The following is a 48824-nucleotide window of genomic DNA, read 5'->3' as shown; positions in this document are numbered from 1 at the left end:
TGGCGGGTCATGTTCCTGCTCAGCGCCCCACTCGCGCTCGTTGCGGTCTTCATCCGGATGCGACTCGCGGAATCGCCCGTTTTCAAGGAGCTCGCGGCCAACAGCGGCCTCGCACGACGCCCGTTGAAGGAAGCTCTCACCGCGAATCCCCGACGGCTCCTCTCTGGCACCCTGTACATGATCGGCTATTTCGGCGGCGCAATCATGCTCTTGTTCTTCATGCCGACGTACCTGACCAAGGACCTCGGTATGGCAGTCACGGACACGAGTCTGTTGATGGCAGGCGCGACGCTCACGTTCGCGTTGCTCATCCCGATCTTCGGTTGGCTCACTGACATACTCACACGATTTCAGGCGCGGGTGCTTTCTACCTCGCTGCACGCACTGATCTCACTCCCCGCGTTCCTGCTGATCAGCGGGAACGCCACGGGTGCAATCGTTTTCGGTCTAATCCTGCTTGCCACTCTGCAGGCATTCTACTACGCGATCGGACCGCTGACCGTAGTGGACATCTTCCCCGCACGCATCCGATTCACTTCAGGAACGATCGTGATGAACGTGCCCGTTGCAATCGTGCCCGCGATCCTGCCTCCGCTCGCGGCAGTCGCCACGACCATGACAGGGCTGTCGTTTGCCCCTGCGCTCGTCGCGGTGGGGCTCTCGCTGGTCGGCCTCATCGGGGCCATCGGGCTGCGATCGGCGGGTCAACCCACACGATGAATCCATAAGCGTAGCCCGGCCTGAGCAGCCGGGCTACGCTTGCACTCCCGACCAAACGGAGCTGACGATGGAGCCGGTGATAGCCGTCGAATCTCTGCACGAATTCCTCGTGCGGCTCCGTCAACGTGTAGAAACGGGCGTCGACCACGAACTCGCAGACGGATACCGAAGCATCGCGGAATACGCCGCCTTACCCGAGCCGGTTCTCACCGACGACGTCGTCGCCACCGGACGCCTCATCCTCATCGGCCTCGTCGACAATCTCGCTGTCGGGAAATCTGCCACCGACTTGCAACTCGAGATGTGCCGCGCAGCAGCGAGTTCGCTGCCGGCACCGAGTTCGCACGCGCGATGCTTCAGCGTGATCTACTCGGGCTCCTCACTGCCGATCCCGCGCCCCGTTTCGGTGTGAAGGTCGAGCCTCGCTGAAAGGCTCCGATTCAAGCCACGCCCGTATCCGCCGGAGTTCCAATCCCGGGTCGTGACCCTCGTCGGAGCCGGCAAACCGATCATCACTGCCGCGGTCGAACTCGGTGTCAGCGTTGTCGCGCTCCACAATTGGGTTCGCCAAGATCAAGTCGACCGGGGCGAACGGCCTGGTATCACGACAACCGTATCGGCGCAGCTGACGACGGCAAACAAGCGCATCCGACAGCTCGAAGCCGAAGACGAAATCTTCCGCACCCCTGCGACGATGTTCAGGAAGAACCGACCGGCCCCAAAAGGATTCACCCGGCGATCGACTCCCTTGCCGACGTCGGCAGCCGAAAAAGTCTGTTGCCGCCTTCTCGGCGTCAGCAGCCCAGCTACTACGTGTGCAAGACCCGCCCGATGTCACCGACAGCGATGCGCCGACAGTGGCTCACCGGCCTGATCCGCAAAGTCCACTGGGCTTCGAGGCAGACCTACGGGTCGCGGAGGGTGCACGCAGAGCACACACGGGGTATGAACATCGCGGTCAGCGAGAACCTCGTAGCCGACTCATGAGGCATTCCGGCATGGTCGGACTACCAAGTCCTGCGAAGGTAACGGTTGAAAGGTGTCGACGGCCGGATCTCGTGTACCGAAACTTTCATCGTCTCTCGCCAAACGATTTGTTGGTCAACGACATTACCGAGTATACGACAACAACGCCAGGCGCTATCAAACGTCGCATCAGTTAGTGACGCTCCCTGCGCGCGGCGACGGCGACCGCATCCGCGACAGCGGAGGCGACGCGAGGATCGAGTGGGCTCGGAACGATCTTGTCCACAGCCAGCTCGTCGCCGACGACCGAGAGGATTGCCTCGGCAGCGGCAAGTTTCATATCTTGGGTAATGCGACGGGCTCCTGCGTCGAGCGCTCCGCGGAACACACCGGGAAAGGCGAGCACATTGTTGATCTGATTCGGGAAGTCGCTGCGTCCCGTCGCGACAATCGCAACATGCTTCTTCGCAACGTCGGGATGGATCTCCGGGTCCGGGTTCGACAGTGCAAACACGATGCCGTCGTCGGCCATGGTCGCGACGATCTCCTCCGGAACGGTACCCGAGGATACACCGAGGAACACGTCGGCTCCGTCGAGAGTTTCGACGATGCCACCATGCCTACCCGCCGGGTTGGTCCGCGCGGCCAGGTCCATTTTGATTGGGTTGAGGTCATCGCGGCCGCTCGAGACGATGCCCTTAGAGTCGAGGACGGTCACATCCGCGACCCCGGCGGCGAGAAGGATGTTCGCACACGCGATACCGGCAGCGCCGGCGCCCGAAATGACCACGCGCAGTGAGCAGATGCCGCGGTTCTGCACCTGCGCCGCACCCTTAAGTGCGGCGAGGACAACGATGGCGGTACCGTGCTGGTCGTCGTGCATGACTGGGCAGTCCAGAGCCTCGATGGCGCGCTTCTCGATTTCGAAACAGCGGGGCGCGGAAATGTCCTCGAGGTTGACCGCACCGAAGCTTGGACGTAGCCGGATCAAGGTCTCGACGATTTCGTCGGGGTCGGTGGTGTCGAGCACCAGCGGAATGGAGTCCAAGCCCGCGAAGTTTTTGAACAGCGCCGCCTTGCCTTCCATCACCGGAAGCGATGCGCGAGGGCCAATATCACCAAGGCCGAGGACCGCCGAGCCGTCGGAGACGACCGCGACCAGGCGGCTGGTCCAGGTGTAGCGGTCCACCAGGGTGGCATCCGCCGCGATGGCACGGCTGACCTGGGCTACGCCCGGGGTGTAGGCAATCGACAGATCCCGCTGGCTCTCCAGCGGAGCAGTCAGCGCAATGGACAGCTTGCCCCCGAGATGACCAGCGAAGATTTCCTCGTCGGTCAGTTCCACTTGCTGCGGGGTGGTGGGTTCGGACACGATGGACACTCCTGGGAATGGTGTTCTGGCTCGGTACTCATTCGCGGTCTGCTCCGGAAAAGCTGCCTGTGGTGGTTGCTCGATCGGAAGATCCGGGGCCCTGTTGCCGATGAAGGTGCGGGCAGCCGTAACTCGCCATCGCCAGTCCGCATCACGGAATTGCGATGTCGGTGGCGCTTACCGATAGTTCCGCGCTGCCGTCCACGGCTCAATGGGTGCCACCGATGCAGAAGCACGAGAGACGCTCGGATACGTCCGTGACTGCGATGGAGGCAGCCGTCGGCAATCACGGACGAATCAGGTCGCTTAGTTCTCGGGCGGTTTTCCGCCCCGGTTCGCGGCCACTTTGCCGCTCAGCAGGTGCCCGGAGTGAGGGACAAAGGTGTCGAGCCCAAGGGTATCGAGGATCGTGTACGCAGTGGCGGTGGCAGCCGAAAGAACCGGGATCCCCGCCTCCATCTCGACAGGCTCGATCGACGACAGCGACGGCATCTGTACGCAGGCCGATAGAACGATTGCATCGGCGTTGCGGAGTGTGAGCTTACGCCAGTGCTCCTTGAGATCGGCGGGGTCCAGCCTCGCCACTGCGAGATTGTCGGAGACCTCGAGACTTAAGGTGTCGACGACCTCGATCCCGCTGTCTTCGATGTAATCGGCCACCAACTGTGTCAGTGGCTTCATATACGGTGTCACGATTGCCACGCGGCGTGCGCCCAGATCGCGCGCCGCTGTCAGGAGTGCACCTGCACTACTGACGACCGGAGCATTCGATTTGGCATCACGCAGTGCTGAAGTGATCTCAGTTTCGGCGGTGCAGTGATGCTTGGGGCCCTGAGCCATGATGGCGACGAGGCAGGCCGAGGCGACGATGTCGGGTTGCGCGTCGGCGAGTTCGGTTGCAGCCCTTACAGTCTGCGCGTTCATCGAGCGTAGCTCTTCGGGAGTGACGTGCCGCATTCGCATGCGGCTGCTGTGGAAGATGAATCTCTCCTCGGGCCGCACGCTCTCGCGTGAGGCCAGCATACGAGGCAGCTCGGTTTCCATTGTCAGGTTGGAGCTGGGCACGATCATCCCAACGTGATAATCCCTCATGGGACCTTCCTTCTTGCTTCTTGCAGGGCTGTTGGCTAGCCGCGACCGGCAGGCTTCATGTCGTCGACGGTGATGTCTCCGTCGCGCACGATGACCTCGTCATCGAGGTACAAGGTGCATCCACGCATTGGAATATCGAAGTGGCAGGGGGTGTCGTTGGGACCGCCGAGTTCGTTGTTGGGACCGATCGAGAACATCACGTTTCCGTAGAAGGACCGCAGTTCCATACCCATCCCGCCGGGAAACTGGGTCAGACCGTGCCATTGCGCGCGCTCGTCAAGGCCCCATCCGACATGCGACATGCCGTATCCCCGAGGGTCGTTGAACGAGGCGATGTAGGAGGCCAGGAGTTCTGCATCGAGCCCTCCGCGGATGTCGGTGATGAATCCTTTCTCGATGGTGAGGGCGATCGGAGACTGGACGTAAGTATTGAAGGGAAGCAGAACGTCGCCGGGCGAGATGACGATGGTGCCGTCCACTCCGGCATCAGCACCACCGGTAAAAACAAAAGCCGACGGCCAGTGGTCCCAGCGCCCCGGCGTGTCGGTATAGCCGTACTCGCTAACAGTTGGATAGACGCCGAGTTGGTAGGTCACATCGGTGCCGCCTGGGCTGGTGATCCTCATGGCGTGCGCCTTGGCCAGGATCTCTGCCCCCACTTCGACGCGTTCTCGCAGTTCCGGGGTGGGCATCAGTCGTGCGAGCAAGTTGGCCGGCTCGACGACCGTCAGGATTCGCGTCTGGGCGTCCTGGATGGCGAACTGCTCCTTGCTGAAGAGCAAGAATGTCAAGTCGATCAACATATCGCTCTGCTTGAGCGCGTCGACCGCCACGGGGTTGGAACCTAGTCCGGACTCCCCCACCGCCCAGGCGCCACTCGCAGTTCGGGCTGCGGGCAAGCGCAATTGGAATGCACTGGCGCCGAGTTCCTGTGCCGCCCACAAGGCAGCGTCGGCATAGTCGGCGCGCTCATTGCCTCGGGTGAGCACGGAGACGGATTCGCCCTCGCGCACTCCACTCAGAGCTAGCTGACGCAGGAAGATGTCGTTGAGTTGATTGTGATCCATGAGTGTCCTCCGGGATGAAACTTCTCCGATGGGCGAACTAATAAATTAATCCGGACACTGATTATCCCGTGAGGTTGAGCACACGTCAAGAGGCACGTATCGACTGATCCGATCTGACGTCAGTCGACAGACCTCAGATCGGGGGTCCCGCTTCCCACGCCAGAATCGGATCGCAATGAGTTGGGCACCCTCTCGATCCCGCCTCGGCGATCGACAACCCCGCACCTTCCGAGGGAGTCGCACCGCATTCCTACCCGAGCTATCCGGAGCGTCAGCCATGCAGGGCCCGTCCCAAATCGGACTCACATTGGAGCCCGAGTTCAACCCCTCAACGAAACTCTTCACACCGACTTTTGCATGGTCAAAGTACTTATTAACGCCGCATGAAACTGGGTTCGTCGATTTTCGACGGCCTGCCCTGGACCTGTCAACGATCACCCGCGTCGCGCGCACCGTTCAAGCAAAGGTCAACCTCACCAGCACAGAACGGGCAGCCCGACGGACGTCACAAACCGACCCGTTCGGAGGCAGATGTTGCGGGTCGAGCCACTGGGGGGTGCACTCGATCGGGGAGTTGCTCGCCGATCCGATACAGCGTCGAGCGGGTGCGCCCGTTCACAATGTTGACCGAACTTGCCCACTCAAGGGAGTCGATCGCACTCAAATCGTCAACACGGCCGGAAATGCGTCGCTCGGACAGATCGTCACCTAGGTCGCACGCCGCCCCAAAGAACGCCAACCCACCACCAGAACCAGACCCCGCGGAACGTCCTTGATCTGCGAAACTGCTTACCACGCTTCATCTCTCAGGGCAGATGGAGGCGTGGTCATCGCACAAGCACGGACTCGCTCGCCTACTGAAAAAAACGAAAATCGCGTCGAAGAAGCATCAAACCTCTTGCATTTCCAGATGATCCGTGTTCGGATGAATTTGCCATGTAACGCACCTCACATCGACCGTCAGCTAGGTCAAAAATCATGCGAGGCAGCGTTCAAGAACGCGGCAATACAGCAGAAGGAAGGAATCCGGTGGGATCCAAGCAGTCATTCGACATCGTGGTCGCCGGTGGTGGACTCGGCGGTCTCACAGCCGCACTGGCACTGCGGCAAAAGGGCTTCAACGTCATCGTATTGGAGAAGGCTTCCCAACTCGGGGAAGTCGGAGCCGGGATTCAAACCGCTCCGAACGCCAGTCGAATTCTGATCGGACTCGGTCTACGTAAGCAGCTCGAGAAGATCCATACCGAACCACAGGAGCAGGTGCGTCGGCGTTGGAGGGACGGCAATGTCATCGCGTTGACTTCCCTGGGCTCGCGATGCATCCAGGACTACAACGCGCCTTACTGGCATTACCACCGAGCTGATCTGCACCGCGTTCTCCTCGATGCCTGCGTCGATCCTCTCGGGCCGGGTCCGATCGTCACGATCCATACCGACAGTGCGGTTACTGAAATCGACCGCAGTGCCCCCGACCGTCCCGTAGCCGTCACGTCGACGGGAGCTCGGTACGAGGCCGACGTAGTTGTCGGCGCCGACGGCATCCGCTCTGCGGTACGCGACGCTGCCGGGTTCTCCGACACCCTCGAGTTCTCCGGCGAGATGGCCTACCGGGCGCTGATCCCGGGAGACAAGATTGCAGCTGACCCCGCTACCCGATGGCTGGTGGACCGATTCCAAAGCACCATCTGGTATGGCCCCGACCGCCACCTCGTGCACTACATGATCCGTAACGGGGAGTACCTCAACATCGTCGCGATCGTGCCATGCAGCGCCGAAATCGAACAGCGATGGTCGGGACCAGCATCGGTCGATGACCTCGTGAATGCGTTCCCCGGCTGGGACGATCGCGTACACGCGATGGTCTCCAAAGCCGAAGGTAACGCGTCAGTTTGGGCGATGTATCGCCGCCGCCGCGACCCTATCTGGGTGGACGGACGCATCGCACTTCTCGGGGACGCCTGCCACGCCATGCTCCCCTACCAAGCACAGGGTGCCTCGCAGGCGATGGAGGATGCCGCGGTTCTTGCTGAAGAACTCGCGATGGTTTCGCACACCGATATTGATGGCGCCCTTATGCGTTACGTCGCCCGACGGGCCAAGCACGCCGGGATGGTGCAGGACGCATCCCTCGAAAATATGTCCCTTTACCACCTTCCAGATGGTCCCGCGCAAACTCTCCGAGACGAGAAGTTGCGGAACTTCGATGGCGAATCCGACGTGTCCTACGACTGGCTTTGGAGCGGGACGCCGTTGAACGATCCCGATCTGCACGCATTCACTTACCCATTCGCCAAGTAGTCGCATCCGCAAGTTGTCTCGGACAACGAACATGAGCACAGCGAGCGTATCGAAGGAGTGATCATGGCTGAGTACAGTCAACATTGGGGCGATAGCACCGAAAGTGTCTACAAGAAGGCAGGTTTCGGGTCCAGCGCAAGGCGCGGCAGTCGAGCGGCGATCGTCGTCGTGGACCTGACACGCGGCTTCACCGAACCGGAGTACCCATCAGGATCGGACCTGACCGACGTGGTGTCCGCCACCGCCTCGCTGTGCGCGTCAGCACGAGCCGCCCGAGTCCCCGTTATCTACACCACTATCTCTTACACCCCAGCAGAGGCAGATGGCACAGCAATACCCTGGCTCGACAAGGCCACCGGGATGCGAACTCTTCGCGAAGGCTCCGAAGCCGTCGAGTTCGATCCCCGACTGACCGTCACCGACGAGGACCACATCATCGTCAAGAAGGGTGCGTCGGCATTCTTCGGCACCCACCTGGCATCGTTGCTGGTCGGCCTTGGCTGCGACACCGTCGTGGTGTGCGGAGCGACCACGAGCGGATGTGTCCGCGCTACCGCAGTCGACGCGGTGCAGTCTGGTTTCGGTGTTCTTGTCCCCCGGAACTGCGTCGGTGACCGTGCCGCCGGCCCCCATGAGGCCAACCTCTTCGACATCGAGGCCAAGTATGGCGACGTCGTCGACCTCTCCGAGGCGGTCGCATACCTCGAATCCACCGTCGCAGCCCGCGCGCGATAGGGAGGAACACCCGTGGAAACCCGATACCTCACCCAGACAGCCCTAGCCGACCTCGCCAACGTTCCGGCGACCAGCCGGTGGGTCCGCACAACGTCACTGGCACTTCACGTCCTCGACTACGGGGGCGCCGGGAAACCGGTACTGATCCTCCCCGGGATCTCCAGCCCCGCGATCACTATGGATTTCGTCGCTCGGCGACTCACCGATCTGGTGCGGCCGATCACCGTGGACATCCGGGGGCGCGGCCTGTCGGATTCGGCAAGCTCCTACAGCCTCGACGACTACGCCGAAGACGTCGAGGCGATCGTCAACGATCTCGACCTCGAAGGTGTCACGCTCCTGGGACACTCCATGGGCGCTCGCATCGCCGCGGTCACCGCGGCACGCAAAAACGTCACAGTCTCGTCCTTGATCCTGGTCGATCCGCCGATGAGCGGTCCAGGCCGCGCACCGTACCCGACGACATTGCCGGTGTTCCTCGATCAGCTCGGTCAAGCCCAACGAGGCACTACCGTTGCCGAGGTCGCACACTCCTGGCCGCGCTGGCCGGAGGCCGAGCAACGGCTTCGGGCGCACTGGCTCTCCAGCTGCGACGGGTACGCAATCGGCGCGACGCACCGAGGCTTCGAAACCGAAGACTTCTTCGACACATGGCCGCAGCTGACAGGAGAGGTTGCACTCGTCTACGGCAGGGCCAGTCCAGTGGTCACCGCAGAGGGGGTGGCATACGCCGAGTTCACCAACCCCGGAGCGGAATTCGTGTCCGTCCCCGACGCCGGGCACATGGTGTTCTGGGACAACCCCGACGGTGCGCTCACCGTGGTGCGCCACCTACTGCAGTAACCGAGCCTCCCAGAGATGAGCAACACCCCCAGACAGTGGCGGCGCGAGGCCGTCAGTCCCCCGCAAAACTGACCCAGAGAGTATCGACATGAAAACAGGTGAGCAGATAGTCCAGGCACTGCCCTGGAAATGGAACGTCCAGGGGCGTGTATTCGTCATCGGTGGACTTGGATACATGTTCGATGCCTGGGACGTGGTCCTGAACGGTTTCCTCACTCCTCTGGTCGGGGATTACTGGGACCTCGGCATCGGCGCTCGCAGCTTGGTAGCAACGGCAAACTTGATCGGCATGGCTGTCGGCGCCGTCCTCTGGGGCTCGATCGCCGACAAGATGGGCCGCAAGAAGGCCTTCAGTATCACGATGCTGATCTTCGCGATCTTCTCTGTCCTCGGTGCGTTCTCGCCGAACTTCACCATATTCGTGATCCTGCGTTTCTTGGCGGGCGTCGGACTGGGTGGGTGCATCCCAGTCGACTACGCCATCGTCAGTGAGTTCTCGCCAGCGAAATTGCGAGGGCGGATCCTCGCCGCCATGGACATATGGTGGCCCATCGGCGGCACGGTCTGCGGCCTCGTGGCAACACTGCTCGTGCCGATCGATGCCGACATCCGGTGGCGCTGGATGCTCGTCTTCATGGTGCTGCCGGCGCTGTTGCTGTTCTGGGTCCGCAGGAGCATCCCGGAATCCCCACTTTTCCTGGCCCAAGCCGGGCGTGAGAAGGAAGCGCGGGTCATCATCGACGACCTCGTAACACGTACCGGGGCTCCGGTTGAGAAATACAGCATCGAAGCAAAGAAGTCCCCCGAGAAGATGTCCATCGGCACAGCCTTCGAGCAACTGCGTGAGATCTGGCGTTTCAATCCCCGCATCACCCTCACCGCGTGGGCGCTGTTCGTCACCATCATGCTGCTGTACTACGCCGCCCTCAGTTGGATGCCGTCCATCCTGCGCGCCCAAGGATATGGGGACTACGCAGCGTTCACCGGAACGACCCTGATGACCAGTGTTGGCATCATCGGAGTGCTCACCTCCGCGTGGCTGTGTGAAGCTTTCGGACGCAAGTGGGTCATCGGCCTCTCAGCGCCCGTTGCCGCAGTCGCTCTCGTACTCTTCGCACTGACCCTCAACGTTTCCTCGACGGCGCTGGTGTTCCTGGCGGTATTCGGGTTCTTGATCCAAGTGGCCATCCCCGTTCTCTACGCGTACGTATCCGAGCTGTACCCGACGTCGATGCGGGCGAGCGGCTTCGGTTGGGCGTCATCTGTGAGCAGAGTGGCAACCGGGCTTGCTCCGTTGCTGTTCGGCACCGTGCTGTGGCCGATCTTCGGCCTCCCGATCACCTTCGCGATCACCGGCATTGCAGTGCTCGCCGCCGTGCTGTGGATGACCGTCGGTGCGCCCGAAACCAGAGGTCGAGACCTTGACCACATCGATACATCGCCCAACCAGGTGGGCGCGACCGTGCCACCAATCGGCAGGTAAACGCCATGAAACCAGCACCATTCAACTACCACAGGGTGCACACCCCCGACCAGGCAGTGACCTTGCTCGCCGAACTCGGCGACGATGCGAAACTGATCGCCGGTGGCCAGTCACTCGTTGCGATGATGAACTTTCGCCTCGCCCGACCGGCACAGCTGATCGATATCGGCGAAGTCGCCGAACTTCGATACGTTCACCGCGGGAACGACGGACTCCGTATCGGGGCGCTGACCACGCACCACGCGATCGAAAGCGAGTACCGCGGCACAATGGCGAACGGGTTCGAGGTGATCGTCGACGCCATGCAGTGGATCGGGCACCTCCCGATCCGCACCCGCGGCACCATCGGCGGGAGCATCGCCCACGCGGACGCCACGGCCGAATGGTGCTTGCTTGCAGTGCTTCTCGACGCAGAGATCGTTGTCCTGTCGGTGCGCGGAAGACGGTCGATCCCAGCTGGAGAGTTCTTCTACGGCTTCTATTCGACCGCCCTGGAGCCGGACGAGATGATCGTCGAAATCCACTTCCCCGCGACTGCCCGACATGCTGCGATGGCCGAGTACGCCCAACGTCATGGCGACTTCGCAGTCGTCGCAGCAGCGGTGAACCTTCAGATCGAGGACGGTAGCATCCAGGGCGGGCGAGTGGTACTCGGTGGTGTCGGGCCGCTGCCGGTCATTGCCGATTCGGCTGGTGCAGCCTTGAGCTCCGGGCAGCCACTCAGCTCGACGTCAGCCGCCGAGTGTGCATCGGAGACCGCTAATTCGCTCGACCTCGACGACACCGTCCCAGGTGGTGCGGTGTACACGCGCGGACTAGTCCGCCACCTTGTAACCCGAGCACTTTGCAAGGCAGCACAGCTTGAGGAGTCTGTCCGATGACGAACACGAGTCCGATCAAGCCAGACGCGAAGCTCACCCGAGGCGGTGCCTGGGTCGGTACCTCCGTCCGCCGCCGTGAGGATCTCCGACTGCTTACCGGGACCGGCCGGTTCGTCGACGACCTGGCAATACCCGGCATGTTGCATGCTCAGTTCGTCCGATCCACGATTGCCGCCGGCTCAGTGGAGCTGCTCGACCTCACGGCGACGCGAGCGGCGGCCGGGGTACGTGCCGCGTGGGACTCCACCGACCTCGGAATCTCAGCGATCATCGCTCGACTCGACCGTCCGCTCGCCGAGTTCGTTCCCACTGAGATGCCGATTCTCTCCGGTCGTCAGGTTCGCTTCGTCGGCGAACCACTGGCCATCGTCGTCGCCGAGGATCAGTACCTCGTCGAAGACGCGCTCGAAGACGCCCACCTGGAGTACCAGCCCACCGACGCGATCACCACTATAGAGAGCGCACTCGCCGACGGAGCACCGCTCGTCCACAGGGAGGCCGTGAACAACGTCTTGGTCGATGTCTCACTCTTCGCGACTCCAAACGTTGATCGGGCGTTCGAGGAGGCCGCTGCCGTCGTCTCGGTCAAGGCCAAGACAGGCAGGCAGAACGCGCTCCCTCTCGAAACCCGGGGCGCCCTCGCATATTGGGACGATCGCGCCGAACAGTTGGTGATGTACACCCCTACCCAGGTGCCCCATCTCGTGCGCACGGTCACCGCGAAATCGTTGGGACTCGCCGAGAGCAAGGTGCGCGTCGTGGTCCCAGACATGGGCGGCGGATTCGGAATCAAATGCGTGGTCGGCCGGGAAGAGATCGCGGTCGCAGCGGCCGCGCTCGAATTGCGTCGGCCGGTCAAGTGGATCGAGGACCGCCGAGATGCGTTGACCGCATCGTTCCTGGCCCGGGAGCAGGCCTACGACGTACGCGCAGCGTTCGACGCCGAAGGGCACATCCTCGCGCTCGACGCCGACGTGATCTGTGACATGGGGGCGTACTCGTGTTATCCATTCACCGCGGGCATCGAACCGCTGATGGCCTCGGCCGAGATGCCCGGGGTCTACAAGGTGCCCGAGTACCGCGTCCGTGGCCGCGCCATCACGTCCAACAAGGCTCCGACCGCTCCATACCGTGGGGTCAGTCGCCCCCAGTACGTGATGGTGGTCGAACGGTTGATGGAAAGGGCAGCACGCGAACTCGGAATCGACCCCGTCGAGATCCGACGAAGAAACCTCATTACGGCCTTTCCCTACACCGGAGTCAACCAGATCACCTATGACCCTGGCTCCTATCTGGAGTCGCTGAACCTCTGCGAACAGATCCTGTCGGACGAGGGCTGGTTCGAGCTCCGCGCATCATCCCCAGAACGCCACATCGGGATCGGCTTCGCCTGTTTCAGTGAGCGAACCGGCTACGGCTCATCGGCTTTCGCCGCCCGCAAGATGGACGTGGTTCCCGGCTTCGACATCTCAGACATCAGCATGGACCTCGACGGCACCGTCGCAGTGACGACGGGAACCCTCAGCCATGGGCAGAGCCACGAGACGACCATGGCGCAGATCGTCGCAGACAAACTGGGCCTGGACATCGATCAGGTAAAGATCGTGCAGGGCGACACCGACCGAATCAAATACGGCTTCGGCAGTTTCGCCAGCCGCTCGATCACCATTGGCGGCAGTGCCGTCTCACTCGCTGCCGTAAAACTCGGTGGCAAACTCCGCGAGATCGCCGCGCACATGCTCGACACCCACATCGACAACGTCGAACTGGGTAACGGGCAAGTCAGCAAGGTCGACGATCCAACCGTCGCACTGCGCTACAGCGACATCGCCAATGTCGCCTACCTGAAGGCGCATCTGCTGCCGAAAGGGGCCGAACCTGGGCTCTACGCATCGGCGAGCTTCGACGTGAACGGCGACGGAACGTTTTCCAACGCCACGCACGGCGCAGTGGTGGAACTGTTCCCCGACACCGGGGACGTAAAGATCCTGCGCTACCACTGCGTCGAGGACTGCGGAGTGGCGATCAATCCTCAGGTGGTCGACGGGCAGGCTCGCGGTGGCATCGCACAGGGGATCGCCGGCGCGCTGTTCGAGGAGGTTACCTACGACGAGACCGGTCAGCCGCTCGTGGCGAGCTTCATCGACTACCGCGTCCCCACCGCCTGCGAGATACCCGACATCGGGATCTCCCACCTAGAGACTCCGTGTCTGTTCACCGAGACCGGCGCCAAGGGGGCCGGCGAGGGCGGCACGATCGGGGCTCCCGCCGCGATCCTCAACGCCGTGAACGACGGATTACGAACTACGGGAGTCGAATTGAACGACACTCCTATCCACCCCCACGCGGTAGCCGCTGCCTTTGTAAACCGCGAAAAGGATCTCCAAGAGGTAATCCGATGACAAACCGGATCCTGATCGAGATAAGTGTCAATGGCAGCCAACACGAAGTGATCGTGGACCCCCGCCGCACGCTTGTCGACGTGCTGCGTCACGACTTGGCCCTCACCGGCACCCACGTCGGATGCGAGCACGGGGTGTGCGGCGCGTGCACGATCCTCGTCGACGGAAAACCCGCAAGGTCCTGCCTGATGTTCGCGGTCCAGGCCGAGAGCAAGCAGATTCGAACCGTCGAATCCTTGGCGGCCGAAGACGGTGAGCTCAGTGACCTGCAGCAAGCCTTCGCCGATCACCACGGACTTCAATGCGGTTTCTGCACGCCGGGCTTCCTCATGCTGGCAGAGGGGTTTCTCGCCGAGCACCCTGAACCCAGCCGTGAAGAAGTACGTGAAGCGGTCTCGTCCAACTACTGCCGGTGTACCGGCTATCACACCATCATCGACAGCGTCAGTGCCTGTGCCGCCCGCCGATGCGGCAAGGCGTCGGGCGGCGCCGAAGTCGATTCAAACTCATTCGATCGGAGCTCGGACTCGTGAAACTGCAGAACACCATCAACATTCCTGCGACCCCAGATGAGGTTTTCAAACTCATCAACGATGTCGAACGAGTAGCTACGTGCGTTCCCGGTGCGTCATTGACCGGGCAAGAGGGTGACACCTACGTCGGTGGCGTCAAAGTCAAGGTCGGGCCAATCACGGCCGCGTACAACGGAAAGCTCCGGTTCGTGTCCGTCGACGAATCGACCCGCCGCGTGGTGTTCGAAGGCAAGGGCGCCGACTCCCACGGCAACGGCGATGCGCAAGCCCACATCGAGCTTGTGGTCGACGAGGTTCCCGACGGATCACAACTCCGCGTCGACACCGACTTGATCCTCAGCGGCAAGATCGTCGCATTCGGCAAGGGCGCCATCGTGGCTGTTTCGAACAAGATTATGGCGCAATTCGCCTCCAACCTGGCAGCACTGCTCCAGGCCAGTTCACCACCCTTGAGGGGGGGTGCGCGGCCCCGCGACATCGACCGCTCATCGAGCCATACGGGACCTCAACCATCGGTCCATCCGATCCGACCCACCGCAGACATGGCGGATGCCGGACTCGACATGATGTCCATGCTCCCGCCCGGAACGAAGAAGGCCGCGGCACTCGCCGGGGCATTCGTCGCCGGAATCATCGAGGGCTGGCTTATCTCGCGAGCCTTCCGAAAGCCCTGAGCATCCGCCATGGCGACCTTTCTGAAGGGCTTCCTCAACCAGGTCGAGGACTGGTTTCACCATGGACATCGATTCGCGATAGCCAGGGTCGTCGAGTCCGTGGGTAGCTCGCCGCTCCCGATCGGAGCGGCAATGGTTGTCGGCCCGAAAGGGGAAGCCCTGGGCAGTGTTTCCGGGGGCTGTGTGGAAGGCGCGGTCTACCAAGCTGCACTCGAGATCCTCGGCGGCGCCGCGCCAAGGATCGAGCAGTACGGGTACTCCGACGCCGATGCATTCGCAGTCGGTTTAACCTGCGGCGGGACCGTGACCGTCCTAATCGAAGCAGTCGATCGTGCGAGCTTCCCTCGATTCGACCGTGTGCTCTCCAACGTCCGCCAGGGCTCCCCAGTCAGCTGGGCAACAGGACCGATTACTACAACCGGCGCAGAGGTCTACCGAATCGTTCTTCCGGACGCCAACCCAGCTCCGGGCACCTTCGGCGATGCAAAGCTCGATGTCGAGGTCACCGGACTACTCGAGTCCTCGATGCGCACCGACACTTCAGGCCTCCACCGAATCGTCGGCGTCGGCCCCGATTCAACCCGCGATGACGGATCCGCCAACCTCGATATTTTCATCCATATAGTGTCAGGGCCCCCACGCCTGATCGTGGTGGGCGCAAGCTCACACGCTGCGGCCCTCGCAACGCTTGGTCGTGCGCTGGGCTACCACATCACCGTGTGCGACGCCCGCCCGATCTTCGCCACGGACGAACGGTTCCCGGACTCTCACGAAGTTGTCCGGGAATGGCCCGACCGATACCTCGCCAACACACACATCGATACACGCACCGCGATCTGCATCCTCACGCATGATGCCCGTTTCGATGTGCCTGCCGTTGTTGCGGCGCTCGCCAGCCCGGCTGGCTATCTTGGAGTGATGGGAAGCCGGAAGACCCACAACGACCGAATACAGCGACTTCGCAAAGCTGGTGTCACAGCTGAACAGATGCGCCGCGTCCGGTCCCCGATCGGTCTTGACCTTGGCGGCCGAAGCGCAGATGAAACCGCCTTATCGATCCTCGCCGAGATCGTTGCGCTGCGGAACGGTCGTACGGGACTGCCTCTCGCGATGGCTAGCGGAGCCCTGCACTGAGACAAGCCGTGCGACACCATCTGAATCCTGTATTCACTCGTCGAGCAAGTGGAGGTTTGCCACATGCAATGCCGTCGCCGAACTCCTCTGCCCACTGTGATTAAGTGGATCGGTGATGAAGCGCGTTTCTGAAGCCGTGAACGGTAGTGACCGGACTCCACGCGAGGCGCCGGCATCACCCCCTGAACTACTCGCCGCGCCGGGATTCCTTGCACGCCGTCTGTATCAGGCATATCTGTCGGCATGGTCACGTCTGGTTGACCCCGCCCTGACCGGCCCACAGTTCGCGGTCTTGACTGCCGTGGCACGTTTCGGCGGAACCGATCAAGGATCGCTCGCCGCAACAGTGGCGTTGGATCGTTCCACCATGGCTGACGTTGTCCGCAGACTCGAGGAGCGTGGACTGGTGATGCGCAAAACCGACACGGAGGACGGTCGTCGCAAGCTTCTGTACCTGACACCCTTGGGAACCGGTACCTACAACGATGTCTACGAGAGGGCAAGGGACTTGGACGAGATGCTGTGGGGAGGACGCACCCCGGTCGAACGTCAAGTTCTGATGGCGGAATTGACTGAGCTTGCCGAACTTTGGGAGAACATCGCGCCCCTTTCCTGACGACGGGATCCGCCCTCGTCAAGCGAACTGGTTCAAAACGTTCGTCGACCACACCAACCCATGACCACATCACGGGTCCACGGACTGAACGAGTTCTGGTGCACGTGGTGCGGCAACTGGCTGCTCGGTCAGCGTTCTGCTCTATCCGTCTAACGGATGCGTCCTGGTGGCGGTTGCGCCCATCACCTCTCCGCAGAGATCTGCTCCAACACAGGATGTCTCGCGGCCACGAAGTCGTCCGACGACTTTCCGGTCAATCGCCACCCAAGTACCTCCGAAGTCCCGGGAGCTTCCTTACCAGCCAGAATCGCCATTCTTCGGGCACGAACGGTGTTTGGATGGAACTGCTCAGACCTTAACCACCGCAGGGTTTTCGACGGCCTGGTTCCCCTGTGCAGAGGAGATGGCGAGGGCGATGGCGGCTGCGAGGAACGCGGCACCACACCCGATTGACAGTCCAGTTCGGAAGCCGACCTCGGTTGGTACCGTGTAGCCATCGATCTGAATGCTCATTTGAGCCAGGACCACCCCAACCACGGCAGCAGAGATCGACGTGCCGACGGAGCGCATTAGGGCGTTAACGCTGTTCGCCGAAGCGGTCGCGGACAGCGGTACCGCGCTCATGATCAGCGCAGGCATCGCACCGTAGGCCAGCCCGATTCCCGAGCCGCAGATGCAGGTGACCAATATCAGACCCCAGGTCGTCCCCATGAGGAACACTGCAGATCCGTAGCCGAGCGCGATGACGAGGCATCCGGTGAGCAGCGTGATCCTCGATCCGCGAGCGGATGACAGTCTGGCTCCGAGCGGAGAGACGGCCATCATCATCAGGCCAGACGGGGCCATCCATAGGCCCATCGCCAGCATCGACTGGCCAAGTCCGTATCCGGTTGCCTCAGGCAGCTGAAGGAGCTGCGGAATGATAAGCGACTGTGCGTACATCGCGAAGCCGACGACTACAGAGGCCGTGTTCGTCAACAGCACTTGACGGTCGGCGTTGGCTCGCAGGTCGACCAGTGGATCACGGATGCGCAGTTCCCACTTGCCCCAGACCACGAAGGTTAAGGCCGCGGCCGTAAACAAACCGAGTGTAGCGCCGCTCGTCCAGCCCCAGTCCGCGCCTTTGGAGATCGGAAGCAGCAGGCACACCAGCGCGACGCCGAGCCCCAACGCTCCGATCGCATCGAAACGGCCTCTGGCACCGCTAGCGGGGGTCGCTGGAACGAACGCCCAAAGCAGTACCGCGATCAACATGCTTAGGGCGGCTGCGCCCCAGAACAGCACGCGCCAGCTGGTGTGCTCGGCGACTATCGCGGCCACGGGCAAGCCTAGGGCACCACCGATTCCCATGGACGAGCTCATCAGGGCGATGGCGGAGTTCAGGCGCTCGGGTGGAAGTAGGTCCCGCAGCGCTGAGATACCCAGCGGGATCATGCCCATGCCCAGGCCTTGCAGGGCTCGGCCGGCAATCATCGGCAACACGGAGGAAGCCAGCGCGCAGACCACGGAGCCGAGGATGAGGGGCACCGTGCACATGAGCATCATCCGGCGCTTGCCGTACATGTCGCCGAGCCGTCCGGCGACCGGCGTGGTCACTGCGCCCGATAGCAGCGTGGCCGTGATCACCCACGAGGCGTCGGAGGTGGTGGTGTCGAGGAGACTGGGTAACTCTCCGATAAGCGGTATCACGAGCGTTTGCATGAGTGCAGCGACGATGCCGATGAAGGCCATCACACCGACAAGGCCGCCTGGGTGGGTGGCGGGCGCCGGTTTGTTCACATTCGTTTCCTTTAACTTGAGGAACAGCTGGTGCTACTTACTGAGCCTGATCTTCGACCTGGTGATGATCGGCCAGTGATCGATCTGTCCTTCGTCTTGGACTGCGGCGGCATCAGTTCCGCTGTCATTCGCGCTCCATGCTGACGACCGCTTTACCTCGAACCTCGCCTCGTCCTAGGCGTTCCAGGGCGTGGGGCAGTTCGGCGAACTTGTAGACGCCGTCGATCTGCGGTGCCACAGTGCCGGCATCCGTGAACTCCGCGATGCGGCGAGCCTGTGTTGCAACCAGCTCGGGTTCGCGGTCGAGGAAAGCACCGAATGCGGCACCTATGACGGCGACGTTACGGAGCAGAAGTCGGTTCACCGCGACGGTTGGGATCTGACCTGCGGCGAAACCAACTACGACCACTCGTCCTTCGGGTTCGAGACACCGGATGGCTTCATCAAACAACCAATCCCCCAACGGATCTACGACGACGTCGATACCGCGGCCCATCAAGGCTTTGACTGTGGCTGAGTAGCCAGGTTCGAGTGTGATCACGTCGTCCGCGCCTGCGGAGCTCGCGACCTCTGTCTGTTCCTCAGTCGCGACGCCGGCAAGGACGCGAGCGCCCATTCCTTTGGCAATCTGGACCGCGGCCGTACCAATTCCTCCGGCAGCCCCCAGGACGAGGACCGTCTCCCCCGGCTGCAGCTTCGCACGCCGGTCGAGCGCGAACATCACCGTCTGGTAGTTCACGATCGTTGCCGCCGCATCGGTAAAGCTCACGTTATCGGCGATTGGTGATGCGGTAGCGACTGGTACGACTGCTTGCTCGGCGAATGCTCCCTTCCAGATGAATGCGCTCACTCGGTCTCCGGGCACCCACCCTGACCCGGGTGGGGAATCCAGGACCGTTCCCGCTACTTCACATCCGGGTATGCAGGGCAGTTCGGGCTTGAGCTGGTATTGACCGCGGGTGAGCAATAGGTCGGGAAAGTTCACCCCGATGGCAGCGACCTCGATGAGGAGTTCGTCCTTACCTGGTTGAGGGGCTTCAGTCTCAGCCAATTTGAGCCCCGAAGGCCCTGTGTAGGAACTCAATTCGTACGCCTTCATCAGGTGCTGTCTCCCTCATCTTGTCCGTGAGCTCGCGGCGGAACATCTCACCGCGTGCATATTCAGTTGGCCATTGACGGTGTGCGGGGCCGCATCCCCGGGTAACGCTCTGGACGGATTTTCCGTGATGCCCGCGGAACTAGAGTCCTCGCGGCCGCGGCAGAGTGGCTCGTTGCCGCTCGTTTCATTTATCGGCGAGGAGACGTGAGCCCATGCTGACAGATTGAATCCTGCAGTGGGCGGGACGTTCTCAGGATTCCCGAAGCGTGCGCCGGAGTATCTTGCCGCTGGCGTTCTTGGGGAGCTCGTCGAGAATGACCACCGACCTCGGATACTTGTACGCTGCCATCCGATTCCGACAGAAATCAATGAGGTCATCTGGGGTTACGGTGGCGTTCGATACGAGAGACACGAACGCCTTCACGGTCTCTCCGCGGTACTCGTCGGGCACTCCGACAACGGACGCCTCACGTACTGCGGGGTGCTGGTAGAGCACATCTTCGACATCGCGAGGATAGATTTTGAAGCCGCCGGCATTGATCATGTCCTTGATCCGGTCGACCACAAAAAGCCAGCCCTCGGCGGTCACTTTCCCGATGTCCCCTGTGTGCAGCCATCCGTCGCGAATCGCATGCTTCGATTCCTCAGGTAGTTGCCAGTACCCGGGTACCACCATGGGACCAGATACAACGATCTCGCCGGTTTCGCCAGGAGCCTGATCACTCCCGTCCTTCACGCTTACGATCCGGACTCGGGCCCCCGGTACCGGTACGCCGACCGACAGAGCTCCAGTTTCGGGATCCGTGGGCGGCTCGACCGCGAGCGGACCCAGGTGTGTCGCCGAGGTCGCCTCGGTCAGGCCGTATGCGCCACGCAGCTCCCACCCCGTAGCTGCACGGATGCGGTCGATGAGGGCGTTGCTCACTGCTGCACCGCCGCTGGGTGTTTTGGTCAGTGATGACACGTCAAATTCCTTGAGAGCAGGGTGGTTGATGAGTGCGATGAACGCGGTGCTTGCGCCGATCATGAATGTGCCACGCCACCGGTCGATTGCCCGCAGGGTTTCCTCGGCGTCGAATCGGTGCATGAGAACGATTGGCGCACCACTGATGATGTGTGCACCGAGTCCGGCGATGAGTCCGGTGATGTGAAAGACAGGGGCGAGCCCGACGATGACGTCTTGACCCGGACGTAGGTCCCACCACGAGGTGTACACGCTTGAACTGTGGACCATGGCGCTCTGCAGATTCATCGCGCCCTTTGACCTTCCAGTGGTACCTGAGGTGTAGGTCAATGCGCCGACATCCCCGATTTGCGGATCTGCCGGCGTGGGCGAGCACGCACGCCATTCGGTCATCACCGTGCACCAGTCCAGTGCCTTTGAGAATGACCGTCGCTCGCCAACGTGCTTGCCTACCGACATCGGGAGGTGTGCGCCGGGAGTCATGTCGAGCGGGTGGGTTGTGACCACAGTGTGTAACGATGCCTCATCACGAATCTCAGCGACCACGTCGGCGTAGAGACTGTCCAGGCACACCAGTACCTGGGCACCAGAGTCCGAAAGGATGCGGAGCAGTTCCTTCTCCCTGAGCATCGGATTAACCGGGACCGGCACCGCGCCGGCTTTCCAGGCCGCGAGGACTGCAACCAGCCATTGCGGATCGTTCTGCAGATATATCGCTAGCCGGTCACCGGACTGGAGTCCATGTTCCTGCAATGCAGCAGCTAATGATTCAGCTGCACAATCGATTTCAGAGAAAGTCAGCGTCACGTCGAAGTAGTGCACCGCCGGATCCGACGGCCTGGCGCGCACATGATGCTTCCATGCCAACAGCATTGTGCCGTACTCCCCGACCAGCTTTGGTGATGTCATTTCCGGGTAGTACTGAACCCACGGCTCCGCGGCGCTGTCCGTCTGCATCGCAACTCTCCTTCGACTACAGCCACGAGGGCTTGCGCTCCAGCCCGCATCAGCGCGACCCAAAGTCAGATCCATATTCACAATATTAGACTTTGATTCTGCAAACTAGACCGGCTGATGTCAAGGCTGTTTCTGAAACTAGGCCCAACAAGCTGGAAGGCCGCGATCACGGCGCGCCCCGAATACCCAAAAAGCGCGTCGCCGCGTCAACGACGTCAACGGGGTATAGAAATCGCAATCTCTTCCCAGGCGGCGCGCCTGACCTATTTGACATGCGGTTCATGGCCCACCATGAGTGTTCTAGACGCAACCTGCGCGGCATGCAGTCCCACGGACCGGGTCAGTCGGTTTGGTAACCCGGTCCGGATGCCCGCTCGCAGAAGCCCCCTTATGGCCCACCCGGGCGGACCTCGCCACGCCTTCCAGGAAGACATACGCTCACGCAAATGTTCTGGACGGTATACTCGGAGTATGACAGCACTAAGGGGAATGTCTCTTCGCGAACGCCAGAAGATGCAGACGCGCGATCATATCCTCGATGTAGCTGGAACTCTGTTCGGCGAGAAGGGCTTCGCTTCTACCTCCATCAACGACGTCGTCGAAGTTGCAGGAACGAGCCGCGCCACCCTGTATGCACACTTCGAGAGCAAGGATTCCTTGCTCGAGGCGCTGCTCGATCGGATGTGGACCGAGAGTCAGTGGCACTACGAGAAGTTCGGCGCGCTCGATGATTGGACTCGTGGGTCGATCCTAGGCTGGCTGCGAAACTTCGCCAGGGCGTGGCAACGTTACGCAATGCCGCACAAGGCGGCGATGGCGGCAATGCCGAGCTTCCAAGAGGAGGCACCTGCTCGACATCGACAGCAGGTCGAGGCTGTCCGGCGCAATAAAGAACTCTGGCGCGACTTCCCGGACCTCGAAGCCGACCTGCGTGCTTCCATGGTGATCAATGCTGTTCAGTTCGAGTTCTTCTGGCACTTCTACGCCGAGCCGACCATTGACCTCGACGTCCTTCTTGGCTACCTGACAGACGGCGTGCGCGCCTTGCTCAAGGCCGCGTGACTCGGACAGGCAACCGCTCGACCCTCCTGGAATGCGATCAGTAGGCGAAGCTGCATTTCAGGCACTCGGGCGAGCCTGTTGCTCGAAACCTCGCCTTGACGATTGCTGGCCAGGACGGCTGACTAACCCGGCCCCGGGCAACAACCTCGTCCCAACCATCCACAGCCTGCTCCGATCGGCAAACGACACACAGCGCCTCGGCGCGGCAATCTGGCCTCAAGGCCGCGCATTCTCATCCTCCCATCTTCCGTAGCGATGGAGATCTCGGCGAGAAGACGCGGCCAAACGTCGCGTGCCCGAATTCAGTTAGATCAGCTGCGGCCAGATACCACCAGCCACACCTTGACCTAGACCTAGACCATGATTCTATTGACCACACTTTCATTCTTGCTTATAGTGTTACCCACGACACATCGCCCAGCCTAACCGAGCGGCCTGGATATTCGGCCGCGGACGCCGTGTCCCAATACTCCTAACAGTAGTGATTCACAGAAGAACATGCCTGGGACTGCCTAGATGAAAGGTGAGGTCCAGGGTTCGGGCGAGTTACTCCCCCCGGCTGTGAGGCTGTTTTCGATTTCAACAAGGTTCAATAACTATACAAATAGTATATTGACAAGACTTTGATTCTTGCTAATACTTTGTGTGATCTACGCCATCAAGGAGAGGACTGACGCCATGACACCAGCGGCGGACGACTTACGAACCCATATCCCCAACTCCGACCCCGCGATCCTTCTCGCGAGCTTGGTTTCAATTACCGGTGCCATCGATCGGGTAGCGGAGTTTGTACCGCATCTGACCTACGCACCCCGACCAGGCGGGCTTGGATCCCAGTTGCCGGAAGGTCAGCGCGCGGCATTGAACGAGTGGGCACTCGAGGTACTTCTCGACCCGGCGATCCACGACGGCCGACACTTTGAGCAGCCCGATGACACAACGTTTCTCACTCTCACACAGTCCCTAGTGGGGTGGCCGTCAGAACCTTCGTCGATCCCGTTCCTGAAGGAGCAGGCCGGCTTCGTCTCGTTCGTTCCGACGGTTCCACGCTCGAAGCAGCCTGACGGTTTCTCTGTCGCGATCGTCGGAGCCGGAATGGCGGGCATCGGCGCTGCAATTGCACTCGAGAAAGCGGGATTCGACTTCACCGTACTCGAGAAGAAGGACGGAGTCGGAGGGGTCTGGCGTCAAAACACCTACCCTGGGGTCGGGGTAGACACCCCCACCAAGTACTACTCATTCTCTTGGGAGATCAATCCCGACTGGACGACAAACCACCCCCTCGGGGGTGAGTACCTCGACTATCTGGAACGAGTGTCCCGAGAGTACGGGGTGATCGACCGCTTCCACTTTGGCGCCGAAGTCACCCATCTTGTCTGGGACGAATCTCGGCAGGTGTGGCGTGTTACCTACCTGCAGGACGGTCAGCGGATCGAAATGACGGCCAACGCTGTCGTCACCGCAGCCGGCTACCTCACCAACCCCCAGCTTCCTGACGTACCAGGAGTCACGTCGTTCGGCGGTCGTTGGTTCCATTCCGCCGAATGGGACCACGAGTATGACTTCACCGGCAAACGCCTCGCGGTCGTCGGAACCGGCTGCACTAGCGTTCAGGTTGTCGACGCCCTTGGGGACACAGTCAAATCGCTGACACTGTTTCAGCGCCAACCACATTGGGTGTTGCCCAGCGACGGCAAGAACGAGATTCCGGACAGTGAGCGATGGCTGCTCGCGAACGTGCCGGAGTACGCCACCTGGGCACGACTACATACATTTCTGTTGATCGGCGATGCCAACTACGACGCAGTCCGATACGACGAGGACTGGGCATCTACCCACGAGACTTCGATCAGCGCGCGAAATGACATCCCGATGCAGCTTGGCCTGGGTCATCTCGATGCGTCCTTCAAGGATCGTCCCGATCTCATGGAGAAACTCACTCCCGACTTCGCGGTCTACGGAAAGAGACCGATCAGGGACCCTGGCGCCTACTACGAGACGCTCAAGAAGCCGACGACCACATTGGTTACCAGCGGCCTTCGTGAGGTAGTGCCCGACGGCATCATCGACGGCGACGGCAATTTCCACGAAGTCGATGCGATTGTGTATGCAACCGGCTTCACCCTCGAGTACCTGTCGAACTGGGCGATCGTAGGCCGCGATGGGGAGGAGCTTGCCGCGAAGTGGCAGGATTCACCAAAGGCATACAACGGGTGCTTGGTGCCAGGATTTCCGAACCTATTCATCACTTCTGGCCCCAATGCTTCTGCAGCGCACGGTGGTGGTCACAACTTCACTGTCGAAGCAGTCGTTCACTATCTGATCGAAAGCCTGCAGACCGTTGTCGAGCATGACGCTCGTTCGTTCGAAGTGACGGCTGAGGCCTACAAGAGCTGGGACGAAGAGGTCCACGCCTTGATGGCGGACTCGGTGTGGGCGCGGGAGCAGCGGGCGACGACCTACTACCGCAACTCCAAGGGCGACGTAATCCTCGCTAGCCCAATGAAAATGGAGCAGTACTGGAACCGTCTCCGCGCGCCGAACATGGACGACCTCATCATCCAGTGATCCGCTCCCCGGAGACGAACGTCAACATCCGGCCTTTTGTCTCCCGAGCCGCGTTCGATAGGCCAGTCCCAGGTTGTGAAGTTCACCGGACGAGTCACGATTGCGATCGACCACGTCTCACAGTCGGCAGTCCTGAAACGCGCAGACCAATGGCCATCTGCAGATGATTTCGCCGTTGACCTGGTGACCGAAATTGTCGACGCTTCCCCAACCCAACCCAACTCAGACACAGGGAGACAAAAATGACGGCTTTCACCGATCTGCGTGGACGCCTTGCGATCGTAACGGGAGCAGGTTCAGGAATCGGAGAAGCGCTGGCTCAGAGCGCATCCGACCGGGGCATGGCCGTGTTGGCCATCGACGTGAACGCCGACCGACTCGATCAACTCGTCGACAAAGTGTCGAAATCTGGCGGAAGTATCGATGCTGCAGTCGCCTCGGTTGCGGACAGTGAGGGTATCGCGAAGGTTGCCGCCGATGCCGAAGCACAACATGGTCCCGCAGGGCTCATCGTCAACAATGCCGGCGTCGAATTCACCGGACGGGTATGGGAAACCGACGCAACGGACTGGCGGAAGTTACTTGATATCAATGTCAATGGAGTTTTCAACGTCACTCGTGCTTTCCTTCCTTGCCTACTCGCGAGCGGTCAGCCCGGCCACGTCGTCATGCTTTCGTCTGTCGGCGGGCTAACGATCGGTGCTCGACAGAGCGCCTACATCGTCAGCAAGTACGCGGTGCGTGTGTTGGCTCAGTGTCTTCGAGCCGACCTCGATGAGACGAACGCGAATGTTGGCGTGACAGTGGTACTACCAGGGCCGGTGCGGACGAATATTTTTGCTGATGCGTCAGCTGCCGACGCGACGAGTGATACCTATCGCGAGCAGATGTCCGCGAACCTTGCCCGCGACGGGCTCGAACCTACCGAGATCGCCCGAATGACGTACGCCGCCGTTGAATCGGGCGAGTTCTGGGTGCACTCACATCCGGATATGTCCAGGTATGCCGTTGAGCGGCAACACCTGGAATTCATGTCCGCGCTCTAAGCCCTGGCGGCATCCAGCGACTAACGCTCCCCCGCCGGACAGCCTTCCCAACTACGTTAGTCAAGGAGAAAGACGGATGAAGCTCACACCCGAAGCTACGGCCGTGGTCGAGATGGCCGCAGCACGCATGCCGGTAGAGATGAACCAGATCGAAATACAGACGCTCCGGAAGGCGACGTCCGAGAGCGTTCCTGCCTCCACCACATCGATCTACTCGGTCACCGATGCCACGGCACGGACCGACTCGGGTGATGTGCCCGTTCGAGTCTACCGCCCTAGCGACTCGCCGGACCTGCCAGTGCTCATGTGGATGCACGGTGGCGGATACGCCATCGGCGACCTCAATATGTCGGACGAGTATCTACGACGCCTCAGCAACGCAGCGCTGACGATCATCGTCTCGGTCGACTATCGCCTCGCTCCCGAGAACCCGTATCCTGCCGGACTCGACGACTGTATGGGAGTTTGGTCATGGCTGCAGACCGGTCCAGCAGAGGTAACGGCAGACATCAGCCGATTGGGAATCGGCGGCGAAAGCGCTGGCGGTTCATTGGCTTTCGCCGCCGCGCTACGTGCTCGCGATGAAGGTGGTCGTATCCCTGATGCACTGGTCGCCGCGTACGGCACCGCGGAGATGACGATCTCTAATCCTGAGCTCAGTACGCCTCCTTTGCTCTCGGCTCGAGATTGCACATGGTTCTGGGACATGTACGCGCCGGACGTGGAGACGCGCGCAAGCCCTTATTGCAATGTTGCGGAGGCCACTACGCTGCGCGGCTTGGGCCCGTCCCTGATCATCACGGCCGGGGTTGACGCAACTCGCGACGCAACTGAGAGATTTGCACGCCGGATGATCGCGGACGGTGTGGACGCCACCCTCACTCGATACGACGGTGTGCCCCACGGGTTTCTGACCATGCTCGCTGCGATCCCTGAAGCGAGCCGTTCCTTCGACCAGATCGTACGGTTCCTTATTGCGAACCTCTGAGCGCCTCTGATTCGCCACGAAGAGTGCCTATGTCGCGCGCCAACCTGGCGATGGCACTCAGGCTTATAGAACTCCGCCCAGGTGCGGTGCATCGGCCCGCACCTGGGCGGTCACCAGGTCGATACGGCAGGCGGGCCGACCCTTGCGCAGTGCGTCGTCTCGCCGTTCGATCACTGGGACCTTCTGCTGCCCGCAAGCTTCGAATGCGTTCGAAACTCGTTGTTGCGCAACTAATTATAGCAGTTTGACCCCATTGACGACTGCCGGCCAGCGTGCGATAGTACAGCGATGTGACTGGCGTCTCACCTTCCCAGCGCATCCCCGGTCTCTTCCAGACCCCCGCCCCCGGAGGATCAAAAATGTCCCTCAAATTCGCCGCCGACGACCCCGGCGCCCCCTCTACCAAGGATGCCCCTGTTGGTAAGGCGCCATGGTTCGCGGCAACGTTCTTCTTGGTGTTGCTCACTGAACAGACGGCACTCGGCTTCACTCTCATTGCCCCGGCGCTTGGTCAGTTCGCAGCCAAGTTCGAGACGACGAACGTCTCAGGAATGATCACGATCTTCTTGCTGGTTCCAGCCGTCGCGACGCCGATGTTCGGCAAAATCGGCGACAGAATTGGTAAGAAACGCGCTCTGCTGATTGCGGCTTCGCTCGGTTTCGTCGGTGCCGTTGTTTGCGCCCTTGCCCCAACGTACGGGGTAATGCTGATCGGTCGCGCCCTGATGGGAGCGAGTGGCGCGTTCATCCCGTTGGCCTACTCCTTGGTCAGAGACGTCTTCCCGGAGAACATCCGCAACCTGTGCATCGGCATCGCGACGAACGGCGTTGGTGTCGTAGTGATCGTTGGGCCGTTCTTGGCCGGCTATCTCATTGATCAGGTTTCGCTCGAGTCTGTGTTCTGGCTCTTGGCCGCGATCACCGTCGTGGGAGCAGTCGGTCTTGCCTTCACGGTTCCAGAGACGCCAAACCGCAACGACTCGCCAATGGACCTGCCTGGCTTCATCGGGCTTGGCGCTGGCCTATTCACAATGATGTACGGAGTTGAACATCTCGCAAAATGGGGATTGTTGGACTCCCGCACCGCACTCTTTGTCGGTGGAAGCTTCATCATTCTCGCGATCTGGTGGTACTGGGAGCGGCGGGTCGACCACCCCTTCGTTGACACCCGGCTGTTGGCTGACCGCGCCGTGGCTTCGACTGCACTGGCCTACGCACTGATCTTCTCCGTTTCGGCGCTCATCGCCGGCTACATTCCGATGATGCTCCAGACACCGAGGGAGCTGACGGGAGCCTATGGTTTCGGGCTCGATGCCAGCGGTGTCGCCCTCTATATCGCGCCGGCCGGCGTGCTGACCGTTCTCGGCGGCATCGTTGTCGGGCTGCTCGCCAAGCGTTACGGATTTCGCGTCTTCCTCCAACTAAGCGGTGTTCTGCTCGTGGTGAGCACACTGATCCTCGGATTCCTACAATCAGAGCCCTGGATGCCGATCCTCGGACTGGCGTTCGCCGGTATGGGCAATATGGTGTACGCAGCCGGTCCGGGCCTTATGATGGTGCTCGCTCCCGCATCCTCGCGGGGAATCGCAGCGGCAATGCTAGGTGCGGTTGGCGGCGCGGTCGCTACGACATTGGTGCAGACGGCAGGTCTGGTCCTGAGCAAGAACATCGAGGGAACGGTGGGGCGATATCCCATCTATTCCTCCTCAGGATGGACGGCGGCATTCCTCGTAGGTACAGTCTCCGCGGCGGTCGGATTCTTGATCACGTGGCTAATTCCTCGACGAGAGCAGCAAATCGATACTGTTGAGTCCGAAAGTGCACTCGTTGTGAAGGCATAGCACTGCGCCAGAGCGTCTGTGGGTCTCGGCTATAAGGCCGAGACCCACGTAGACCGCCTGACGCAGGGATATTCAGTCCGCCGTCGCGGAGCGACCCGTAGGCCGTGCAGCGCGACGGATTCAAAGTTTGACCCATTCATATGAGGACCCGAACTGGCATGAGTAAAACACCGACGTTGACATCATCGTTCAACCTCGCGGAAGTGCGCGCCCACTTAGAGCAGCTCGACGAACTCGGCACCGGCGAAGATCTGACGGTACGCCTGCTGGCCGGCGGTAGGTCGAACTTGACCTTTGAACTCTCCTCGCCGTCCCGAAGTTGGGTATTGCGACGCCCGCCCGCTGGCGAACTTCTGGAAACGGCGCACGACATGCGTCGCGAAGTAACCGTGCAGGCAGCGCTGGCCTCCGGCAGAATCCCTGTTCCGCGTATCGTGCTTTCGTCCGCCAACGCAACGCATTCGAGCGACTCGTACTACATCATGGAAAAGGTTGAAGGCCGTGTGCTCCGGACCGACGCCAACTTCCTTGACGTCCCGGAAAAGCACCGGGAGACACTATCTTTCCGGTACATCGACGCACTGGCTCAGTTGCACACCGAAGATGTCGAGACCATCGGCCTGTCATCATTTGGCCGTCCCGATGGCTTCCTCGAGCGCCAGGTCCGGCGATGGTCAAAGCAACTGGAAGTGTCGCGGTCGCAGGACCTGCCCGAACTTGACCGCCTAGCCGATGAGCTCAAGTGCGCCTTACCTCGAACTATGGCAAGTTCGGTCGTCCATGGCGACTTCCGCTTCGACAACATGATTGTTCAGCTGGAGCCGCAGCCGGAGATCGCCGCGATTCTCGATTGGGAGATGGCAACGCTTGGCGACCCGCTGACCGACCTCGGACTGGTCTACGTGTTCTGGGAGGGCTGGCACGGGATCGACAACCCGATCGCCGGCAGCCCAGGGTCGCATTTGGGGTATCCCACTTTCGATGCACTCGCCCAGCGATATTCGGCTTCCACTGGAGCGGGACTTGACGATCTGGAGTGGTACAACGCGTTCGCATTCTTCAAGATGGCCGTCATTCTCGAATCGATCAACACCCGCTTCCTCAACGGTGAAACCGTGGGAGACGGCTTCGAGACCATCGGTTCGATGGTCTCGCCCCTGACCGAGCGCGGCCTGGCCATGCTCGCACGATGACGCAATCGATCTAAGACTGATGCTCAGGGATGGAGATATCACTTAATGGACTTCACTTACGACGATCGTACGAAAGCTCTTCGCACACAACTTCTTTCATTCATGGAAAGTGAAATCTATCCAGTCGAGCACCACTTTCATGACTGCGCGGAGGCCAACGAATCACAGTGGGAGCGACCAGCGGTCATGGCTGACCTTAAAAGGAAGGCCCGCGCACAGGGGTTGTGGAATCTCTTTCTCCCTGATGACACGCACGGTGCAGGACTTACGAATCTGCAGTACGCGCCACTCGCGGAGATTACCGGCTGGAGCCCAGAGGTAGCCCCGGAAGCGCTCAATTGCAATCCGCCGGACACCGGAAATATGGAGCTGTTGTCTCTGTTCGGCACGCCCGACCAGCAGCGTGACTGGCTTGATCCCTTGTTGGACGGGAAGATCCGATCCGCATACTGCATGACCGAGCCGAACGTCTCCTCGTCTGACCCATCCAACCTCGAAACTGCGATTGACGACGATGGTGATCACTGGATCATCAATGGAGTCAAGTGGTGGTCGACTGGGGCTATGAGCAGTGATTGCCAGTTGCTCATCGTGATGGGTGTGTCCGATCCGGGCGCAGATGTCCGCGGGCGACACAGCCTCGTACTCATCCCTCGGAACACTCCAGGTGTGACAGTCGAACGCGGACTCCAGATCTTCGGTTTCCTCCACAGCGCACATGGCGGCCATGCGCAAGTGAGGTTCGACAACGTTCGCGTCCCCAAGGCAAATCTTCTGGGCGAGCGAGGACGCGGTCAAGCCCTAGCACAAGCTCGTCTTGGTCCTGGCCGTATCCACCACTGCATGCGCATGATCGGGATGGCTGAACGTGCACTGGAACTGATGTGCAAGCGCGCAAACGAACGCACCGCATTCGGAAAGCACATTGCCGATCAGGGCATCGTTCAGCACTGGATCGCACAGTCCAGAGTAAGAATCGACCAACTTCGGTTGTACGTGTTGCGTGCGGCATGGCTGATTGACACGGTCGGTGCCCGCGAGGCTCGCACCGAGATCTCGGCAATCAAGGTTGCCGCTCCCGACACGGTTGAGTGGATCGTCGACAAGGCCATCCAGGTCCACGGTGCGGGAGGAATGAGTCAGGATCATCCACTTGCGATGCTCTGGGCACAGGCCCGGACCATGAGGTTCATCGATGGTGCCGACGAGGTGCATCGCATGGTTGTCGCCACCAAAGAGCTCCGAAAGCACCCGATGGTCACAATCGGCGAGGGAGTCTGACCTATGTCTGGAAACGTCATTGTGAACGGAGCTCGCACTCCGATCGGAAAGCTCTCCGGTGCACTCAAATCCCTTTCCGCAGTTGATCTTGGAGCGCACGCGATTTCGGCCGCGCTCACCGCGTCGGGCGTGCGTCCTGATCAGGTTGACCAGATCATCTTCGGTAACGTTGTTCAGGCGGGCGTGGGTCCTAATCCCGCTCGGCGGGCCGCAACTGCTGCTGGCATACCCCTGTCAGCGCCTGCGCTGACCCTCAATAACCTGTGCCTCTCAGGACTCGAGTCGATCCGCCACGCGGATCGACTGCTGACAGCTGGCGAGGCGGACGTCGTGGTGGCAGGCGGAATGGAGTCGATGACGAATGCACCCCATCTCGTCACGGGTGCACGAGGCGGGTTGAGATACGGACCTAGCACTCTCGATGATGCCCTCGACCGTGATGCCCTTGTATGCGCATTCGATGGGATCTCAATGGGAGCGGCAACGGAGCGGTATCAAAAGGCTGAGCCGCTCACGCGCGAAGAACTCGACTCCTTCAGCGCTCGTTCGCACCAACTTGCAGGCGCCGCCACCGCGAGCGGTGCGTTCAATGCCGAAATCGCGCCTATTTCGATCGTCTCGCGCCGTCAGACGATCGTCATCGACACCGATGAGGGAATTCGTCCAGATACCACTACAGAGTCCCTCGGATCACTGCGCCCAGCGTTCTCACCAGAGGGTCTGATCACGGCTGGGTCTTCGTCGCAGTTGTCGGACGGAGCCTGCGCACTTGTGGTGATGCGCCGAGATACCTGTGAGGCACTCGGGTTGAGCTGGCTTGCGGAGATCCGCAGCCACGCGTTTGTAGCGGGACCGGATACTTCGCTCCTCCATCAACCGGCTGCGGCGATCACCGCAGCATTGCAGCGAGATGGACAGCCCAGTGCCGATGAACTGGACTTCGTAGAGATCAATGAGGCCTTTGCGGGTGTGGCGCTTGCGTCGATAAACGACCTTGGACTCGATTCGAAGAAGGTGAACGTCCACGGTGGAGCGATTGCGCTCGGCCATCCCGTCGGTATGTCCGGGGCCCGTTTGGCGTTGACGCTTGCGCTCACGCTGCAGCGTCGCGGTGGCTCGCTGGGTGCAGCCGCCCTCTGTGGTGGGGGCGGACAAGGCAACGCGATTATTCTCGAAGCGAACAGCCAGTTGTAGGCATCTGAGGACAGCAATACCCAAACCTAAGTAGTCGGCGATGAGTTGATAGACGCATCTGCTCTCCCACCCGTACCCGTTGTCGCCGGCGGCGGTGGCGGTGTCGACGAGTGCGCTGCATCGTCTTCGCGACCAACCCCTCCTGGTGAGCGCTTCTCGTAGCGTTCTTCAGGAGGGATTGGTGTTCGGATTCTCTGTCCGCGTGAGCAATTCGGAGAGAAAATCGTCGATCGACGGGTAACTCGTCACGAAGTGGGTGTGACCGGCGACGAATGGTCGAGGTATCTGGTGATGTGAAGGTCGGGATCGTCAGTACTGGACGTACCCGCGCGAACAGGCATGAAAGCCTGCCTTGCGGTGGCCGACATGGACATCGACAACGACAACGAGGTGGATCGCGATGTCCGGGAGTTACGTGCTCTGATCGGGCACATTGATCCTCGTCACCGGGTAGATGTTCCCTTGACCACCACCCAAGTCGTTTGGTCTGGCCTGACTAATACGGCCCAACTCGTTCAATGCGAGGCCCCCGCCCTCGACCAACAACGACGCGCCGACGAACTATTGACGATGGTCGGCATCGGTGATCGCCGAAATCTACCGTGGACGACGATGTCTCAGGGTGGACGAGGCCGGGTGCTCATTGCGCGAGCGCTTATCACGCGGCCACGTATGCACTTGCTCGACGAACCGTCGACCGGACTCGACGTGGGTGCGCGCGAGCAGCTGTTGTCGCGCCTCGACGATCTACGGGCGGACATACCCGCGACCTCGCCACTTTGATGGTGACACACCACTTCGAAGAGATACCCGAAACTACCTCGCATGCACTTCTTATCCGTGGCGGTGAATCCATCGCAGCTGGACCTGTGGACCATGTACTGACCTCCTCAACGGCCAGTGAGTGCTTCGATCACCCTCTTTTATTGGAAAGGTCCCGTGGCCGATGGTCTGCCCGCTCCCAGCTTCGGAACGCCCGATCGCTCTCGATCCCCCGAGCTCTTGTCAGCTGGGCCCGACGCGATCTCAGACAGCAAGGAATGTAATCTCCTTCGGTGATCGCGAAGGATGGGAGGTTCGCGGTCCCTCCGACCGATCGAATGTTTTCATCGAGACTCGCTCAAGAGTCCTCGAGCCGACTCGTGGGCCTGTACTGGCGAACAAACAATCAGAGATGAACGGTTCCGAGAAGCAGGTCGGATCCATGTGAAATGCCGCTGAAACGCACAAAAGTACATTTGATTTGACGCCACCCTAGGTCCAGTCGATGTGGACGGACTCGATCGAATCGAAATGGAACCCGAAGGCGTCACTGTATTGATCGAAGCCTTTGTTCTCCGGATAGTCCATCGTGGCGTGCCGTTCGAGGATCGCCACGACGCGGGCATGGTCGTCGTTGGCGAGAGCAGCAGCGAGTTCTCGTGTTTCGTCGACACTGAAGGGGCTGTCCGAGTTCGCGAAATCCAAAGTGCGCACACGATAGTCGTAGCCTTCTTCGGACCCGTTGCGAACGGAGACTCCCCCGCGGACTCTGATAGTCGCCTTCTTCGGTTGCCCGTCCGGTCGCAGGACGCCGGCGCGGTCCATGATGTCTCGGGCTTTGACGTTCTTGAGTTTCTTCTTCGCGTCGGCGCGTAGTTCGTTCGTCTCTCCGGATCGATAGCGTGAGACTGCGGAACGGGAGCGCCCGATCTTCTGTGCGACAGCATCGATTCCACCGAGACGTTCGATCGCAGCCCTACGTTGGGCGCGCTCAAAGACGTCGGGGTGCGGGATCCGGCCTTGCTGTGCCCAGCGGCGCAGGGTTCGATCCGACGGCGGTGTCCGGCCGGCGTCGATGGCGGCTTGGCGTAGTCCGTCGTTGCCGATCTCGGTGCGGATTTGTCGGATGGACACTTTGCTGGTCAGTCCCGCCAGACCACCGCTTTTGACGGTTTTCGACTTTTCGATGCCACTGGTCGCAGCGGTGGAGACAGACACTTTCAGTCCATCGAGCCCGACAGTCTTCTGCGCAGGTTGCTTCGTTCGTGGCTTCGGAAGATGTAGTGCCACTAGTTGTTTCCTTCATCATCGTCGGTAAAGACAGCCTTGATCGCGAGATTGATCTCGTGTGTATCGCGGGCATCTGCGAGAGCGGAGACCAGATCGTCGGTGAGAGCGGCGCGTTTTTCGAGCGTCATCTTGCCCAAAGCATCACTCTCGTCGGCTATATCGATGCCTTCGGGCAGTGGGTAGACCCAGGAGTCGGTGACGGTACGTAGTGGCCACCGGCCGGTTTCACGGGCGATGCGCATCGCAACGCGGCGGCCCCGCCAGCGGCAGTGCGCGATGATCGCCGCACGCCACAACGGCTGGTGGTGATGCTGCATCTGTTTCGCAGTCCACATGTCCGGGTTGACCATTCGTCCGATATACCCTTTGTAGCAAGAGCCGAGGAACCGTTTCATGGCGGCATCGTCGGTATCGACAGCTACTTTGCGGGCTTCGCGCAAAATCTTGGCCCACTTGTCCAGGGCCCGTCCTTGTTCCGGATATACCCAGGCTTCGGTGATGTCGAGTTCGTCGAGTTCGGCGCCGATACCGCCGTCGGCGACAGGGGCACAGAATGCATCGAGGCTGACAGTCGTGACCCACGTTTGCACCGGTTGATCGGCAAGCATATGGGGGTGCGGTAATGGCATTTTGTCCGGGAGGGCGAGCATGTTCCCCGCTGGCAGGGTGACGTGCCAGAGCCCGAACGGAGTTTTCGCTTCCTCCGCGGCAGCGCGAGCGGCCTCGGCGCGAAGATGGCGCGGTTTCCCGTAACCGAATTCGAGCATTCCCGCGGAAGCAAGGTACGCAGCACGTTGGTCGATCGACACGAGCACAGCAGCGCCGTCGAGTTCTTCCGGATCGGGAACGCGCGTCCACCCCACAGCGGGCTCGAGATCACCACGATGTTCACCATCAAGGGGTGGCACCGGCCCCGCCGCAGTGACGACGATCCCCTTCCCGCTGCGGGTTCGTTCCCGTTTGATCTTGTCGACGACAGCTGCTCCGGTGCGAGCGGGCGTGGGGCCGGGAAGAACACCGAGATGCTGTGCGCACCAAGCGAGTCGGCGCCCAAGCTCGCGGGCTGCAGGCAGGTCATCGTCAGGGAGATACGTTCCAGCGGTGGGTGATCCGAGGATTCCCATGTCCCCTACTCGGTTTCCCCACCCGAAATCCTTGTTCCAGTACGTCCACACATACGGCTCGATGACGATATCGACCATCGACGTGAATTTCCCTGTCGTACGAGAAAGATGAACGACGTGGCCGGGATCTCCGCGCAGTTCCCACCCGGCGGTCAGCATCGGATTCAACGTGGCCTGCAGAACGCCGGTCAATTCGGCTGCAGCGCGCGTGCGGAGAACTTCCATATCTTCGACGTCGTCTTCGCTGCCGGGGTCGATGGCCCAGCCGAGCATCTCACAAGCGTCGATTCCGACGACCCATATTTGAGCTGGAGCGCCGAGAGGTGTCAGCGTCGCCCAGCGAATCAGTTTGTCGAGCTTTTCGACCGAGTCCACCGGTCCGGTGAGGACCTGCCCGGAAGGTGTGTACGTCCCCGCTGCCGTCACGATGACGGCATGTCCGTCAGCACTCTCACCTGCCGGCGGCAGTGAAATGGGTAGAGGCTCAGCTGGTGTGGTTTCTGAGATGTCAAGTTCCGCGTCATCAACCATGGCAGCGTTGGTTGTGGGTTCGACTGTCGCGTCGGCTAGTTCGGCGTTTTGTTCGGCCGACTCGCCCTCGACAACATCGAACAGCGAGGGCTGCAACGCTTCGTGAGCCTGCACGTCCGCGGGAGCGGGCTCGGGCACTTCAACGTCGAACAGAGCGAACTGCTCGCCCTTCTTCAGTGCCATGTTTCACCCCGTGCCGTCGTCATGGTTGTCATTCGAGATCGAACGCGCCGCGAATCGCGCGGGTAAGCGATTCCTCTTGCGCTGGAAAGAAATACCCGATTCCCGGACCGAGCGCACTCACAGGGATAGTCGTGATGCTGTCGCAACTGATCACCGAATCCCCGTCGAGGCCGTTCATACGTCCGACAGCCACCTCGGTGGACAACCCGCGGATGGTGGTGGTGATCGGTGCAACGGTCACCCGGTTCAGATGCGGGCGCACCAGTTCCCGTGTCAGGACGAGCACGGGACGAACCTTGTCGAGTTTCGCTTCATGAATCGGCCGCATCAGGCCGAATCCCTTGATAAATTATCGACATGCGTTGCGAGAGAATCCATATCCTCCTCGCTCGACACCTTGGCTAGAATCTCCGCATCCCGCGCTGCAATCTGTCTGCGACGTTCCCGCTCGAGCGCCCTGAGAACCAATGCTGCACGTGAAGATGCGCGATGGCCATTCACTTCGCCGTCGAGGTACGCCACCATCTCGTCGGGTAGCCGGATGGAAATCTGTGACATCCCGAAATGGTACCGCAGTGGGATCCGAATTGAATCCCAGTCCGTTGACGTGCCCGACCGGACGGCAACCAAGCCGCCAGTGTCGGCAGGGAACCAACCAAAACCCTGACCGCCCAGCGAGAACGTACCAATGCCCATGCACCGATAATCCGCTGCGGTAAACAGCCTCACGTTATAATTACAGCGGCTTCGTCCACGAAACTGTCAGCTTGATTTCGCGGCCATACATGCAGCCAGGTGCACAGTGACCAGGCTGTGCATGCGAGCGGTGAAATCGCCGGTATCACCGAGAACCCGGATGATGTTCACGGTCCCGATGAACCCCGCGCACAGGTTCCACGAAAGCTGTCGCGTCGTGGAATTGTCGGGCACCTGTCCTGATGCGATTGCTGCATCGACGAGACTGCTTGTGATATCCATCCACTGAGTAAACGTCTCTCGCGCCCCGTCGATCCCGGATTCGGTAGTGAGTCGAAGTCCCGCACGGGCAAGCGAACTGACCGCGATGCTCGCTGCAAGGTCCCCAAAAAATGAACTGATCTGGGCGACGGAAGGCGACTGCGAGTCGTGTGCGGCGGCGGACGCGTGCTTGAGCGCCGCCGACCAGTGAGCGACGAGTTCCCGTGCTATTGCTTCCTTCGAATCGAAATGGAAGTACACAGCGCCTTTGGTCGTCCCAGAGGCGGCCAGTAAATCGGCGAGTGACGTTGCGGCGTAACCGTTGTAAGCAAATGCTTTGGCAGCGGCTTCGAGGATGTTCGCTTTTGTGATCGTTGCGCGCTGCTGACGTGGCCGACGCGTACGCACGGGATCGGCAACCGGTCGCAGGTCGTTGATTGGCTCAGTCATGTCGGATTCCTGTCGGTTGCAATCGTCACAGTGAAGCCCATTCTCGGACAACAATGCACTGATCGGGTTCTGTGGATTGATCCCGTTGCTGCACGAGCAATGTGACAGCGTCTATCCCGGCCATCAGTTCAGGGCGAAAGAGGCAATTCGACGTCTCTTCCCTGTGTGCTGCGATTCCACATCCACACAATTTTCGCGATGCCGATGCCGATGCCGGAGAGTGCATGTGAACTCACCGGCCCAGCAGTGGCGGGAATGACTTGGTGCACATGGCCTACGAGGTTCGCGCGTCAAGCGTTGCACGTCACTGCACAGTCTCCCGGCTAGTTCTATGCGCGATCCCCGGCACGGGAGATCGATCAAATGATGCATGCACTGCATGCACGCCGTGCATGCGTCACCAGAGTGGCGGCTTACAGACCCCTGGCGTTCAAATATTCATCCAAGGCAGCTTCCGTCATCGACGCTTCGCTAATCTCACGATCGCCCGTCTCGTATCGCAACTTGTCGACACCACGGCGGAGGCGGTCCTTGGTGGAGGGTTTAATCCGGGTGTTGTGCGTCATCGACAGCTTCTCCCCCTCCTTGCGGCCACTAGCGCCCGCAGGCTGAACCGCGGCTGGCGCAACAGGTACAGACGCAACGGAAGGTTGCGTCGTTGACACAGCTGCCGATTCGCCCCTCGGCGGCCGTTCCGGGATCAGTTCCGCAGGATGAGTCTTACGGATCGCCGGTTCACGCTTGACACTCATGCCGTCGCCCCCATCTCGACAGGCAGCTCAGCGAGGAGATCCGTATACGCAAGCTTAAGCGCCAACGCCTTACCTCCCTTGAACTGATGGATAGGTGTGTGATTGGAATGCGCATCTTGTCGGGCAGCGAGTTCTGGAATGACAGTCTTCGCCACTAGATCACCGTAAGTTTCACGAAGTTCGTTCTCGCGAAAATCATGCTCCCCCGTCGCGCGTCTACGACTGATGACAATCTTGTCGAACGCAAGCTTTGGGTTAGCGCGTTTACGGACGGTGTCGATGGTCTGCTCAAGCTTCTGAACACCACGAACGCTGTCAATGGTGGGTTCGGTAATAGCTACAACACCGTCTGCCGCAATCAGGACCGCAAACAAGACCTTGCCCATATTGGGCGGGCAGTCGAAGAGCACAGCGTCATAAGGCGAAAGGTCCAGCCCTTCAAATGCCACATCAAGACGAAACACGAGATCGTTGGATCCGTCCGACTCAATTTTCCCGAGCTCCTCGTCAGCCGGAATCAGGTCAACCCCGTCCCACGGTGTAGCAACGATTGCCTCGGCCGCAATACCTTCCCTGGTTTGGTTCATAAGGTGGTAAGCCGTCAGCATTCCATCTTCGAGTTCGACACCCAATCCGCTGGTGGTGTTTCCCTGTTGGTCCATGTCAACGACAAGCACTTTACCGCCGACCGCCGTTATAGCGCTGGCCAATCCGAGCGTTGACGCCGTCTTGCCGACGCCACCCTTCTGGTTGCCCAGTGCAATTTTGCGTGGCTGCATTGCGGACCTTTCGTCGAATTCGTTCACGCGTGCATTGCGCGCGTTACGTGCACCTAGCACAGTGCGTGCAAGTTACGCGTTGCATACATTGCACGTCATGCTTGCGTTATATACAAGGCTTGCACGAAAAGCTATGAATGCACGATTTGCATGCACAACATAACACGCATGCGTTGCACTTTGTGTACGCATCGCAACGCGTGCGTGTCACGCTCACATTGAAAGCGACGCATGAGTAGCACTACGTGCTTGGCCTGCGTGGAGCGCGAGCTATGCACCTTACACGTGCGACGCATTGCACGCCCTGCGTGCAATCAGTGCACACGACGCATTGCACGCACGTCTTACATTCTTTGTCACGTCGACTGCACGCATCGCGTGCACAGCACGCAAACAGCTAACGGACATATGCAGTGCGTGCAATGCACGCACTGCACGCACTGCATATGCACAGGTAGAGATATTTCCAGTTCTATAAGATCCGATCTACACCCAAGATCCGACACATCATTTCTCCCACACCGCACTTCCGGACGAGCATGGCAGCAGGCGAAAGCACCTCCATTTGTCGAACGCAGCCCATTCATACAGGCAATGCACGCAGCACACGCAATGCATGCACCAGATGCGAACAGTGGGACTCGCGGCGCCTCCAAGGCGACATCACCGGCCTCTTTGACTTACACAGCAAAGGATCAACCAGTTCGAACTGCGGAATGAATCTATAAACAGATCGCTCGACCGGTCGATTGCCCGATTCGATTGAACGAGAAGTCCTGGAGAACACAGATTTTCGAGTCCATCGACCGGTTCGAGCAGGCTGATCCTCGGCGGATCGATACAACGCCGACATGCACAACAAACGCCCCGAACGCCGGAACCAGTAGGAACGGGGGAGTCAAGTGTGGCGGGATTCTTATTGCGCGAGCGAATCACCACAGCCGCGATGGCTAAAGATGTCGGAATACGTGTTGATCGGCTAATTGGAACAATACATACGTATTGACACCGACTTCTACACAGTCCTTGCACCCCCACTCGAAACGTCACAGTGACATATCTAGCGTACCCAACGGAGCACGAAAATCTCATCTCTAACGGCCTCCGCGGAGGATCGCGGATCCACACAGTCTCAGCGGAAAACTGCTATCAGAATCTGGAAGTCTCCGCCGCGGAGTGCGTCCCTCCAACAGTGGCGCCGAGGGGAGTAGACGCGGGCCTCACTTCGATCACCGTTCGAGCACGCAAAAGAACGACATCTTGAGGCTCGCCACACACCAGGCGCAGTGCTTTACGCATGCAACGCTTCGCGTCCGCGCGTTATACGTAAATGCCACGACCACGTTAACGACGCAAGTACCCCCACAGGATCGAAGATAGGAAGACTACATCCAAGCTGCGTGCAATCGCCTAACCCGAACATCAAAAGACAAGGAACGCCCTTCTGACCTCCGTCAATACGCCGGACCCGAAGACCGGAACCCACGGAGTCGATCACGACTGACGAATCGACATCACGAGCGCACGGCATACAAACCTCCCGCTCCGTGTTCTCTCGCAATCACAAAACTTGTGATGTGGAAGCGTAGCCACTGAGCCACCGAACTGGAAACACCTCGCGCCGTTTAGCACAAGAACCGGCACCGAAAGCCACCCAAACTGGCAGATTTTGGCAGCTCAGCGCTAATTTCTTCCTGCTCCACGAATTCAGCTTTACGCTGTCCCTGCGCGAGTACACGACGCAGTGGACGAACTTTCACCGTAGTCGCAGCTTTGCGCTCAAATTCGCACGAATATCCGTTAACGCCTGCGCCCGATGTTCAGGACTTGCGGCACTTCGAGTACGTCGCTGCTGTGTTCGTTCGAACTGTTCTTGCTCCTTTCGTCTCGCCAGATCTGCAGCTTTACGCTGTTCACTGGGTGATTCTCGGGCCCAATCGATCCCGCTGATCCTGTATTTGAGATATGCCAAGGGAGAAGTGAGGCTGGCCGCTGTGGGCCAGATCCAACCTCGTTCCTTGGTATCGCTGGAAAGCGTTCGAGCGATATCGCGACCTGTCCAACGAGTGTGATCGATTCCTGCACGACTCAACACATCGCAAACCGCGCCAATATGGCCAGGCGGTGCGAGAGCGGGCGCATGCTTGACGAGTTCAGCCGCTGCTCGCTGAAGTTGGAGCGGCCGAGGATAACCGTAGCCGCCGCTGGGTTTTTTGCTTTGCGATTGTGTTCGCGCACTTGCACTTTGGTGAGTTCTTCCTAACGGAAGAACTTCACAAGATAAAAGACCACCTCTAGATAGGGTGTCAGCGACAGTCGTCGCTGACGGAACCTGGGACGGCGGATACTCGGCGGCAAAACGGCAGCGCGGGGAATTGCGGTTCCGATGTCTGGAGGTCCGTTCAGCCGCCCGGGAGGGGCGATTCTTCAGTGATTTGGTTGGCGGTGTCGACTCTACGATTGATCGGGGGGACGACAAGGCCCATGTTGACGCCGCGCGGCGCTGTTGACCTCCGTGGTGCGCTTCTGCTGCAAGAAATTCGATGGTTCTCAGCTTTCGACCCCGGACGTGCTCAACACCCATCCCTAGGTCGATAAGGACGCGACGTGCTCGATTGACAGCAGATTCGCTGACTTTGGCGCGCGCCGCGATCGTTGATTTCGATGCCGTCACTCCGCGTCCTGTCCGGGACTCTGCGAAATGAGCGTGTGCCTCGGCAACTACATACGCCTTGTCGGGCTTGATCAGCCTGCGCGCACACAAAGCCTTACCCGCAGAAGAATTGGTGTGATACCGAAATTGACGGAGCCATTCACTGCGCGATGTCCACACAGGGACCCGGGCTTGTTCGGTTGGTTCCACAGGTAACGCCCAGGAGAATCCGCGCTGTTCAGAGGCCTTGTTCAGTTGCTGTGTCGTCTCTTCAATTTGGGCGACACGTGCGACTACCGCGTTGACAGCGGCCTCCCATTCGTCGACGACGGCCGACGAAGCCGCCGGGACGTCAGGAACACGGAGGTTGCTGCGCGACACGCCCAAAACGAGTGATAGAGAATTTGCTGATCCGTATTCAGGGTATGAGCTACCCTGAGACATACCTGCCATAGGTAGTCCCTTTCCGGGGATGCAGTTCGAGCCGAGAAAGCGTCAACTTTCGAAGCTCACCTCTCGAGAACGTTTCGAGAACAGATGACCGAGAACCTGCCAGTTCTCAGTCCGTCAAGGACCTGCCAGTCCTTATTCGCCGCGATGCGGTCCGCTCCAGATCACCCCCTTCGGGGGGCCTGTGTGTTTCGAGAGGTCTGCGCTGTGTAGTTGGATATCGAGATCCCTCGTCGGCCACTAGCTACAGGCAGCCCCCGTTCACGCGAGTCCACGAAACACATGTTCGCGGACCAGCAGAATGTCGGAACAAGGATCGGATCCGCCGGCAGCAGGAAGGTGCCTTCATGGGCACGGCGCTGACCTGGGCAGACACAGAAATTCGCTGATCCACGCAGTGTGATGCGGAAATCATCCAGACCAAATTGTGATGTGGGTGTGCTGAAAAAGACACCGCTGAGACGCCTATGTGTATGGCGGAATTATGTTTCTGCGATATCATCGAATAAGCACCGCCTCTTCCTTAACCGGGTTAGTGGTGGTCAGGGAACTGGGAAGCTCCCACAACCGCATAAACGGACAGCCCCCGATGCCGCCAAGCCCTGGGGGTTGTTCGCTGTCTAGGGGTAGTTCATGCGCCGATCGCAAGCTGCTCGATGCGTTGCAACGAACCCGCAGCTTCGACTTCGAGCAAACGAAGCTGATCCGGGCGCAGCTTGTCGCTGATGTAGTCCGGTATGTCCAGTCCGTGTGTGATGGCCAAGATGAGCACGGAATAGTCCCCAGCAGGGATCCCGAGTTCGGCGGCCCGATCCTCGTACACCTTGTGCTGCTTGAGGGGAGCACGAGTCGCGATGTGTCCGCGAGGTCCCTTATTGTGCTGTGCCATGAGGAAAGACTAGAACCAATCTGTAACTGATACGGGTAGGCGCGCCCATTCGGTGTGTCGCATGTTTCGGAAGGCGCACGGGGTTCACCGATTTCTAGGCTCATTCCAAAACACTGCCGAGCGAAATCGAAGGCTTCTGACCGTAACTGGGTAAAACCCTCGGCAGGTTTGCCACCTGCGAAACACCTTGACCCGATCAGACCCAATGGGTTGACACGGCCAGGCTAAGGGCTACGGCACGCACGTAAAGCGCACTCAGCTAGGGCAATTCCGGCGACCGGAGGCCGGCACTCCCTGGAATCTCACTCATTTCGCGCGTGTCGTGATGACGGCTCTCCGACTGCGCGCTGTCGCCAGGCATTGCGAGTCCGGTGACGGCCTTGCGGAGGCGAAGGTCGAGGGCATCAAACATGACGTTCAGTTCCGCGGACGCGGAGACGTGAGATGGCAGCGAAGATCAGAGGTGCAACTTCCGCACATTACGCATATGCCGGGCCGCTGCGCACGGTCGGTAGAAACATGAGCCTTTTATGAAACTGACTGTGCTGCAGAATTTCTCGCTACTTTTGCGCGTCGCATTCGCTGCGCGAACTGCTCACGTGCATGACCGTGCAACGATCGTTTCGACACCCTTCGTCAGGAACAGATTGCCGTCGAACATCACAACGCCATTTCCTGCCGGCCAAAGCCGAGACGGACAGCTGCTTGGTGGAGACTACGAACTTGCAGGCGATCTCTGCCGTCAATGCGGCAGGGGCATAGTGCGAGCCAACCGTCCGGCAAGGCGACGAGGATGAAGCCCGGCGGACCAGAGAAACGGCAACCCGGCAGGTATTGGTGAGGCACCCGGGAACAACGTAACGGTCGACGTGCAGGACATCAATCGAGGTGAGACCACCCCCGTCGGTTCGAATCCAGCAGGCCGCATGGCTGTTTTGGTATCCGTATGCGTTGTCAGCGAATCGAATTCGACTTCACCGATAACGGCATCCGCCAATTGATGTTCGAATCGTACCTGGGCTTCCGGATCGAGATGGAGTTGCATGTGGTGTCCACAGTCCATGATGTCGGCAACGTCCAGACGGTAGATCGTCGTGTATCTCCGGCCTGCTCGCCAGGGCCATGAGAGCTGGCGGGGCAGCCGCAGTACGGCCGATACCACACTCTCTGGGTCGTCGTAGTCGCGGAAAGCAGTTGCAACCAAGCACTTCGCCAAGGGCCTTAATGGCGGCGGTGGGCGTTCTCATGGCACGCTGCGCCTATGACGAAGTACCCGGCGACTCTGTCGCGAACCAAAGCGCCGAGCACGGGAATGTCGACCTCACTGTTGAATGTCAGCCACCGAGTTCAAGACCGCTTACTTGCCCTGCTGAGTCAGCGAAGCGAGAACACCTGAGACAGGCCACATCCCACCTCTTCCTGTCCAAGACAGCGTCATCGCGCGTACTCCACTATCTCGTGGAGTACGCTTCGGACTACAAACTCTGTCGAAGATCCTGCTACCAGACTACCGGGGCGATGTTGTACAGCCCGGGCGCCAAGACGCAGACGACGTGTAAACGACAATCGAGATGCCGCATGTCGTGCGATCGAGGGAAAGGGTCCGATGACGGCGGGCAATCAGGAGGTCGAGCAACCCATCAGATCGCACCTTGACGTCGGAAATGACTGATATCAAACATCTTTCGGTTTACCAAGGATGTGACTGTCAGCCGCTCGAGCCATCGAGGGTCAAGGTAGAGCTGAGCAACGGTCGGCAGATCGACGATGTCTTCCACCGCGGATCAAATTCTTCACGGTATGGCATATCGATCCGCAGAGGCTTGTACAGGTGCGCCGGTACGGTCCATCCGCGACGCCTTGCCCCGTAGATCCGTCGGGATTCGGCGATCTACCGTGACCGTAAGAACTGCGTGCGTCTCGAACAGCGCTTTCGGCGCTGTCGCTTCCAGCCGACAAAGCCGTGCCCGGGGTCACCAATCCGCTTCAGTCGTCCCGGATCCAGACTGCGGCAACATGAATGTCGGATGGCGACGGCAGGAGTAGTGCCCTGACCGTGCGTGTCTTACGCTCCCTATCTCCGTTCGAACGGTGCTGGTGGCCTGTCCGAGTCGAAGAGTTCGAATGATGACTGTGTGCGATCCCGACACCATAGTGCGGTGGCATTACGCTCGGGAAGTCTCAGTGGAGCGGACGTTTCAGCTTCGGCTCGCGAGCCCCCTGGGCCAATTTCGCGTAGTGCAGCGATGTGATCGGTGGTTCGTCGCATCAGGTCCCGTCGTACTCCGGACGGGTCAGGATGGCCGGCACGTATGTCGACATCCGGTCCTCCATGGCGTGACCGAGGACCCCGCGAACGTCGAGGTTGGACGTGAAGCGTGCGAAGGGAGATTCGGGACGTCGGTACAAATCCTCGTTGTAAGCGCGAGATTCGAAGGACCGACGACCCGTGGACCCGACAGTTGAAGTGTTGCAGCACTGCTGAGGAGCAAATCTTCTGGTACGACGTTGCCGCAGGATCTTCCGACTGCCTCATCTGCCGCGGCCTCGCGGGCGGCGGCGTCGCATATCGACGCCCCAAATCCGTAAAGCTCGGCACGAAACAACATCACCGAAACGACGCACGTCGGCCACTCGTGCAGCTCATCCCACTGACCCTCGGCGTGTCCGGTCGAATGTGCCGTTCAAGGAATCTCGCCATCGACCGGGTGCCGTTGGTTACTGCATACAGATTGCCCGCCATCGACACGGTGCGCCCGGGGGGAGGCGGATCGAGCGCAGCAGGAACGGTGGTTGCTGAAACGGTCGAGCACCAGATTCGTCGACAGCCCATGGGCGTCGACGTTCAGCACTACGCCGGTGCACACGATTATCGACTTCGTGCCGAAACTCGGTCTCACCATCGTTGAATGAAAAACTGAGCAATCACAGGATGCTGCAGCGCCCGCGGGTGCGGGTAATCAGTCTTTCGTTACAAATGGTGACTGCTCAGAGAGTTTGTCATTCAAAAGGCGCGAGCACGGTAATCGGAGACATTCTTACCCCATTTTGATGTGTTAAAACACACCACGCGTCGTTCCACCAATGGGGCGGGTATTTGTGATGGGATATGGGGTGAATTGTATTCAGGAAGAGCGAGGAGACCTAAGTTACTGGACAGTAATAAGCAAATAATTACATATCACAAATCCAAAATCGGTAAACCCCCACGAGGGGGTTATTCGCCGATCAATTTTGGATCTTAAACAGAAAAAGACTGATTGGCTTTTTCTGTCTAATTTTCTTTTTGATGAAGCCGAAGTTGGCCCTTCTGCCTCATCTGTTGCTTTCCCCGAAGGGACTCACCGTGGTAGGTACGTCTCAGGGTAGCCCATGCCCTGAATCAGTTTCAAGCTATCTTCAACAAAAAAACAGCTATTCCCCGCAAATTCGAGTGATATCGGCAACAAACGCCCCCGTACAAGGCATATCCAACCCTGATTTTGCCGATTCGATCGCCCGCGCGGAAGAACGCGTCAACCAAATCACCACACTTAACACGGACAGCGAACAACGCGGACAATCCTGGTGCTTACCCGTAGATCACACAGAACAAGCGCGAACCCCCATATGGACGGGTAGAGCCAAATGGCAACGCCAAGTTCGAGAGCTTCTGAATACTCCCACCGGCGCAGAAGCCTGCCGCCAACATCAAGTCGACCCACAACGCGTCTTCGCAGTCGCAGTCACCATGGCAGGATTCGCCGAACAGCGAACAGGCCGACGCGTCGCCGCATCACGAACCGCGCTCGCCGAACGAACCGGAACCTCCGTCTCTGTAGTGCAACGCGCCCGACGAGTTCTATCCGCGCTCCACGTCGCTAAAGAAATGGCCCGAGGACGCTTCCTACGTACCATCGAATGCTGGGCCGCCGAAGCACACCACGGCGGCCATCAAACCCGCGCAGCGAGCGTCTGGGCACTCATCTCACCCCAATCGGTACTTCGACGTCTCATTTCACCAAACGCCCCAATTGAACCCTCATCACAAACAACCCCACAGGCCCCAGAATGCGACCACACTCCAACTAGAACTTATCCACAAACAAACATCCCTGACCCCCTATCTGTTGTACTTGCTTTTAGTTCTTCTTCTTCCGTAAGGAAGAACTACACAAACGCGCGCACGCGCATAGGCCACCAGAAGAAATTTAAAACCCGCAAGCCCAAACCCCTCAACCTTCAGCGAGCAGCAGCCGAACTAATTCGATACGCACCCGCGCTGATGCCCCCCGGGCACATCGGAGTGATTAGCGACGCCCTCATCCGCCACTCGATTGACACCAACCGCTGGTCGGGTCGAGATATCGCCCGGACCCTCACCGAGGACACCAAATTGCGAGGCTGGATATGGCCCAACACCTCTGACCTGAAAGATCCGGTCCGATTCCTGCACTGGCGCCTAGCCCGCATCAACTGGTCTGTCCCCTCCCCAACCGAACTCGCTGTCGCTGCCAAGAACCAACGCGACGAAGATCGACGGACTGCGGCAAACGAGACCGCAGCTCGGAATCAACGTGTTGCTTCTCCGTCCGTTCGAGCGGCTGCCCTAGCGCTTATCCGAGCGACAGTCGCGGGAAAGTCGCGGGCACAATGATTCCTCCGACAGCTGCTGCTTCTGCCAGTGTCATCGTCATGAAACCTATTCTTACAGAATGGAATCCAATTAAACTTCCGACTCGCGAATTACGAAGACGCGCAATCATGTTGATAACAGCCAGGATTCAACTATTTGTGAGTCCAGTCCCAAATCGGAGACGACTATATTCTTGACTGTTGTTGTCTCATAGGGGAATTGGTCTGAGAAGATTTTCTTGGATCGGTTAGTTCTACCGCTACCTTAAGCGTATTTTCGGCCTCAAGTAAGCATCATGGCATTCCGCCGCAGACGTCCTTGAGTGACCCGACAGAACTCACACCAGCGAAATGCCGGATATGGAGGGGTACCTTGTGTAGTTGTCAGAGGTGCCCTAGTGGAATGAACTGGAGGTGAAACTCTGGCCGCGCAGACAGGCCATGCGGATCCATTTTCGTGGATTGCCGGAGTTGACGCGCCAGAGTTGTCCACATCCGTGGTTTACCGCGGTAAACCACGGATGTCGGCGGCCCATTCAGACCGAGCACAGCCGTTTACCGCGGTAAACCAGGGTGTCGAGCAATTCGCCGGATGCACCGGA

General features: G+C 60.0%; 37 protein-coding genes and 1 pseudogene. 22 read left to right on the top strand and 16 right to left on the bottom strand.

Annotated elements, in window-relative coordinates; genetic code table 11:
- The 3 genes and pseudogenes from R4P64_RS33150 to R4P64_RS34205 form a co-directional block, all read left to right on the top strand.
- Window positions 1–720, top strand: a 720-nt coding sequence (locus R4P64_RS33150; protein ID WP_317824413.1) for an MFS transporter, incomplete at its 5' end; no start/stop codon positions are given.
- 67 nt (window positions 721–787) lie between these two features.
- Window positions 788–1132 carry a hypothetical protein gene (locus R4P64_RS33145; protein ID WP_317824412.1) on the top strand — a complete coding sequence of 115 codons (345 nt, stop codon included), beginning with the start codon at window positions 788–790 and terminating at the stop codon, window positions 1130–1132.
- 42 nt (window positions 1133–1174) lie between these two features.
- Window positions 1175–1594 (top strand): annotated as a pseudogene (locus R4P64_RS34205) (transposase); the annotation flags it as partial.
- A gap of 285 nt (window positions 1595–1879) precedes the next feature.
- Here the strand turns inward: R4P64_RS34205 and R4P64_RS33140 are convergent.
- From R4P64_RS33140 to R4P64_RS33130, 3 genes are all read right to left on the bottom strand, one after another.
- On the bottom strand, window positions 1880–3067 hold the full coding sequence (locus R4P64_RS33140; protein ID WP_317824411.1) for an NADP-dependent malic enzyme: 1188 nt from the start codon (window positions 3065–3067) through the stop codon (window positions 1880–1882).
- A 297-nt stretch (window positions 3068–3364) separates the two neighbouring features.
- Complete coding sequence (locus R4P64_RS33135) at window positions 3365–4150, bottom strand: aspartate/glutamate racemase family protein (RefSeq protein ID WP_317824409.1); 786 nt, start codon at window positions 4148–4150, stop codon at window positions 3365–3367.
- Between the two features lie 35 nt (window positions 4151–4185).
- Window positions 4186–5217, bottom strand: a complete 1032-nt coding sequence (locus R4P64_RS33130; protein ID WP_317824408.1) for a leucyl aminopeptidase — start codon at window positions 5215–5217, stop codon at window positions 4186–4188.
- Window positions 5218–6246: 1029 nt separating this feature from the next.
- Between R4P64_RS33130 and R4P64_RS33125 the strand changes: the two genes are divergently transcribed.
- The 10 genes from R4P64_RS33125 (at window position 6247) to R4P64_RS33080 (ending at window position 16816) form a co-directional block, all read left to right on the top strand.
- On the top strand, window positions 6247–7515 hold the full coding sequence (locus R4P64_RS33125) for an FAD-dependent monooxygenase (RefSeq protein ID WP_317824407.1): 1269 nt from the start codon (window positions 6247–6249) through the stop codon (window positions 7513–7515).
- A 63-nt stretch (window positions 7516–7578) separates the two neighbouring features.
- Window positions 7579–8250, top strand: a complete 672-nt coding sequence (locus R4P64_RS33120) for an isochorismatase family protein (RefSeq protein ID WP_317824406.1) — start codon at window positions 7579–7581, stop codon at window positions 8248–8250.
- Between the two features lie 12 nt (window positions 8251–8262).
- A complete protein-coding gene (locus R4P64_RS33115) occupies window positions 8263–9093 on the top strand; it encodes an alpha/beta hydrolase (protein ID WP_317824405.1) in 831 nt (276 codons plus the stop codon).
- An 88-nt stretch (window positions 9094–9181) separates the two neighbouring features.
- Complete coding sequence (locus R4P64_RS33110) at window positions 9182–10576, top strand: MFS transporter (protein ID WP_317824404.1); 1395 nt, start codon at window positions 9182–9184, stop codon at window positions 10574–10576.
- Between the two features lie 5 nt (window positions 10577–10581).
- Window positions 10582–11457 (top strand): FAD binding domain-containing protein, encoded by an 876-nt coding sequence (locus R4P64_RS33105; protein ID WP_317824403.1) that lies wholly within the window; start codon window positions 10582–10584, stop codon window positions 11455–11457.
- Window positions 11454–13859, top strand: a complete 2406-nt coding sequence (locus tag R4P64_RS33100) for a xanthine dehydrogenase family protein molybdopterin-binding subunit (protein ID WP_317824401.1) — start codon at window positions 11454–11456, stop codon at window positions 13857–13859. Before R4P64_RS33105 ends, R4P64_RS33100 begins: the two co-directional genes overlap by 4 nt.
- Window positions 13856–14392, top strand: a complete 537-nt coding sequence (locus tag R4P64_RS33095; protein WP_317824400.1) for a (2Fe-2S)-binding protein — start codon at window positions 13856–13858, stop codon at window positions 14390–14392. Before R4P64_RS33100 ends, R4P64_RS33095 begins: the two co-directional genes overlap by 4 nt.
- Entirely contained in the window at window positions 14389–15066 is a 678-nt protein-coding gene (locus R4P64_RS33090) for an SRPBCC family protein (protein WP_317824399.1), read from the top strand. Before R4P64_RS33095 ends, R4P64_RS33090 begins: the two co-directional genes overlap by 4 nt.
- A gap of 9 nt (window positions 15067–15075) precedes the next feature.
- Entirely contained in the window at window positions 15076–16200 is a 1125-nt protein-coding gene (locus tag R4P64_RS33085) for an XdhC/CoxI family protein (RefSeq protein ID WP_317824398.1), read from the top strand.
- A 115-nt stretch (window positions 16201–16315) separates the two neighbouring features.
- Window positions 16316–16816 carry a MarR family winged helix-turn-helix transcriptional regulator gene (locus R4P64_RS33080; protein ID WP_317824397.1) on the top strand — a complete coding sequence of 167 codons (501 nt, stop codon included), beginning with the start codon at window positions 16316–16318 and terminating at the stop codon, window positions 16814–16816.
- 348 nt (window positions 16817–17164) lie between these two features.
- On the opposite strand, the gene R4P64_RS33075 is transcribed toward R4P64_RS33080, so the two are convergent.
- From R4P64_RS33075 to R4P64_RS33065, 3 genes are all read right to left on the bottom strand, one after another.
- On the bottom strand, window positions 17165–18595 hold the full coding sequence (locus R4P64_RS33075; protein WP_317824396.1) for an MFS transporter: 1431 nt from the start codon (window positions 18593–18595) through the stop codon (window positions 17165–17167).
- 124 nt (window positions 18596–18719) lie between these two features.
- A complete protein-coding gene (locus R4P64_RS33070; protein ID WP_317824395.1) occupies window positions 18720–19694 on the bottom strand; it encodes an NADPH:quinone oxidoreductase family protein in 975 nt (324 codons plus the stop codon).
- Window positions 19695–19944: 250 nt separating this feature from the next.
- Entirely contained in the window at window positions 19945–21615 is a 1671-nt protein-coding gene (locus tag R4P64_RS33065; protein ID WP_317824393.1) for a class I adenylate-forming enzyme family protein, read from the bottom strand.
- 471 nt (window positions 21616–22086) lie between these two features.
- On the opposite strand from R4P64_RS33065, the gene R4P64_RS33060 reads away from it, so the two are divergent.
- From R4P64_RS33060 to R4P64_RS33020, 9 genes are all read left to right on the top strand, one after another.
- A complete protein-coding gene (locus R4P64_RS33060) occupies window positions 22087–22677 on the top strand; it encodes a helix-turn-helix domain-containing protein (RefSeq protein WP_317824391.1) in 591 nt (196 codons plus the stop codon).
- Window positions 22678–23355: 678 nt separating this feature from the next.
- Window positions 23356–25245, top strand: coding sequence for an NAD(P)/FAD-dependent oxidoreductase (locus R4P64_RS33055; RefSeq protein ID WP_317824390.1), 1890 nt, complete (start codon window positions 23356–23358; stop codon window positions 25243–25245).
- A 242-nt stretch (window positions 25246–25487) separates the two neighbouring features.
- A complete protein-coding gene (locus tag R4P64_RS33050; RefSeq protein ID WP_317824388.1) occupies window positions 25488–26291 on the top strand; it encodes an SDR family NAD(P)-dependent oxidoreductase in 804 nt (267 codons plus the stop codon).
- A 76-nt stretch (window positions 26292–26367) separates the two neighbouring features.
- Window positions 26368–27279: an alpha/beta hydrolase gene (locus R4P64_RS33045; RefSeq protein ID WP_317824387.1), complete on the top strand. Its 912-nt coding sequence runs from the start codon at window positions 26368–26370 to the stop codon at window positions 27277–27279.
- Window positions 27280–27638: 359 nt separating this feature from the next.
- Window positions 27639–29120 carry an MFS transporter gene (locus R4P64_RS33040; protein ID WP_317824386.1) on the top strand — a complete coding sequence of 494 codons (1482 nt, stop codon included), beginning with the start codon at window positions 27639–27641 and terminating at the stop codon, window positions 29118–29120.
- A gap of 158 nt (window positions 29121–29278) precedes the next feature.
- Entirely contained in the window at window positions 29279–30313 is a 1035-nt protein-coding gene (locus R4P64_RS33035) for a phosphotransferase family protein (RefSeq protein WP_317824385.1), read from the top strand.
- A 45-nt stretch (window positions 30314–30358) separates the two neighbouring features.
- A complete protein-coding gene (locus tag R4P64_RS33030) occupies window positions 30359–31594 on the top strand; it encodes an acyl-CoA dehydrogenase family protein (RefSeq protein WP_317824384.1) in 1236 nt (411 codons plus the stop codon).
- A 3-nt stretch (window positions 31595–31597) separates the two neighbouring features.
- Complete coding sequence (locus R4P64_RS33025; protein ID WP_317824383.1) at window positions 31598–32788, top strand: acetyl-CoA C-acyltransferase; 1191 nt, start codon at window positions 31598–31600, stop codon at window positions 32786–32788.
- Window positions 32789–33154: 366 nt separating this feature from the next.
- Window positions 33155–33571, top strand: a complete 417-nt coding sequence (locus R4P64_RS33020) for an ATP-binding cassette domain-containing protein (RefSeq protein WP_317824381.1) — start codon at window positions 33155–33157, stop codon at window positions 33569–33571.
- A 471-nt stretch (window positions 33572–34042) separates the two neighbouring features.
- Here R4P64_RS33020 and R4P64_RS33015 read toward each other — a convergent pair whose 3' ends face one another.
- The 10 genes from R4P64_RS33015 to R4P64_RS32970 form a co-directional block, all read right to left on the bottom strand.
- Window positions 34043–34840 carry a hypothetical protein gene (locus R4P64_RS33015; protein ID WP_317824379.1) on the bottom strand — a complete coding sequence of 266 codons (798 nt, stop codon included), beginning with the start codon at window positions 34838–34840 and terminating at the stop codon, window positions 34043–34045.
- Window positions 34840–36678, bottom strand: a complete 1839-nt coding sequence (locus R4P64_RS33010; protein ID WP_317824377.1) for a hypothetical protein — start codon at window positions 36676–36678, stop codon at window positions 34840–34842. The genes R4P64_RS33015 and R4P64_RS33010 overlap by 1 nt, the downstream gene beginning before the upstream one ends.
- Window positions 36679–36706: 28 nt before the next feature.
- Window positions 36707–37006, bottom strand: coding sequence for a type II toxin-antitoxin system PemK/MazF family toxin (locus R4P64_RS33005; RefSeq protein ID WP_317824375.1), 300 nt, complete (start codon window positions 37004–37006; stop codon window positions 36707–36709).
- Window positions 37006–37374: a hypothetical protein gene (locus tag R4P64_RS34200; RefSeq protein WP_411742755.1), complete on the bottom strand. Its 369-nt coding sequence runs from the start codon at window positions 37372–37374 to the stop codon at window positions 37006–37008. The genes R4P64_RS33005 and R4P64_RS34200 overlap by 1 nt, the downstream gene beginning before the upstream one ends.
- 66 nt (window positions 37375–37440) lie before the next feature.
- The gene (locus R4P64_RS32995; protein WP_317824373.1) at window positions 37441–38085 is read right to left on the bottom strand and encodes a TetR/AcrR family transcriptional regulator; all 645 of its coding nucleotides are present in this window, start codon (window positions 38083–38085) and stop codon (window positions 37441–37443) included.
- A 413-nt stretch (window positions 38086–38498) separates the two neighbouring features.
- Window positions 38499–38837 carry a hypothetical protein gene (locus R4P64_RS32990; protein ID WP_317824371.1) on the bottom strand — a complete coding sequence of 113 codons (339 nt, stop codon included), beginning with the start codon at window positions 38835–38837 and terminating at the stop codon, window positions 38499–38501.
- Window positions 38834–39616 carry a ParA family protein gene (locus R4P64_RS32985; protein ID WP_317824414.1) on the bottom strand — a complete coding sequence of 261 codons (783 nt, stop codon included), beginning with the start codon at window positions 39614–39616 and terminating at the stop codon, window positions 38834–38836. The genes R4P64_RS32990 and R4P64_RS32985 overlap by 4 nt, the downstream gene beginning before the upstream one ends.
- Before the next feature lie 3734 nt (window positions 39617–43350).
- The gene (locus R4P64_RS32980; protein WP_033236862.1) at window positions 43351–43608 is read right to left on the bottom strand and encodes a hypothetical protein; all 258 of its coding nucleotides are present in this window, start codon (window positions 43606–43608) and stop codon (window positions 43351–43353) included.
- 742 nt (window positions 43609–44350) lie between these two features.
- Complete coding sequence (locus R4P64_RS32975; protein ID WP_317824367.1) at window positions 44351–44812, bottom strand: hypothetical protein; 462 nt, start codon at window positions 44810–44812, stop codon at window positions 44351–44353.
- A 1064-nt stretch (window positions 44813–45876) separates the two neighbouring features.
- Entirely contained in the window at window positions 45877–46017 is a 141-nt protein-coding gene (locus R4P64_RS32970) for a hypothetical protein (RefSeq protein ID WP_317824365.1), read from the bottom strand.
- Window positions 46018–48824: the final 2807 nt, after the last annotated feature.

The organism is Rhodococcus sp. IEGM 1366, from assembly GCF_033142425.1.
Classification (GTDB): domain Bacteria; phylum Actinomycetota; class Actinomycetes; order Mycobacteriales; family Mycobacteriaceae; genus Rhodococcus_F; species Rhodococcus_F globerula.
This window is presented reverse-complemented; position numbering and strand designations above follow the sequence as displayed.

What these genes read in the sequence shown, in the direction of transcription:
- R4P64_RS33145 (WP_317824412.1), top strand. Translation starts at nt 788, where the DNA reads ATGGAGCCGGTGATAGCCGTCGAATCTCTGCACGAATTCCTCGTGCGG.
- R4P64_RS33135 (WP_317824409.1), bottom strand. Translation starts at nt 4,150, where the DNA reads ATGAGGGATTATCACGTTGGGATGATCGTGCCCAGCTCCAACCTGACA.
- R4P64_RS33130 (WP_317824408.1), bottom strand. Translation starts at nt 5,217, where the DNA reads ATGGATCACAATCAACTCAACGACATCTTCCTGCGTCAGCTAGCTCTG.
- R4P64_RS33120 (WP_317824406.1), top strand. Translation starts at nt 7,579, where the DNA reads ATGGCTGAGTACAGTCAACATTGGGGCGATAGCACCGAAAGTGTCTAC.
- R4P64_RS33110 (WP_317824404.1), top strand. Translation starts at nt 9,182, where the DNA reads ATGAAAACAGGTGAGCAGATAGTCCAGGCACTGCCCTGGAAATGGAAC.
- R4P64_RS33105 (WP_317824403.1), top strand. Translation starts at nt 10,582, where the DNA reads ATGAAACCAGCACCATTCAACTACCACAGGGTGCACACCCCCGACCAG.
- R4P64_RS33100 (WP_317824401.1), top strand. Translation starts at nt 11,454, where the DNA reads ATGACGAACACGAGTCCGATCAAGCCAGACGCGAAGCTCACCCGAGGC.
- R4P64_RS33095 (WP_317824400.1), top strand. Translation starts at nt 13,856, where the DNA reads ATGACAAACCGGATCCTGATCGAGATAAGTGTCAATGGCAGCCAACAC.
- R4P64_RS33085 (WP_317824398.1), top strand. Translation starts at nt 15,076, where the DNA reads ATGGCGACCTTTCTGAAGGGCTTCCTCAACCAGGTCGAGGACTGGTTT.
- R4P64_RS33080 (WP_317824397.1), top strand. Translation starts at nt 16,316, where the DNA reads ATGAAGCGCGTTTCTGAAGCCGTGAACGGTAGTGACCGGACTCCACGC.
- R4P64_RS33070 (WP_317824395.1), bottom strand. Translation starts at nt 19,694, where the DNA reads ATGAAGGCGTACGAATTGAGTTCCTACACAGGGCCTTCGGGGCTCAAA.
- R4P64_RS33065 (WP_317824393.1), bottom strand. Translation starts at nt 21,615, where the DNA reads ATGCAGACGGACAGCGCCGCGGAGCCGTGGGTTCAGTACTACCCGGAA.
- R4P64_RS33060 (WP_317824391.1), top strand. Translation starts at nt 22,087, where the DNA reads ATGACAGCACTAAGGGGAATGTCTCTTCGCGAACGCCAGAAGATGCAG.
- R4P64_RS33055 (WP_317824390.1), top strand. Translation starts at nt 23,356, where the DNA reads ATGACACCAGCGGCGGACGACTTACGAACCCATATCCCCAACTCCGAC.
- R4P64_RS33050 (WP_317824388.1), top strand. Translation starts at nt 25,488, where the DNA reads ATGACGGCTTTCACCGATCTGCGTGGACGCCTTGCGATCGTAACGGGA.
- R4P64_RS33045 (WP_317824387.1), top strand. Translation starts at nt 26,368, where the DNA reads ATGAAGCTCACACCCGAAGCTACGGCCGTGGTCGAGATGGCCGCAGCA.
- R4P64_RS33040 (WP_317824386.1), top strand. Translation starts at nt 27,639, where the DNA reads ATGTCCCTCAAATTCGCCGCCGACGACCCCGGCGCCCCCTCTACCAAG.
- R4P64_RS33035 (WP_317824385.1), top strand. Translation starts at nt 29,279, where the DNA reads ATGAGTAAAACACCGACGTTGACATCATCGTTCAACCTCGCGGAAGTG.
- R4P64_RS33030 (WP_317824384.1), top strand. Translation starts at nt 30,359, where the DNA reads ATGGACTTCACTTACGACGATCGTACGAAAGCTCTTCGCACACAACTT.
- R4P64_RS33025 (WP_317824383.1), top strand. Translation starts at nt 31,598, where the DNA reads ATGTCTGGAAACGTCATTGTGAACGGAGCTCGCACTCCGATCGGAAAG.
- R4P64_RS33020 (WP_317824381.1), top strand. Translation starts at nt 33,155, where the DNA reads ATGGACATCGACAACGACAACGAGGTGGATCGCGATGTCCGGGAGTTA.
- R4P64_RS33010 (WP_317824377.1), bottom strand. Translation starts at nt 36,678, where the DNA reads ATGGCACTGAAGAAGGGCGAGCAGTTCGCTCTGTTCGACGTTGAAGTG.
- R4P64_RS33005 (WP_317824375.1), bottom strand. Translation starts at nt 37,006, where the DNA reads ATGCGGCCGATTCATGAAGCGAAACTCGACAAGGTTCGTCCCGTGCTC.
- R4P64_RS34200 (WP_411742755.1), bottom strand. Translation starts at nt 37,374, where the DNA reads ATGGGCATTGGTACGTTCTCGCTGGGCGGTCAGGGTTTTGGTTGGTTC.
- R4P64_RS32995 (WP_317824373.1), bottom strand. Translation starts at nt 38,085, where the DNA reads ATGACTGAGCCAATCAACGACCTGCGACCGGTTGCCGATCCCGTGCGT.
- R4P64_RS32990 (WP_317824371.1), bottom strand. Translation starts at nt 38,837, where the DNA reads ATGAGTGTCAAGCGTGAACCGGCGATCCGTAAGACTCATCCTGCGGAA.
- R4P64_RS32985 (WP_317824414.1), bottom strand. Translation starts at nt 39,616, where the DNA reads ATGCAGCCACGCAAAATTGCACTGGGCAACCAGAAGGGTGGCGTCGGC.
- R4P64_RS32980 (WP_033236862.1), bottom strand. Translation starts at nt 43,608, where the DNA reads ATGGCACAGCACAATAAGGGACCTCGCGGACACATCGCGACTCGTGCT.